Origin of the sequence: Synechococcus sp. WH 8101 (assembly GCF_004209775.1) — a bacterium.
Taxonomy (GTDB): domain Bacteria; phylum Cyanobacteriota; class Cyanobacteriia; order PCC-6307; family Cyanobiaceae; genus Synechococcus_C.
Genome location: NZ_CP035914.1, coordinates 167139 through 222971 on the forward strand (window position 1 = coordinate 167139; position 55833 = coordinate 222971).

Genomic DNA, 55833 nt, shown 5'->3' on the forward strand with positions numbered 1-55833 from the left:
CGCATCCTTCTGGTCACCAGTGCGTTCCACATGCGCCGGGCCCAGCGGCTGTTCGAGCGGCAGGGGCTGCAGGTAAAGCCGTTTCCGGTGGATTTTCAATCCCGTGGGGCCTGGGCCGGCCCCCTGTGGCGGGATCCCAGCCAGTGGCTGCCCACAGCCCAGGCTCTCGATCACAGTTCCCGCGCTCTGCGCGAGTTGTTGGGGCGACTGGTGTATCGAGCTTGGTGAAGAGCTACTGAGCTAATAGGGTGAAAGCAGGACATAAGCCGGGTTCTGTTCTCCCTTCCGGGGAAGGGGGGTGGTCATCTATCTGGGATCGCCGTTACCGACGACCTCGAGCGGCACGTTGTTGGCGGAACGGGGCTGATGGCCAACCGTCGTTCCTGGGCCTTGCTCCCGGCCGGGGTTTACCGAGCCAGCACCTCTCGATGCTGCTGGTGCGCTCTTACCGCACCTTTGCACCCTTGCCTGTGCCGGCGAGCCGGCCATCGGCGGTGTGTTTCTGTGGCACTCTCCTCACGGTCACCCGCACTGGGCGTTACCCAGCAAGCCTGGCCATCGGGGAGCCCGGACTTTCCTCAACCGAGCCCATCGCCCCGTGGGACGACGCCTCGATCGCGACCACCTCGCCTGCTTTCAAACCCCATAATGGCCACTGAGGGGCTGTAGCTCAGCCGGATAGAGCGACGGTTTCCTAAACCGTAGGTCGTGGGTTCGAGTCCCGCCAGCCCCGTAGTCGACACTACATTTGGTGGGGTGGCCAGAACGCACACCCCCGCTAGCGTTGCGCCAGTGAACCCGGTGCCATGACCCAGCTTCACGATCTGCGGCTGAGGCTCCTTGTTCAGCAGGAAAGCGAGCGCATCGCCGACTCCCAGCCCACCGATCTCGATCTCTCTGTGGTGCAGGCCCGGTGCCTTTGCTGGTTGGCCCTGCTGGCCGAAGCGCACGAAGACCAGGCCAGCGATGCCGAGCGCCGTGGCGACACCGAGCAGGCGATGGGCTGGTTTGCCGATTCCATGCGCCTCCGCGATGTGATTCAGGTGGTGAGTTCGATCGAAATCCCCCTCCCGGGTGCTGCCGATGACAGTGCCGATGGTTCTGATCCAGAGGGCGGAGATCAGGGTTTTTCGGGGGATTTTTCGGGAGAACCGCCCCTGGCAGCATGATCAGGTGCCATAGTGGGAATTGATCTAGAGGGTCTGCGGTGCCTGAAGAGCCCTGTCAATGCCCTGACTGCCAACGCTTCTACCGGGAGCACGACCGTCTGATCCGTGAATGCCCCACCCTGCGTCAGCAGCAGGAGCTCAGCTGGGCCGCGCTGCAGGCGTTCCGTACCCTTTCGGGTCGTGTGCTGGAAGATCTGCAGAAGCAGCACGGCGCCCGCAGCTCCGAGGCCCAAGCCCACGCCACCCCCGTGGGCGGCACTGAGGAGCCGGCCGATGCGATTCAGCAGGCAATGGCCGATCTGGAAAACATCAATGCCCATCTCTTTTCGATCGAGGCCTTGATGGAGCGCATCTTTGATGTGCGCGTGCCCGACGATATTGAGCAGAAGTTCCGTGAGCTGGCCGGTGAGCTCGCCCCTGATCCACTCAATGCCGATCGGTTGCGCCTCAACCGCTTGCTCCATCAGACCCCCGACCTGCCCGATCGCGGCTGATCCTCAGAAATTAGCCCTCTCACTGAGGCGGGCGATCATCCCTTCTTCATCGGCGGGCACCACCTGAATCTCCAGACCGGGGATCCAGCTGAGAGCATCGCCCAGTTCCTGCTTGAGGGCTCCATCGTGTTCGCCGATGCCCCCCGTGAGCGCGAGCACGTCGACGCCGCCCAGACTTGCGGCCATGGCGCCAACTTCCTGTAGCAACCGGTGGCGGAACACCGCCAGCGCCAGTGTGGCACCGGCATGGCCAGCGGCAGCCTGCTCACGGATCTCCCGCATGTCGCCGCTCAGCCCCGAGAGGCCCTTGAGGCCGGCCTGCTTCTGCAGCAGCTCCGCCAGTTGCGCTTCGCTGAAGCCTTCCCGCATCAACTCCAGCAGCACACCGGGGTCGACGCTGCCGCTGCGGGTGGCCATCACCAGCCCCTCCAGCGGCGTGTAGCCCATGGTGGTGTCGATGCAGCGGCCGCCATGCACCGCCGCCAACGACGCCCCCGCCCCGAGATGGGCGCTGATCAGGCGCAGCTGACTGGGATCGCGGCCCTGGGCCTGCCACTGCGCGGCCACGGTTTCCGCCACGTGCTGGTGGTTGAGGCCATGAAAGCCGAAGCGGCGCAGCCCCCGAGCCCGCAGCTCTGCCGGCAGCGCGTAGGTGCGGGCCGCTTCCGGCAGGGTGCTGTGGAAGGCGGTGTCGAAACAGGCCCACTGCGGCAGCTCCGGCGCCCAGGCCCGGGCCCAGGCGATGCCCGTTAGGGCCGGTGGATTGTGCAGCGGTGCCAGCGGGATCAGCGATTGAAGCTCTTGCTCCACCGCCGCATCGATCCGGGTGGGAGCGATGAAACGCTCACCGCCGTGCACCACCCGGTGGCCGATGCGCACCAGCGCCTGGCGATGCTCAGCCAGGGCCGGCGCCAGCCAGTCGTGCAGCACGGTGTGGAGCTCTTCCCCGGGAGCCAGGCTGCGCCCCTGGTGCCAGCAGGCCACCCCACCCGGTTCGAGCAGGGCGGCCTTGAGGCTGGAGCTGCCCAGGTTGATCACCAGGGTGAGCGGAGCCATCAGCGCACGTCGCAGGTGATCTCCACGTTCAGGGGCTGCACGTTCCAGATCGACTCGCAATACTCCCGGATCGAGCGATCGGAGGAGAAGAAGCCGGTGCGGGCCGTGTTCAGCAGCGACATCCGGTTCCAGTGCTGGCGATCATGCCAGGCACGGCTCACCGCGTCCTGGGCGCGCAGGTAATCGGCGAAATCCGCCATCACGAAGAAGGGATCGCTGCCGGTGAGGTTGTCGAGCAACGGCCGGAACAGGTCGCTGTCGCCATTGCTGAAGTGGCCGATCTCCACCAGCCGGATCGCTTCGGCGAGCTCGGGCAGCGACTGGATCACCTCCCAGGGGCGGTAGCCGCTGCGCTTGAGGGCGCCGATCTCCTCCACCGTTTTGCCGAACAGGAAGAAGTTCTCACCGCCCACCCGCTCGCGGATCTCCACATTGGCGCCATCGAGGGTGCCGATGGTGAGCGCCCCGTTCATGGCGAACTTCATGTTGCCCGTGCCGGAGGCCTCCTTGCCGGCGGTGGAGATCTGCTCAGACAGGTCGGAGGCGGGATACACCTGCTCACCCAGCTTCACGTTGTAGTCGGGCAGGAACACCACCCGCAGGCGGCCATCCATGTCGGGGTCGGCATTCACCGTTTCGGCGATGCCGTTGATGAAACGGATGATCAGCTTCGCCATGTAATAGCCCGGGGCAGCCTTGCCGCCGAAGATCACCGTGCGCGGTGCCATGCCATCGGCCTGGCCGTTCTTGATCCGCAGGTACTGGGTGATCACCTGCAGGGCATTGAGATGCTGGCGCTTGTATTCGTGGATGCGCTTCACCTGCACATCGAACAGGCTGGCGGGATCCACCAGCACGCCGGTGTGGCGGTGGATATAACCCGACAGTTTGCGCTTCACCGACAACTTGGTGGCGCCCCAGTGCTCGAGGAAGCCGGAATCGTGTTGGCGCTCCTCCAGCCGGCGCAGCTGCTCCATGTCGGTGATCCAACCCTCGCCGATGTGCTCATCGAGCAGGCTGGCCAGCTCGGGGTTCGATAAGGCCACCCAGCGGCGGGGCGTGACGCCGTTGGTGACGTTGGTGAACTTCTCCGGCCAGAGCTCGGCGAATTCCGGCAGCAGCTGGCTCTTCACCAGGTCGGAGTGGAGGGCGGCCACGCCGTTGACGTGATGGGCGCCGATCGTGGCCAGGTGGGCCATGCGCACCGCCTTGCCCCCCTCTTCATCAATGATGGACAGCTTGCGCTGGATCGCATCGTTGCCCGGGTAGCGCAGACGCACCTGCTGCAGGAAGCGGCGGTTGATCTCGTAGATCAGCTCCAGGTGGCGGGGCAGCAGATCGGCGAACAAGCCCAGATCCCACTTCTCCAGGGCTTCTGGCAGCAGGGTGTGGTTGGTGTAGGCCACCGAGCGGCTGGTGATGTCCCAGGCCTTGTCCCACTCCAGGTGGCGATCGTCGATCAGCAGCCGCATCAGCTCGGCCACGGCGATCGCCGGGTGGGTGTCGTTGAGCTGAACAGTCCAGTAGTTGGGGAAGTCCTCCACGGCCAGGCCGCGGTGGTCGAGGCTGCGCAGCATGTCCTGCAGCGAGCAGCTCACGAAGAAGTGCTGCTGCTTCAGGCGCAGGCGGCGGCCCTCATCGGTGCCGTCGTTTGGATAGAGCACCTTGGAGAGGGTTTCGCTGCCCACCTTCTCCTCAACAGCGCCGTAGTAATCGCCGATGTTGAAGGCATAGAAGTCGAAGCTCTCGGTGGCATCGGCGCGCCAGAGCCGCAGCCGATCGCAGGTGTTCACCCGGTAGCCCAACACAGGCACGTCGTGGGGCACACCGATGGCATGCTCGGCTGGGATCCAGCGGGAGCGGTAATTGCCCTTGTCGTCGATGTAGCTCTCGGTGCGGCCGCCGAAACCCACGAAGCAGGCCTCATCCGGCTGGGGCAGTTCCCAGGGCCAGCCCCCTTTGAGCCACTTGTCAGTGACCTCCACCTGCCAGCCATCGCGGATCAGCTGATCGAAGATGCCGAACTCGTAGCGGATGCCGTAACCGGTGGCGGGCACCTGCAGGCTGGCCAGCGATTCCATGTAGCAAGCGGCGAGGCGACCGAGGCCGCCGTTGCCGAGGCCGGGCTCCTCCTCAACTTCGAGGATCTGCTGCAGCGACTCGATGCCGAAGCGCTTCAGTGCTTCCTCCGCCGCCTGCTGCATGCCCAGGTTGAGCAGGTTGTTGTTGAGCTGCGGACCGATTAGGAACTCCGCCGACAGGTAGGCGACGCTGCGCTGCGGCTGGGCCCGGATCGCCTCCAGGCTCGCGAGGTACCGGGTCATCAGGCGATCCCGCACCGCGTAGCTCAGGGCCATGTAGAGGTCATGGCGGCTGGCGGTGGGGGCCAGCTTGCCGAGCGTGAAGAAGAGGTGCTCGGTCATGCCGTCAAAGACGGCGTCGGCCTCCAGGCCAGCCCGTTCAGGGTCGGCATAACAGCCGGGGGTGGGCAGGCGCAGGTCGAGGCGTTGGGAGGGAGTGCTGCTCATGGAGTGGGGAAGGGTGAGTCAGGAACGCTTGTGAGAAAGCCGATGGGCCGGTGTGTTGCTCGGGCTCAGGCCTTGCAGGAGCCGTGGCCGAGGCTCCAGCGCCAGTTGTTGATTTCCGGTGCATCGGTGCCGTGCTCGTAGGCGTAGGCGCGGTGCTTCTGGATCTCGTCCTTCATCTGCTCCTTCACATGGGCGGCGCGGGAGCCGAGCTTCTCCACCCGATCGATCACATCGATCACCAGGTCGTAGCGGTCGATCTGATTGCTGATCGCCAGCTCGAGCGGTGTGTTGATGTTCCCCTTCTCCTTGTAACCACGCACATGGAAGTTGTTGTGGTTGGGGCGGTTGTAGGTGAGGCGGTGGATCAGCCAGGGATAGCCGTGGAAGTTGAAGATCACCGGCTTATCGGGGGTGAACAGGCTGGCGAAATCCACATCGCTGAGGCCGTGGGGGTGATCCTTGGGGTTGGAGAGGGCGAACAGCTTCACCACATTCACGTAGCGGATCTTGATGTAGGGAATCCGCTCCCGCATGATCTCGATCGCCGCCAGGCACTCCTTGGTGGGGATGTCGCCCGCGGAGGCCAGCACCACATCCGGGTCATCGGGTTCGGCGCCGCAATTGTCGTTGCAGGCCCATTCCCAGATGCCCGCACCCTTGGCCACATGGCGGCGCGCTTCATCGAGGGTCAGATATTGCAGGTGCTTCTGCTTGTCCGACACGATGATGTTCGCCACATTGGTTTCGGTGAGCGCTCGTTCGGCCACCGCCAGCAGGCTGTTGGCATCGGCCGGCAGATACACCCGGGTGATGCTGCCCTTCTTGTTGCCGGCCAGATCGATGAAACCGGGATCCTGATGCGTGAAGCCGTTGTGGTCCTGACGCCACACGGTGGAGGAGATCAGGCAGTTCCAGGGGCCGATCGGGGCGCGCCAGGCGATCTCTTCGCAGTGCTCCAGCCACTTGCAGTGCTGGTTGTACATCGAGGCCACCACATGGGCGAAGGCCTCGTAGGTGTGGAAGAAGCCGTTCCGCCCGGTGAGCAGATAGCCATCCATCATCCCCACCAGGGTGTGCTCGGAGAGCATCTCCACCACGGCTCCATCGCGGGAGAGCTCGCTGCCGTTGAGGTCTTCCGGCAGGAAGTCGGCCATCCAGGCTTTCTTGGTGGCGCCATACACGGCCTGCAGACGGTTGGAGGCGGTTTCGTCGGGGCCGAAGAGGCGATACCCACCGGGGTTGAGGCTGATCAGGTCGCGGATCAGTTCGCCCAGGGGATAGGTGTTCTCCTTTTCGGTGGTGCCAGGACTCGTGACCGGCACCTCGTAGTTGCGGAGATCTGGGAAGAAGAGATCTTTGCGCAGGACACCGCCGTTGGTGTGGGGGTTGGAGCCCATGCGGCGATCACCTTTCGGGGAAAGGGCGCGGATCTCCTCGCGCACGGCGCCGTTGTCATCGAAGAGTTCCCAGGGGCGGTAGCTCTTCATCCAGTCTTCGAGCAGGCGCAGGTGGCTCTCGTTGCTCTTCACATCCGCCACCGGCACCTGGTGGGAGCGCCAGAAGTTCTCGATTTTCTTGCCGTCGATCTCCTGGGGGCCGGTCCAGCCCTTGGGGGAGCGCAGCACGATCATCGGCCAGCGGGGGCGGAAGGCTTCACCACTGCTGCGGGCCTGGTCGCGGATCGCCCGGATCTCCAGCACCGCCTGCTCCATCGCCACCGCCATCTGGCGGTGCATGGTCATCGGGTCGGAACCCTCCACCACGATCGGGCTCCAGCCGTAGCCCTTCAGCAGGCTGTCGAGTTCCTCGTGGGGGATGCGGCTGAGGATGGTCGGGTTGGCGATCTTGTAGCCGTTGAGGTGCAGCACCGGCAGCACGGCACCGTCTTTCACCGGGTTGATGAACTTGTTGATGTGCCAGCTGGTGGCGAGGGGGCCGGTTTCGGCTTCACCGTCGCCGACGCAGGCGATCGTGATCAGCTCCGGGTTATCAAACACCGAGCCACAGGCGTGGGAGAGCACATAACCAAGCTCGCCGCCTTCATGGATCGAACCGGGCATTTCGGCGGTGCAGTGGCTGCCGATGTGCCCTGGGAAGGAGAACATCTTGAAAAACTTCTTCAGCCCCGCCTCATCGAGTGATTTGTCGGGGTAGCGCTCGGTGTAGCTGCCATCGATGTACACCGGGCCGCGGGCGCCGGGGGCGCCGTGGCCGGGGCCCGACATGTAAATCATGTCGAGGTCGTATTTGTTGATCAGCCGGTTGGCGTGGGTCCAGATGAACGCTTGGCCGGGGCTGGATCCCCAGTGGCCGAGCAGACGATTCTTGATGTGCTCCGGTTGCAGCGGTTCGCGCAGCAGCGGGTTGTCCTGCAGGTAGATCATGCCCACGGCCAGATAGTTGGCCGTGCGCCAGTAGGCATCCAGGCGCTGGAGTTCCTCATCCATCGGCGCCTGCACGTTCTGGGCGGCGGCCTGATAAGGCGTGGTGGTCATGATCCTGTCCATCCAGGGGTCAGTACGCGGAAGGTAGCCATGGCCTCCGGGCCTGGTCGTCATCAACGGCACATCGACACCGTGCGGTGGCCCACGTCAGCGGCTCAGCGGGAGCATCAATGGGCAGCGTTTGCCTTTAAGGTCCCCCAAACTTCGGACCGACCCGGCATGGTTCTCCCCCTGGAGCTGGCCCAGCTGCCCGAGATCCTCACCCAGCTCAGCAGTCACGATCTGGAGGTGGCCGAGACCCTGATCGGGGTGATCCGCTTCCTGCTGATCTTCGTGGCGGCGCGCACGATGGCGGAAGTGCTGGTGCGGCTGCAGTTGCCCACCATCCTCGGTGAGCTCCTGGCTGGCGTGATCATCGGCGCCTCCGGCCTGCATCTGCTGGTGCCTCCCGACACCCAGGCCCAGCTCAGCCAGAGCTTTGTGTCGCTGATCAGCGGCTTGGCGGCGATCCCGCCCGACACGATCCCGGAGATCTACAACGAAACCTTCCCGTCGTTGCAGGCGGTGGCGACGCTCGGTCTGTACGCGCTGCTGTTCCTCACCGGGCTGGAAAGCGAACTGGATGAACTGGTGGCGGTGGGCGGTCAGGCCTTCACCGTGGCCGTGGCCGGTGTGGTGCTTCCCTTCGCCCTCGGCACCTTCGGCCTGATGAGCCTCTTCCACGTGGAGCTGATCCCGGCGATCTTCGCCGGAGCGTCCATGACGGCCACCAGCATCGGCATTACCGCCAGCGTGTTCGGGGAGCTCGGTTACCTGAAAACGCGCGAGGGGCAGATTGTGATCGGCGCTGCCGTTCTCGACGACATTCTTGGCATTGTGATCCTGGCTGTGGTGGTGTCGCTGGCCACCGGCGGTTCCCTGGCGATTGCCCCGATCGTGAAATTGGTGGCTGCGGCGATCGTGTTTGTGGTGGCGGCGATCGGCCTCAGCCGCACCGCGGCACCTGCCTTCGACTGGCTGATCGACAAGCTCAAGGCGCCGGGGGAAGTGCTGGTGGCCTCCTTCGTGATCCTGTCGTTCAGCTGCTTTGCGGCCACGGCGATCGGCCTGGAGGCGGCCCTCGGCGCCTTTGCCGCTGGCCTGATCCTCAGCGGCTCCAAGCACAACCACGCCATTCAGCAGGCGGTGCTGCCGATCGTGACCCTGTTCGCCACGATCTTCTTCGTGCTTGTGGGTGCGGGCATGGATCTTTCGGTGATCAACCCGCTCGATCCGGCCAGCCGCTCCGCCCTCGTGGTGGCCGGTTTCCTGCTGGTGATCGCGATCGTCGGCAAGATCGCATCGGGTTGGGCTTTCCTCAGCGACAAGCCCACGCGCCGCCTGGTGGTGGGTCTGGGCATGATGCCCCGGGGTGAAGTGGGTCTGATCTTCCTCGGCCTGGGCACCAGTGCCGGCCTGCTCTCGCCCTCGCTGGAGGCGGCGATTCTGCTGATGGTGATCGGCACCACCTTCCTGGCTCCGATCCTGCTGCGCCTGGTGATCGGTGGCGACAAACCCGACGATGGCGACAGCGTTGATGAGGCGGTGGCGGCCGATCCGGTTGGCTTAATCTGATTGATTACGCCTTCTGGGATCAGCCCTGCTCTCGCCGTGCCAACAGCAGAAACAGGCTCCAGCCCACCGTGATCAGGGCCAGGCTGGAGCCCCAGCCCGGCCCGAGCGTCCAGCTGAGCAGAAGCTGCAGCACCAGTCCCACGGCGAGGGCCAGCAGCAGGCTGCTGATCACCAGGGCGACCTGCTGGCCACCGCGGCTGAGGGGACCCTGGGCCAGGCTTTCCTCAAGGCGCTGGAGCGGGCCGCTGAGGGGGATGTAAAGCGCCAGCGCCCAGAAGAGGCCGCCGCGCAGCATGGCGGGATCCACCAGGGGGCCGAGGCCGCCGCTCCATTCGTTCACGATCCGCGCATCACCAGGGCTGCCTAGCATCGCCAGCCCTGTGGGCGATTGCGGTGACCCTTGCTCCAGATGCTGCTCCGACCCGCCAGGTCGAGCCCTGGCGCTTCCGCGGCCATGCCGTGCATAGCCTCAGTTGCGGTCCCAGTGCCTCCAGTGCTGATCAAGGCCAGCCGGCCTTGCTGCTGGTGCATGGCTTCGGAGCCTCCACCGAGCACTGGCGCCACAACATCCCCGTGCTCAGCCGCAGCCATGAGGTGCATGCCATCGATCTGCTCGGCTTCGGCTGCAGTGCCAAGCCGGCGGAGCTCGCCTATGGCGGTGTCCTCTGGCGCGATCAGCTGGTGGCCTACGTGCAGGAGCGGATCGGCCGCCCCACGGTGATCGCCGGCAACTCCCTCGGTGGCTTCGCGGCCCTGGCTGCCGGTGCTGCCCTCGGCCCCGAGGCCGCCGGCGTGGTGCTGCTCAATGCGGCCGGACCGTTCAGCGACGAGCAGCAACCCGCCAAGGGCTGGGGCGCGATCGCCCGCCAGACGATCGGTGCGGCCCTGCTCAAGAGTCCACTGCTGCAGCGACTGCTGTTTGAGAACCTGCGCCGTCCGGCCACGATCCGCCGCACCCTCAACCAGGTGTACATCGATCGCACCAACGTCGATGACGCCCTGGTGGAAGCGATCCGACGCCCTTCGCTGGATCCGGGCGCTTTCGGGGTCTTCCGCACCGTGTTCGACATCCCCCGCGGTCAGCCCCTCGATGAGCTGTTCGCGGTGTTGCAGGCTCCGCTGCTGTTGCTCTGGGGCATCCGCGATCCCTGGATCAATGCCGCCGGTCGGCGTGCCAGTTTCCAGCGCCATGCCCCGGCAGCCACCACGGAGGTGGTGCTGGAGGCGGGCCATTGCCCCCACGATGAGGTGCCGGATCAGGTGAATGCGGCCCTGCTCGACTGGTTGGCGAGCCTGCCGCCGCGGCAGGCATGTCGGCCAGAACACCGGTGATTCATGGTCGCGGCGGTACCTTCCCGCCAACCTGGATCCAACGGATCAATGGCCATGACGCTCACGCAGCAGTCCGCGCCCTACGCCCATTGGGAGTATGTGCACCCCGAATCGGGTGATCGCCTCAGGATCGTGCCCGAGCGGGGCGGCCTGGTGAGTGAGTGGCGCTGCGATGGTCGCGAGGTGCTCTATTTCGACCAGGAGCGTTATGCCGACCCCAGCAAAAGCATCCGGGGCGGCATCCCAGTGCTGTTCCCGATCTGCGGCAATCTCCCCGGCGATGTGCTGCCCCTGGCCAGTGGGGAGTTCACCCTCAAGCAGCACGGGTTTGCCCGCGACCTGCCCTGGCAGCTGCAGCTGCTCGAGGATCAGAGCGGTGTGCGCCTCAGCCTTCACGACAACGAGGCGACCCGGACGGCCTATCCCTTCCCGTTTCTGGTGGTGATGGAGGTGCGACCCGTGCCCCAGGCCCTCGAGATCAGCGTCACGATCCGCCATCAGAGTGATGATCACCAGGGCAAGGAGCCCAAAAGCGACGCGGCTGCCGAAGCGATGCCCTTCAGCTTCGGCCTCCATCCCTATTTCAACGTCACCGACCTGAGTCGCACCCACCTGGAAGGGCTGGCGCCGGTGTGCCTCAATCATCTGGAGATGGCTGAAGCCGACACCGCCTCCCAGCTGGCCCGTCTGCCCGAGGGTGTGGACTTTCTTACCCGCCCCGCCGGCCCGGTGACCCTGGAGGATGATGTCGCCGGCACCCGGTTGCAGCTGCAACATCTCGATCCGATGGATCTCACCGTGGTGTGGACCGAGCCACCGCGGCCGATGGTCTGCCTCGAGCCCTGGACCGGGCCGCGGCAGGCGCTGATCAGCGGCGATCGCAAGCTTGAGCTCGCTCCCGGTGAGAGCCGCACGCTCGGCTGCCGTTACGTGATCAGCTGAGGGGATACGGCGTCGCCACCCCCGGCAGGCGACCGCGGCTCAGTTGCTGGAGCGGATCAAATTCCCGTTTCAGCGCCTCGATCAGGGGGCGGGCGGGGGCATCGAGCCAAGCCGGTAGGGCCGCGCCGGGATCGGCCGGCTCCGGCTGCACCAGCACCGTGAGCTGGCCGCCCAGCAGGTTTACCCGTTGCCGCAAGGCCTGCACCGCATACCCAGGCGTCCTTGGGGCATCGGCTGCGTTGGTGCTTTCTTGCCAGAGGTCGCCGCTGCCGGCCCCCGCCGCCAGCTCGCCCCGCCAGCCCTGGAGGCTGGACAGCTCCCGGCTGGCGAGCAGGTCGGCGACCCGGGCCGGCGGCAGGGCCAGACGCAGGAGCCAGGCGCAGGAGTCTGTGGGGGCAGCTGGGGTTGGCAGGGGACTGCCCCAGGAGTGTCGTTCCGCGCTCAGTTTGTGGTGCGCGGCGAGTGACTCGAGGCGGCTCAGCTGCGCCTCCAACGCCGCATCACTGACGCTGGCGATTCCCACCTGGATGCTCCAGGCGTGCGCTGTCGGGCCGGTGCAGGGGGCGGAGCATGGGTCGCCCTGCCAGTTGATCCATTCCGGGGTAAGCGTGCTGGCCCCCACCTCGGCGCGCCAGGCCTCCAGAGCCTGGAGCTCGCCTGCTACCCGCAGTTGGGCTCGGGCTGGCCGGATCGGCTGGGTGCGCAGGGTGAGGCTGTGGATCAGGGCGAGGCTGCCCCAGCTGCCGCAGAGCAGGCGCATCAGGTCGTAGCCAGCCACATTCTTGACGACGCGGCCGCCTGCCTGGGCGCTGATGCCATCGCTGCGGATGAGACCGATGCCGATGATCTGGTCGCGCACCCCCAGGTGCCGCTGGCGGAGGCCACCGCTGAGGCCCCGCGCCACCAACCCACCGATGCTGCCGGCGGAGCGACCGGGTTCCGGCAGGAGTGGCTCAGGCGTGCTGCCCCAGGGCCAGTCGATCGGCAGCCACTGGTTGTGCACCGCCAGGGCCGCCTGGAGCTCGGCCAGGGGTAGACCCGCCTCCACGGTCACGGTGAGATCGTCGACGGCGTGGTGGAGGATCCGCTTGAGTTGCCTGGTGCTCAGGCGCGGGTGGGCGCTGCCATCGGCGGCTGGTTGCAGGGGTGCGCCCCAGTGCAGTCGGGTGCCGAGTCCACAGGGCACCCAGGGGTGGCCGTCCTGGTGCAAACCGCGCACGGTGTCCTGCAGTTCACCCAGGCCGTCGGGTGCGATCAGCTCGTGATGGCGCGGTGACGCGGTGATGGCAGCAGAGGCTCGGAGGCCATGATCGTGCCATGACCATCGTGGTGATCGACGACGACCCCACCGGCTCCCAGACGGTGCACACCTGTCCGTTGTTGCTGCGCTGGGATCTGGACACGTTGCGCCGGGGCCTGCGCCATCCCTCCCCGTTGCTGTTTGTGCTCGCCAACACGCGGGCCCTTGCGCCGGCAGCCGCTGCAGCCCGCAATCGTGAGATTGCCAGCGCCCTGGTGGCGGCCCTGGCGGCGGAGGCGATTCCGCCTGAAGCGGTGCAGCTGGTGAGTCGGGGTGACTCCACCCTGCGCGGCCATGGTGTGCTCGAACCCCAGGTGCTGGCGGAGGTCTGGCAGGCCGAGGTCGGCCCGGTGGATGCCACCTTGCACGTGCCCGCCTTCCTGCCGGGGGGGCGCACCACGGTGGGCGGAGTCCATTTGTTGCACGGCGAGCCGGTGCACCGGTCGGCCTTTGCCCAGGACCGCGTCTTTGGCTACAGCACCAGCGATCTGGCTGCCTGGTTGGAGGAGAAGAGCGCTGGTGCGATTGCCGCCGCGTCTGTGGCCAGATTGAATCTGGAGCTGCTGGATCGGGCAGACCGGGCTGGCTCTGAGGCGCTGGTCGGCTGGTTGGCAGCTCTCGACGGCAACCGACCGGTGGTGGTGGATGCAGAGCGGCCCGAGCAGCTTGCGGCCCTTGGCGCGGCGGTGGAAGCACTCAGGGGGCGCAAGCGCTTTCTGTTCCGTTCCGCCGCCAGTCTGCTGAATGGCTTGGTGGAGGGGGCAGGGCGGCCCCTCGGGCCTCAACCTCTCGATGCCGCCAGCCTGGCATCCCTGCGTCGTCGTGGGGCCACAGGCCAGGCGCTGCCAGGGCTCGTGTTGGTGGGGTCTCATGTGCCTCTGGCGGATCAGCAGCTGGCGGTGCTGCTGGCGGAGGAGCGTTGCGTGGGCCTGGAGCTGCCGGTGGCCCGGATCGCCCGGGTGCTGGAGGGGGGCAGCGCCGATCTGTTGCTGGCGGATCTGGAACGGGAGTGGTTGGCGCGGTTGCGACAGCTGCTGGCGGCCGGGCGCACGCCGGTGTTGTTCACCAGTCGGGGTGAGTTGAGTTTCGGGATCGATGCTGCTGCCATGGAACGACGCCTGGCCTTCGGGATGGAGCTGGCCCGGTTGATGGCTCGCCTGGTACGCGGCCTGCTGCGCGGTGGCGTGCGCGGCGTGGCTGGCTCGGATGCGCAGGCGGCGCCAGCGTTGGGCTACCTGATCAGCAAAGGCGGAATCACCACCGGCACTGTGCTGGCGGAGGGGCTGGGGCTGGAGGCGGTGCAGCTGGAGGGCCAGCTCTTGCCTGGCTTGTCGCTGGTGAGGTCCCTGGGTGATGGTTCTGATGCTGTGGTTGGGCTGCCGATCCTCACCTTCCCAGGCAACCTCGGCGACCCGAGCACCCTGGCGGAGGCTTGGCATTGGATGGAGTGGGGTGGGGCGGGGAATGCTTGAGGCAAAGGCTGCGGCTCGGTTGTCTTCGAGCCCCCTCGACTCAACGCCATGTCGTCTCCCAGCAAGCATCAAGCTCGCAATTTTCAAGCCCTGAACCTTCAAGCTCGAACGGGGCCTGAATCCGCTCGATCAAAGGCTTCTCCCGACTGTCTCGAGTTCGACAGTGTCGAGTCCGACAATCTCCAGCCCGACAGTGTCCATGGGTATGACGCATTGTCATACCTACGGACAGCCGAGGCATCGACAAGACCCTCCTCAACATCAGCCGCACCAGGCCCTGCGCCGCTGGATCCTGTGGTGAGTGTGCGCGTCAGAACCACCACGTTGGCAGAGCTGGAGTGGCTCAAGCGCCGTCTTGGCATGAATCGGAGCAACTGCATTCGGATGGCTGTTGAGCACTACCTCGCCGCCCATCGCCTGGAGTCTGTGGCCGGCGAGCAGTCGCGACTGATTCAGGAGTTGGAGGGGTGGCCAGCTGTGGAGACAGACCTCTGCAGTGGCGACATCGTGCGTTTGGCCACGCCGCTTCGGATCAACCGCTCCCAGACGAGCGACCTGGCCGTGGTGTTGCAGGCCAGCCCCTGGGTGGGCACCCATCCCACCCTCAGTGTTTGCCCCATGGACACCACCAGAACGATATGAGCAGCCGACCCCCATGACCGATCTCCCCTTCCCTTTTTTCCTGATGTTGGATCGTGTGAGTTGGGTGGATCGTCAGGCGGTGCTGAGGCGGCACGGCCGTCTCAGCGATCAGGCGATGCTGCGTCTGCGCTCTGCACTGATGCGCTGGTTCGCTTGTTCCCCTGGGGGGCAGTCGCTCTGAGGCGCTGACAACCCGGTAGATCGGGCCAGCAGTTGCATCGGATGCAGGACCTCCGGACCATCGACCTCCAGGTGGCGGCGCAGTTGCAGGCTGCAGCCGATGTTGGCGCTCGCGATCACGCTGGCACCGGTGCCGCTCAGGTCTTGTGCCTTGATCTGGCCGAGTTCGGCCGCCTCGGCTGGCTGCACCAGGTTGTAGATGCCGGCGCTACCGCAACACACGCCCACTTCGGTGGCCTCGCGCAGCTCCAGCTCCGGAATCGCCCGCAGCAGCTGGCGAGGCTGGGCGGTGATGCCCTGGCCGTGGATCATGTGGCAAGCATCGTGATAAGCCACTGCGATCGGCAGCGGTTGGAGGGAGCGGCGGAATGCGTCTGAGAGGCCCCGGGCCGCCAGGAATTCATGCACATCCAACACGGGGTAGGGAAAGCCGCTTTGCCCCTCGTTCAGCAGCTCGCCGTAGGCCTTCATGGTGTGACCACAGCCGGAGGCCGCCACCAACACCGCATCGAGGCCCTCGACTCCCGCGGCCGTAGAGAAGCTGCGAACTAGCTCGCTGGCCAGTTCCCGCGTCTGTTCGAGCTGCCCCTGGTGGTGGCTCACGGCACCGCAGCAGCCCTGATCCGCAGGGATCACCACCTCGAATCCGTTCGCCTGGAGCACCGCCACGGTGGCCTGATTCACATCCGGATCGAAGCAGCGCTGCACGCAGCCGAGCACCAGTCCCACCCGGCCGCGGCGTTCGCCCCGGGCCGGATTCAGCAGGGGAAAGCGATCCCTGAACCCCTCCGCTGCCAGGGGGGGCAACAGCGCCTCCATGGCCTCCAGCTGGGGTCCGAGCCAGCGGGGCAGGCCGGCGCGGCGGGCCAGGGTTTGGAGGGGTCCTCCTGCGTAGGCGCGCAGGGGGGTGAGCAGGGCGCGCAGCCGTTTGGGGTAGGGGAGCACCGCCAGCAGCAGCTGGCGGAAGCTCTGCTGCCAGGGAGAGCGCAGCTCGTCTGTGTTCAGCTTTGGCCGGGTCGCCTCGATCAGCTGGTCGTAGCGCACCCCGGAGGGGCAGGCGCTGACGCAGGCGAAGCAGCCCAGACAACTGTCGAAATGGGACGCCACGGTGGCATCGAGGCTCAGCTCGCCCGCTTCGATCGCCTTGAGGGTGTGGATGCGCCCCCTTGGTGAATCCATCTCCGTGCCCAACACCCGATAGCTGGCGCAGGTGGGGAGGCAGAAGCCGCAATGGATGCAGGGGTCGGTGGGGTCAGCGATCGCCATGGCGCCATTGTGAAGGGCTGATCCGGATTCCGGCTTGCTGCAGTCGGCGTTTGAGTGTGGCGTCGTTGCGTTCCCGAAGGCTGTTGACAACAGGAGAATGCCCATAGCCGTGCAGCGTGGTCTGGGGATTGCGCGTGAGGGGAGCTCGCAGCCAGTTCACGATCAGGGCATGGCGCACGATGGGGCTGCGATTGCTGCTGGAGGCGTGCAAGGTCCAGGGCGTGTGAACCGTGGCGTCGCCGAAGGCCATCGGTGCCGCCATGGTGGGGGACCTTCCCGGCAGGCCGATGGGCGTACTGACAGCGGCCTGGGGTTGATGCAGAAGGCAATGGCGATGGCTGCCAGCCATGAACTTGAGAGGGCTGTTCATGGCATCCATTGCCTGCAGCGGGATCCACACCGACAGGGCCTCCAAGCTGTCGCTGGCGATGAAACGAGCGTCCTGATGCCAGGCGGTGCCGGGCTCCCCGGGGTTTCGGCTGTACAGGGTGACCGCCAGCAGCTCCAGCGGCTCTCCCTTGAGGTCGCAGGCGCGATCCAAGCGCTCCAGGAGGCTGGGGGTTCGCAGCAGCCGGTCCAGGGCAGGCAGATCATCCTGTAGAAACCAGAGGTGTTCACCGCTCTGTCGCCAGATGGCAGCGGAGTCGATGATCCGAGGGATGAGCTCGCGCAGTTGGAGGCGTGTCGACGGATCGAGAAATCCCGGAATGAAAACGAAACCGTCTCGGTTGAAGCGGGCTTCAGCCAGTTGCATGGCTCAGCAGATACAGCTTGAGCATCCAGTCGTTGGGGGAGTTTGCCGTCGGCATCAGTTTGAAGTGACTGAAGCCGATTCGGTGGCTCGGTTGGTGATGGTGTTGCCAGTGGACCTGGCGCTCCAGACTGCGCTCCAGGGCTCCTGTGGGCAACCAGGGGCTCACTTGAGCAATCAGGCGATCGACGGCTGGATCGGGCCAGGCACTGCCCTGTTGCAGCCGTCCGGCAGGGAACAGTTCAAAGCCGAGATGGCTCAGGCCATCGTTTCCCCAGTCGAAGGTGGCCGACCAGGACAGGTCGTCGCAGGCCAGCAGATGGTTCAGTTCGGGATCCTCGAGCGCGGGATGACGTCCCCGGAGCCAGGCGGTCTGGCCGGCACCGGTGAGGTTCAGGCGCCAGCGGCCCTCGCGGTGGGCGGGGCGATCCGGGAACAGGCCTAGATGGCTGATTACAACATTTTCCCCAGGCAGGGTCCTGGGCCAGGGTCGTGACTCGATCGTCCCGTGGGCATTCGGCTCTTGTGGCACCAGTTCGTTGCGCAGGCTCTGCAGGGCCTGCACGGTGTGGGTCTGGTGGTTCATCAGCCGTAGGAACAGTCCTGGTGGCCCTTGGAAGGGCTGGTCGAACTCCAGCCATGGATCCCGCAAACTGCCGCGGCCTCTGCTGAGGGCCCGATCCAGGGCCTGCAGAAGGGGTGACCAGGCGTCCCACCCCCGGCGCGCGCTGGGGTGAGGAACCGGTAGGGAGAGATCCGCTGGCGCGTCGGGATTGTTCAGTGGAATCTCGAGCAGCGCCACCGCTCCGATCGGCGGGGTGGGGCTTCGCATCACCCAGGTCCTCGCATCACACGTAGCAGTGCAGAGTGGTGCGGGATTGGTTCAAGCGTAGAAATCCCCCCAGCACCACCCTGGGGCGCGGACCCACCGTCGGTCGGATCCGATGGGGGTGAACTCCAGCGTTAAACAGCAGCAGATCACCGGCTGCGAGGTCGTGTTGTTCCCGGTTGGCAAGGATCTCCAGCTCACCCCCGCCGCTGGCGGCCTGCAGTGCGTAGATGAAACTCATCTGCAGATCCGGGTCGAACAGGGTGTCGGTTAATCCACCGGTCTCGACCAGGTTGCAGTGATTCCAGTCGCGCTCGCAGTGATCCGGGATGGTGCCCCCCGGTGCCATCTCCCGCAGGGCCCAACCCGGCAGGGGGGTGCCGTCTGCAAGCCGCAGAGGATGAACGGGCAGAGCGAATCGCTGTTCGAGCCAATGGCAGAGGGGCTGGAAGAAGAGTTGATCGAGCCGTTGGCAGGGTTGACTCGGTCGTTTCCGAAGGCTGTGCCGATAGCGATCCGGTGCTGTGCCAACGCAGCTGCGGGGCAGGGTGCGACCCCATGGCGTATTGGCCCAGGCCCCTTGATGCCGCGTGCTGCGCAGCTCATCGCACACAGTGCTGATCGCTTCGTGATCCCAGCCTGGTCGGTCGCGACGGAGAGCCAGCTCGCCCTCCAGGACGCTCTGAAGCAGCGTGGGCGTCAACTGGCCTAAAAACGCTCGATGATCGCCTTGGCGAAACCGCTGCAGCTCACCGGCTCCACGGCCGGTTCCATCAACCGGGCCAGGTCGTAGGTGACCTGTTGATCCGCGATGGCGGCGCTGAGGCCCTGCGTGATCAGGTCGGCGGCCTCCTGCCAACCCAGGAACTCCAGCATCATCACGCCGCTGAGGATCACCGACCCCGGATTGATCCGATCCAGACCAGCGTGCTTCGGCGCGGTGCCATGGGTGGCTTCAAAAATCGCCGCGTGATCACCGATGTTGGCGCCGGGGGCCATGCCCAGACCGCCCACCACGGCGGCGGCGGCGTCGGAGATGTAGTCGCCGTTGAGGTTGAGGGTGGCCAGGATCGAATACTCCTGGGGCCGGGTCTGGATCTGTTGGAAAATGCTGTCGGCGATCCGGTCATCGACCAGCACCATCTGCTTCCACTGGCCATTGCCGTGGCTGCTGCCGATCGCCTCGATCACGCCCTGTACCTCGGCATCGATCGCGGCCTTTTTCTCCGGCGTCAGGCTGTCGTAGCCCGGTTCGATCATGCGTGCATTCGCCTGCACACTCAGGTTGGGATCACTGTCGAGATTGCCGAGGATCCAGCTTTCCCGCTCGGTGATGCACACGTCACGGAATTCGGTGGTGGCCAGCTCGTAGCCCCAGTCGCGGAAGGCGCCCTCGGTGAATTTCATGATGTTCCCCTTGTGCACCAGGGTTACGTGACGCTTGTCGCCCTCCATGCGCAGGGCGTGCTGGATCGCCTTGCGGATGTGGCGCTGGCTGCCGTGCTTGCTCACCGGTTTGATGCCGATGCCGGCACCCTCCGGGATCTGGCGCTGGCCCAGTTTGCCGTTAGCGGGGATCACCACCTCATTGAGGTGCTTGCGCAGCTCCTGCCCCACCGGGTCATTCGCTTCCCACTCCACCCCCATGTAGATGTCTTCGGTGTTTTCCCGATACACGATCACGTCGAGATCTTCCGGGCGTTTGTGGGGGCTCGGCGTGCCGGCGTAGTAGCGACAGGGGCGCACACAGGAATACAGATCAAAGAGTTGGCGCAGCGCCACGTTCAGGGAACGGATGCCGCCGCCCACCGGCGTGGTGAGGGGGCCTTTGATCGCCACGCCATAACGGCGGATCGCTTCCAGGGTGTCTTCGGGCAGGTATTGATAGGTGCCGTAGAGGTCGCAGGCCTCATCGCCGGCGTACACCTTGAACCACTCGATGCGACGCTCGCCGCCATAGGCCTTGGCCACGGCGGCATCCAGCACCTTCTGGGTGGCAGGCCAGATGTCCACGCCGGTGCCGTCACCGCGGATAAAAGGGATGATCGGGTCGTTGGCCACCACCGGCTGACCGTTCTCGAAGCGGATCGGTGTGCCCTGGCTGGGGGCCGTGAGCTTCTCGAACTGAGCCATGGCTGGGTCGCCGCCGGGCGGCATCACATCGGGGCCGAGCCTATGACTCAGGGGGGATCCCTAAAGTTCGCCCTGATCCGCTGCGCCATCAATGCCGAACCCCAGTGGTGTGTGGGTGGTGGCGGCTTGCTTCAACGAGCAGGACGTGATCACGACCTTCATCGACCGGGTGTTGGCGGTGCCCGGAGTGCACCAGCTCGTGCTCATCGATGACGGCTCCCGCGATGCCACGGTGGAGCGGATCCTGACCTGGCAGGCCCAGCACCAGGAGGCGCCGATCACCCTGCTGGAGCTGACCCGCAACTTCGGTAAGGAGGCGGCGATGCTGGCCGGCCTGGATTACGTGGCGGGTCGCTGCGAGGCGGCGGTGCTGATTGATTCCGACTTGCAGCACCCGCCGGAGCTGATCAAGCTGATGGTGGCCGAGTGGCGGGCTGGCGCGGAAGTGGTGACCGCCGTGCGCGATGACCGCGACCAGGAATCGCGCCTGAAGGTGGCGAGCGCCTCCTGGTTTTATCGGGTGTTCAACCGGCTGGTGGATTCGATTCAGCTGCAGGAGGGTGCCGGCGACTACCGCCTGCTCGATGCTCCGGTGGTGGAGGCGCTCATCCGACTGCGCGAATCCAGTCGTTTCTCCAAAGGGCTGCTGCCCTGGACCGGTTATCGCAGTGTTGAGCTGCCCTACCAGCGGGTCAGCCGGGTGGGCGGCACCACCTCCTGGAGTCCGCTCAAGCTGTTTGGCTATGCCTTCGACGGCATCTTTTCCTTCTCGGTGTTGCCCCTGAAGGTGTGGAGCGTGATCGGCGCCTGTGTGTCGCTGCTGAGCCTGATCTATGCCCTGGTGATCGTGCTCGACACCCTGCTCACGGGTGTGGATGTGCCCGGTTACGCCACCTTGAGCGTGGCGATTCTGTTTCTCGGTGGCATTCAGCTGATCGGCATCGGCGTGCTCGGGGAGTACATCGGTCGGATTTATGTGGAGGCCAAGGCCCGCCCCCACTACTTCATCCGCTGCATCCACCACAGCTGAACGCGTTCAGGCGGTCACAGCGCCTGCAGAGCACGCCACTCGCGTTGGCGCCAACTGGAGGCGGCAAACGGTTGCGACACGGCGAACCCCAACGCCTTCAGATCCGTGTCGAGGGGGGCGCCGGGGTGGGCCAGCAGCAGGGGGGCTGTTTCACCAGCCTGCTCCTGCCCAGCCAGGCGTTGCAGCTCTCGCCAGGCGGCATTCAGCGGAGCGCCGGCCATCTGGCCGGTGAAGAGCACGCCGGCAAAGCTGCGGTTGCTGCTGAGGCCGTGGCGTCGCATCGGTCGGCGCGCCCGCTGGCTGAGCAGCTGCAGCACCAGCCACTTGAGCAGTCCGGCCTGGCGCCAGGCCTCCCACCAGCAGCGCAGGGGCAGACCGGTGGGTAGGGGTTCCTCGGTGCTGCGCAGCCACGCGATCTGTTCCCGATCGGCCATCGCCAGAAGTGTGTTCAGCACCAAAGGCACGAGATGGATGTGCTGATGGCCGTCGAGGTGGATCGGGCCGGGGCCGCATAGTTGGCGGAAGCGGGCGATCTGGGCCTCGATCTCCCGGCCGAGTTGCTCCGCGATGCGGCGTTGCTGGCGTGGTGGCCCCAGGGAGGCGAGCAGCCAGCGCCCGAAGGAGAGGCGCAGGTGGCCCCGTGCATCCACCAGCTCGGGAATCGTTGCTGCTGGTGCCGCCGCCGGGCCCTCGGTGAGGCAGAGATGCAGACAGAGCTGCAGATTGGGCCGCTCCGCTTCCACGGCCTTCCAGCCGGCGACACCCGCTGCCGCCGCCGGGCCGTTCACCAGCAGGCTGGTGCCATCGAGTCGGCCGGCTTGCGCCAGCTGCAGGATCGCCCGGTTGGTGGCGTCGCTGAGGCCGAGATCGTCGGCATGGAGGCGGGGCCGGGGGGCGTTCGGGTTGAGTTGGTCGCTGCGCCTCTGCAGGCTGAAACGGGCCGCCCGCGACCAGATCAGGGCGTTGAGCACGGTGGGCGTGAACACCAGCACCACCAGCTCCAGCGGTGGCGGCAGCAGGCCGCGGATCACCAGCGGCAACAGGCTGCACACTGCCAGGTTCACGCCGTATTGGAGCAGCAACCAGCGGCGGGCGAAGCGTTCGCCGCCGGTCTCCGGCCGGAAGGTGACACGGGCATGGCCCAGATAGCCCGCCACGGAGGCGGCCAGGAAGGCGAGGGGGTTGGCCAGCCACACCGGCAGCAACACACCAAGGCCGAGCAGCACGCCAGCGTGCACCGCGGCGGCCACGACGCCCACCAGGCCATAAAGCCCCACGCGGCTGCTGAGTGACCTTGAATTCATGGTCGCAACCGTAACGGCAGCTGGCGCGGCCGGCCTGCATCCTTCAACCTGGAGGTGAGGGGGTGTTGGGCGAGTGAATGCAGCGGAAGCGGTCGACAGCGTGGCACTGGCCCAGGCGCTCGCCTCGGCGGTGACCCTGGTGCGCCAGCAGTTTCCGGCGGCCACGGCCAACCTCAGCCCCTGGCGGGATGATCCGCTCACCCGTCGCTGGAGCGAGGAGGAAACCCTGGATCTCGCTTTCCACTTTCCCGGTTGGAGCCCGCGTCTGCAGTGCCGCAGCCTGTTGCTGCAGCTGCGCCTGAATCACAACCGGGCCCTGCTCGGGGTCTTGATGCGCGGCATGACCTACGAGGGCGAACGCTGGCGGCTGGCCACCGTGGGCGACTGGCAACCCTCCGGTCGCCACCTGCCCCAGCCCGATCGGGTGCATCAGCTGCAGCAGATCTGCCGCGACCTGCACAACCTGTTCCCGCTGGCCTCGTAACCCTTCGCAACCCTTGTGACCGTCCAGATGGACGTGGCTTTTAAGGTTTGTCGCATTGCCGAATCGTCCCCTCCATGTCCGTCGCTCTGGCTGCCCAGCTGCGTGAAGGCACCAAGAAGTCGCACACCATGGCCGAGAACACTGGCTTTGTGAGCTGCTTCCTCAAGGGCGTCGTCGATAAGGGCAGCTACCGCACCCTGGTGGCCGACCTGTATGTGGTCTACAGCGCCATGGAAGAGGAGATGGCCCGCCTGTCCGGCCACCCTGTGCTCGCGCCGATTGCCTTTCCGGAGCTGAACCGGCGTGAAGCCCTCGAGCAGGACCTGGCCTATTACTACGGTTCCGACTGGGCCCAGGCGGTGAAGGCCACTCCCGCCGCCGAGGCTTATGTGGCGCGCATCCGGCAGGTGGCTCAGGAGTCTCCTGAGCTGCTGGTGGGGCATCACTACACCCGCTACCTGGGCGATCTCTCCGGCGGCCAGATCCTGAAGACGATCGCCCAGAAGGCCATGAACCTGAGCGGTGATGAGGGTCTGAATTTCTACTCCTTCCCGGCCATCGCCGATGAGAAGGCGTTCAAGACCACCTATCGCGCTGCGATGGATCAGTTGCCGATCGATCAGGCCACCGCTGATCGGATCGTGGAGGAGGCCAACCATGCCTTCCACCTCAATATGACGATGTTCCAGGAGCTGGAGGGCAACCTGGTGGCCGCGATCGGCAAGGTGCTCTTCGGCTTCCTCACGCGCCGCCAGCGCGCCGGCAGCACGGAGGCCGTGGCGGCTTGATCGCCCACCCCACGATCAACTCCATCCGGGTTCTGGTGCCTGGCACCGGAACCCGCTTCCGTTGTGGGGGCCTGAATGTGGCCCTCCAGACCGCCCGTCTGCTCGGCCGGCTCCGGCCCACCCAGGTGGTGACCTATCGGGCCCGGGAGAGGGAGCACCCTTGGTTGGAGGATTTACTGGCCCAGGAGACGACGCCTGGCGCTGCCCTCTGGGTGGTGAGCTGGGGCTTTGATGTGCCCGGGTTGCTGGCAAAGCTCCGGGGTCGGCCGGTGGTCTATCAGGCCCACAGCAGCGGCTATGGCTTTGACCTGCCGCCGGGTGTGCCGGTGGTCGCCGTCAGTCGCAACACCCTGGGGTATTGGGGTGATCGGGCGCCGCGCAATCCCCTGTTTCTGGTGCCCAATGCCCTGGAGCCCCAGTGGTTGGCGCGGGGTGCCCGCCCTGGCGCGGTCGATCACGGCTCGGCTCGGCGTCCGATCGATGTGCTGGTGCAGCAGCGCAAGAGCAGCCCTTATGTGCTGGAGCGCCTGGTGCCGGCCCTGCGGGGGCAAGGGCTCACGGTGGAGGTGCAGAGCGGTTGGGTGGAGGATCTGGTGGAGCTGTTCAACAGCGCCAGCGTGTACCTCTACGACTCGGCCGAGTATTGGCGCGGCCGGGGCGTCAGCGAAGGGTTTGGATTGCCGCCGCTGGAGGCGCTCGCCTGTGGTTGTGTGCTGTTCAGCAGCTTCAACCATGCTCTCGCCGACACCCTGACCCCCGGAGTCACCGCCCATCAGATTGGCCAGGGGTCCCTGCAAAACGACCTGAGCCGGATTGCGGCGGCGGTGGCGACTCCGGAGCCCTGGCGTCCGCAACCCTCCGTGCTGGAGTCCCTGCTGATCGAGGTGTCGGAAGAACGCTGGCTGGACCATTGGGAGCGCACCCTGGAGCAGCTCGAACAGCTGCAGGCGCAGAACGCCCTGGGGCTCGATCCGGCCGCGGCGCTTCGCTCGCCCTCGACGCGCCGTCTGCGTTGGGAGCAGCGCCTGGATCGCCTGCGCGGCAAGGTGGCCGATCGGTTGCCTGGCTGGCCGAACCGGAGAAAACCCTGAGGGATTAGGCGGTCTAAGGTCAGCGGAGATGGAGCAGGTAGGCGTTGTGCTGCGCAAACGTTGTCTGAACGCTTGGTTGCAGCACAAGGTTGATCGCTGACGGTCTTCATGCCCCTGCAAAGCCAGACCTGGAGCAATCTCAGTCAGCTGCTGCGTGCTCTGCCGCAGCGCCGGGTTCGCCTTCTGGTGCTGGTGTTGATCGCGTCCCTGTTTCAAGGGTTGCTTGATGTGTTTCTAGTGGCCTTGTTGGCCCGCCTCGTGGGGCTGCTGGCTGGAGCGCGACTCGAGGACTATCTGCCCGGCATCCGGGTGTTCGGTGGTGGTTTTCTCGATCAATCGGGCTGGCTGGTGGCCCTGCTGATTGCATCCTTCTGGTTCGCTTCCGGGATTCGTTTCAGCGTGTCTCTGATGCAGAGTCTGCTGAGCGCTGAGGTATGGAACGACCTGGTGAATATGGTGTATGCCAATTTGATGCGCCAGAATTATGAGTTTTTTATCCGCAACCGAACCGCAAACCTGTCAGAAAAGTTTAATCGTATTCTCAACAGTGTGTCGACTGGGGTGATTAGCCCATTGATTCTGATTGCCGGCAATGTGGTGTCGGTGTCGGCGCTGCTGATCGGTGTGATTGTGGTTCTCGGGTTCAAGGCCCTGTTGGTGTTTCTGTTGATGTTGGCGGCCTATGTGCTCGCCTCGCGCATCATCACTCCCTATCTGCGTTTGTCGACGAAGCAGCGGATTCGGTATGGCCGAAGAATTAATCTCTTGTTGATGGAATCGTTGCGCTCCATGCGTGAAGTTCAGCTTTACTCTGCTGAAAACTATTTTGTTTCCCGGTTTGCCCATGATGGCGTCATCGCCAAGCGTTACGACCGCATCGGTCGTCTGCTTCCCGATGTGCCCCGTCTGGTGATAGAGCCGGCCGGAATCACGATTCTGTTTTTGGTGGGGATCGGCCCGGCCTTGTTCAGCGGTGATGCCGGAGCGATTCGTGATGCGGTGCCGGCCCTCTCCGCTCTGCTTGTGGCGCTGCTGCGCATTTCCGGCCCGCTCCAGTCGATGTTCCGCAGTGTTAATCGTCTCCGCGGCGGTTTGCCGGAGATCGTGGATGCGCTGGAACTCCTCCGCCTGCAACCGGAGCGCTACCTGCTCTCTTCGCCGGGTGTGCCGACTCCGGAAGGGGTCATGCCCCGTCGCTTCATTCAGCTCAAGGATGTGAGCTTCCGTTACACCGCTGACGGGAAAGAGGTGATCCGGGATGTGAATCTCACCGTGCCGATCGGTGCGCGGATTGCCCTGGTGGGTCGCACCGGTAGCGGGAAAACCACCCTCGCCCATCTCCTTCTTGGTTTATTCCAGCCCACCAAAGGTGCTTTGTGCCTGGATGGGGTGGAGGTGGCGGCTCAGGAGCTCCCCGCCTGGCAGGCCAACTGTGCCTTTGTGCCTCAAAATATACGCCTTGTGGATGGCAGCATTCGCGACAATGTGGCCTTTGGTTGTGATCCCGACACCATTGATGATGATCGGGTCTGGAGTGCTCTGGAAGCCGCCCAGTTTGATGAATATGTGGCTGGCATGACCTACGGTCTCTACACGATGATCGGTGAGAACGGGATCAAATTGTCGGGTGGTCAGCGGCAGCGTCTGTCTTTGGCTCGGGCCTTTTTCCGCGGTGCCAAGGTTTTGGTGTTGGACGAAGCCACCAGCGCTCTTGATAACAAAACGGAGCACGACGTGATGCAGGCCCTCGACATCGTCGGTCGACGTTGCACCACGATTGTGATTGCCCATCGCCTCTCCACCGTCAAGAAGTGCGATCTGATTCATGAAATGGCGCAAGGGCGCGTCATCGCCAGTGGTGATTTCGAACAACTGCAGGAGCGCTCATCGTCCTTCCGCGCCATGGCTCTGATCGAGAACGGCTGAGCGCTCGATGGCCGATTTTGTTGTTCTCGCCACTGCCGACTGGGATCATCCTCTTTGGACGAACAAGCAACACACCGCACTTGAGCTGGCCGCCCAGGGCCATCGTGTGCTGTATGTCGAGTCGCTCGGCATTCGCCCGCCGCGGGTCGGTGCAGCCGATCGCACTCGGATCCTGCGGCGCTTGCGGCGGATGTTGCAGCTGCCGCGGCAGCGGCGTGATCGCCTGTGGGTTTGGTCGCCGCCCGTGCTCCCGGGCGGGCATGACGGACTTGGCCTGGGCCTGAACCGGCGTCTGCTACGCAACGGCTTGGAGTTGGCCTGCCGCTGGATCGGCTTCCGCCATCCAATTCTCTGGACCTACAACCCGCTCACCGGCCTTTATCTCGACATTGAGAGCTTCGATGGCAGCGTGTATCACTGCGTTGATCGGATTCAGGAGCAGCCGGGGATGCCGGTGCAGCGCCTCGAGGTGAACGAGGAGCGACTGTGCCGGGCCGTGGATGTGGTGTTCACCACCTCCCCGGAACTGCAGACCAGTCATCTCCGCTGGAATGCCAACACCCTGATGTTCGGCAACGTGGCCGACCAGGCCCATTTCCGCCGGGCGATGAGCGGCGATCGGCCCTGCCCTCAGGCGCTGGCCACCCTTCCACAGCCGCGGCTGCTGTTCATGGGGGCGATCGATGCCTACAAGCTCGATTTAGAGCTGCTGCTGCAGCTGGCCCGTCGCCATTCCGAGTGGTCGTTGGTGCTGATCGGTCCGGTGGGTGAAACCGATCCGAGCACGGATGTGATCGAGCTCCAGGCCTGCCCCAATGTGCACCTGATGGGCCCCCGCCCCTATGGAGATCTGCCCGATTGGCTCGCCCATGCCGATCTGGCCTTGTTGCCGCTCCAGATGAACGGTTACACACGCCATATGTTCCCGATGAAGTTCTTCGAATATCTGGCGTCTGGATTGCCGGTGGTGGCCACGGCCATTCCGGCGCTCCAGCCCCACGGCGATGTGGCCTGGCTCTGCCCACCGGATCCGACTGCGTTTGAGCAAGCGATCACCGCCGCCCTTGAGGGGCAGGGACCGACGCAGGAACAGCGCCTGGAGCGAGCCGCCGATCACACCTACGCCAGCCGCACCCGCGCCATGCTCGATCAACTCGACCGCGTGGGTCTGCTGGCGGAGGCGGAACGCCAGCAGGCAGGCCCGCTGGCGGGTTATCCAAGTCGCAGGGAGCGCTTTGGGCAATGGTGCACCGGTCTGGGATCGCAGCTGCTGGTGGCCCTGAGCCATCAACTGATGCGTCGCGGCCATCCCGAGTTGGCGCTGCGGTGTTTGCAGGGCCGCCTGCGCTGGGGCGAGGGGGATCGGATTCTGCTGGGGGGACTGGTGCTGCCGTTGGTGCGTTGTGGTGCCTATGGGCAGGCGCGGGAGGTGATGGACACGCTCTGGCTGCGTTACGGCCATCTGGGGGAGCTCAAGCAGTTGCTGTTTCGTCGCGGCAACCGCCCCTCCGAGCGTGAGGAGCAGGTGCTGCTCTTTGAGGAGCTGGTGGGCAGCACGGTGTTGCCACTCCACGCCCGGAACTATTGCCTGGTGGTGATGGCCCATCGCTGCGTCGATCTCGATGACCAGCCTCGGATGCGTCGCTGCGTGATGGCGATTGATGCGATGGCCACAGGGCTTGAGCAGGATCCGGGCACGCGTCTGTGCCGGCGGGCGAACCGCCGCAACCGCACCAAACTGCTGGTCTCCTGTTACGCCACCCTGCAGCGTCTGCACCTGGGCCTGCAGGATTTCGAGGCCTTGGTGGCCTTGGGACGTCGCGCCCTGATCTTTTTCGACAGCCTCGATCTCAACCGGATCGATCCAGACACGTCCTACCGACTCACCCGCAACAGCCTGAGGGTGCTGTCGCTCAATGTGATCGAGGCCTGGCGCACGAAGGACCATGCCCTGCTCCAGCAAGCGTTGCAGCCAATGGAGCGTCTGCGGGTCCACTGCGAGCAGGAATGCTTCGATGACCAGTCGGCCCAGGAAAATCACCGTGGCTTTGCCGATGCGATGGTGCAGCTCAGCCACGAGCTGGAGGCTGCGTTGCCAGGCGATGGGTTGGAGGCGGTGCGGAGCTTACTGGTGCTGATGATCCGCAGTGAGCGGGAGTTGAGCACGGAGGAGCGTCGCCAGCGGTTTGCCGATCAGATCGAGCCGCTGTTTCGCGCCTACCTGCCCCAGCTGGAACGCTGCCGTGAGCAACCCTTGCCATGACCAGCAACGGCCGCCGGGTGGTGCTTTACATCGACAGCCTCAAGCTCGGTGGTGCCGAGCGGGTGACGCTCACCTGGGCCCAGTGGTTGCAGAGTGCTGGCTGGCAGCCGCTGCTGCTGACGCGCAAGCCCCGCAGTTGGGATTTCTATCCGATCCCGGTCGGTGTGATCAGGGTGGTGGAGCCCGCTGATGCTGACTGGATGCAAACGCTCGGTGCGCTGGCGTTTCCGTTCCGAATCCGGCGGCTGCGCCATTGGCTCCAACAGGAGCGCGTGGATCTGGCCATTGGCATCACCTCCCTGCCGGCGATCAAACTTCTGTTCGCCTGTCGCGGGCTGGGCGTGCCCTGTGTCGTGTCGGAGCGCAATTTTCCGCCCCTGAAGCGGATTGGCCCGATCTGGAGCGCCCTGCGCCGGCTCAGTTATCCATGGGCGGCCCTGCATCTGGTGCAGACCAGGGCGGTGGGGCAGTGGCTGACCCAGCACCTCCACGCCCGGCGCCAGCTGCTGCTGCCCAACCCCGTGCAGTGGCCCCTGCCCGCCTTCCATCCCCAGCTCGACCCGGAGCAATGGTTGGCGGCCGCCGGCGTCAGGTCGGATGACCCGGTCTTGTTGGCGGTGGGCACCAAGGCGGAGCAGAAGGGGTTTGACCGGCTGGTGCGTTGGTTTGGCGAGCTGGCGCCGCGCCATCCCCGGTTGCAGCTCGTGATTGTGGGCCTGGATGAGCAGCCTTATCACGGTCGTGATCAGCAGGCCGATCTCTTGGCTGGGTTGCGGGATCAGCCGGAGCTGCGATTCCGGCTTCACTTTCCCGGCCGGGTGGGCAACCTGGCGGCTTGGTATGCACGCAGCCAGATTTTCGTGTTGTCGTCTCGCTACGAGGGTTTCCCGAATGTGCTGCTGGAGGCGATGGCCGCCGGATGCTGCTGCGTGGCTGCCGACTGCCCCCAGGGACCTGCCGATCTAGTGGACAACGGCGTGAACGGTGTGCTGATGCCCCTGGAGACAGAGGATCAGACCTGGGTGGAGCAGCTGGATCGCCTCTTGCGCGAGCGGGCGAGCCGGGTCCGCTTCGGGGCCGCGGCAACGGGCGTGCGTGAGCGTTATGCACCCACTCGCCTGCGCCGAAGCCTGATGGAGGCGTTGGAGCCACTTCTGTCGAACCCGATGGATGGACGTGGTGGCTGAGATGGACGATCACGATCGGGACGATCTCTGGTTGGTGCTGCCCCATCTCGGTCCCGGCGGGGCGCAGAAGGTGGCTGTGCTGGCGGCGGAGCACTTTCTCGCCAAGGGCTGGCGGGTGCGGATCATCACGCTTCTGGCGGAGCCGCCTCTGGCCCACACCCTGCCGGAGACTTTGCCCTGGAGCGATCTCAGCCCTGCGGTGGAGGCGGGCTGGCGCCGGAACCGCTTGATTCGCCGCGGTCATCGTTGGCTCGCCAAGCTGGTGATGGGGCCGCTGCTCGGGTTGTTGGAGCCGGTGCAGCCCCACAGCTCCGGCTGGCGTTCCCGGCTGCTGCGCTGGTGTTTGGCGGGGATCAGTGGCCCGCCCGCCCTGGTGCTCGCTGAGCACTTGCAGCAGCACCGTCCACGGCGGGTTCTCGCCCTGCTCAGCCGCACCAGCATGCTCTGTTGCAGTGCTCTCTGGATGCAGCCCTGCCGTCTGGTGGTGTCGGAGCGTAACGACCTCCGCCGCCAACGCCTGCCATTCCCCTGGCCCCGTTTCCGGCGCTTGCTCTATCGCCGTGCCGATGTGCTCACCGCCAACACGGCCGGTGTGCTGGAAAGCCTGGCTCCCCTGTTCGCCGAGCGACAGCTGGCCCTGCTCCCTAATCCGCTCCCCATGCCTCGCCTCGCCTCTCAGCCGGTTGGGGCGGGTGAGCGACAGGGTCTGGTGTGCGTGGCCCGCCTGGTGCATCAGAAAGGACTGGATGTGTTGATCGAGGCCCTGGCCTCAGGGGAAGGGGCTTTGATGACCTGGCCGCTGACGCTGGTGGGGGATGGCCCGGAGCGACCGGCGCTGGAGCGGCAGGTGCGCGATCGAAGGCTGGCGGAGCGGGTGCGTTTCATGGGATTTCGATCCGATCCGCAGACGTTCCTGCAGGAGGCTGCCGTTTTCGTGCTGCCCTCGCGCTTCGAGGGCATGCCCAACGCTCTGTTGGAAGCGATGGCGGCTGGATTGGCGGTGGTGGTGACCGATGCCTCCCCAGGTCCGTTGGAAGTGGTGGACGATGGCGTCACCGGGCTGGTGGTGCCGAGCGAAGCGCCCCAGGCTCTTGCTGCAGCGCTCGGGCGGCTGGCGGCGGATGCTCCCCTTCGCGCCAGGCTTGGGGCGGCGGCACAGACCCGGCTGCGTGAGATGGACTGGTCGGTGGTGGGGCCGATCTGGGATCAGCTGGTGGGGGGACCATGAGTCTGCAGCGGTTGCTGGTGTTCGCGCCGACGCGGCGCGCGGCCTCGGAAACCTTTGTGCGGGCGACGCTGGCCGGCCTCCCCTGCGAGGTGGTGGCCTACTTCGGCGATGAGTGTCCCCTGGGGCAGCCTGATCGCCTCGCCTATGGCCTGGCGGTGCTGCTCAGCAAGGTGTGCACGCGGCTGGGTTGGCTGAAGCTGGCGGGTTGGCCGGCGGCTCAGGTGGCCAGGGGGTTGATTGATCGTCATCGGCCCGATCTGGTGCTGGCGGAATTCGGCTTCCATGCCGTGCGGGTGATGGAGGCCTGCCCACGCGCCCGCGTGCCGCTGGTGGTGCATTTCCGGGGCTCCGATCTTTCGGCCGCCGGCAAATTGGGAGTGTTGCGTGAGCGTTACCGGCGGCTGATGCAGCTGGCGGCTGGCCTGATCTGCAAATCCCAGCCAATGGCCCGTACCCTGCGCGAGCTGGGGGGGGATCCGCAGCGGATTCTGATCAGTGCTTCCGGGGCGAATGCCGCCCTGTTCACCGCTGGCGATGCGGCAGCAGCTCCAGCCATTGCACTGGCGGTGGGGCGGTTTGTCGAGAAGAAAGGGCCCTTGCTCACGATTCGCGCCTTTGCCCGTATGCCCCTCGGGGAGCTGTGGATGGTGGGAGAGGGGCCCTTGCTGCCTGCGGCTCGGCGTTTGGTGGCGGAGCTCGGCCTGGAGGATCGGGTGCGGTTTCTCGGCACGCAGACCCAGGAGCAGGTGGCGGCGCTGATGCGCCGGGTGCGCGTCTTCGTGCAGCATTCCCTGGTGGCGGCTGATGGCGACAGTGAGGGCAATCCGGTGGCAGTGATGGAGGCCCAGTTGAGCGCCCTGCCGGTGGTGGCCACCCGGCATGCGGGCATCCCCGAGGTGGTGCTCGAGGGCGTCACCGGTTGGCTGGTGGAGGAGGGCGATGTGGACGCCATGGCGCTGGCGCTGGAGCGACTGCTGGTCGAGCCGGCCCTGGCGGCTCGCCTGGGTGCGGCCGGCCGGGAGCGGGTGCTGGCCCGCTTCACCCTCGACCATCATCTGCAGGATCTGATGGCGTTCCTGGAGCGCGTCGCGGCGGACGAGGTGTGATGGCGGCACCACGCAGATTGCTGTTAATCCGCGGCCTGGGGCACAGCGGCACCACGATCCTTGATCTCGCCCTCGGTGCCCATCCCGCCATCACCGGATTGGGGGAGGCGGTGCGGCTGCTGGAAACGCCGGCGGCGGGCGACGCCCATCGCGGCCCGGCTCAGTTGCGTGGACCGTTGCGCTTTGAACGGGCCTGCACCTGTGGTGCCGTCGCCGCCGCTTGCCCCGTGTGGGGGCCGGTGCTGGATTGGCTCCCGGCCAATGATCACCGGCCGCTGCTGGAGAAGTTGCATCACTTGCTCGATGCGCTGGCACCCGCCGAGGATGCCTGGGTGGTGGAGTCGTATCAGGACGATCGCCATCTACCCCTGCTCAGCGATCCCTCCCTGGAGATCCGGGTGATCCATCTCACCCGTGATGTGCGCAGCTGGGTGCATTCGCGGGCCCGGGATGGCCGCCGCCAGGGGCATTGGCTGCCGGGTCTGGTGCCGCTGCTGCGCTGGTGGCGCCTCAGCGCCCGTCATGCCGCTCTGTTTGAGGAGTGCGGCAAGCCGGTGTTCCGGCTGGGTTATGAGGAGCTGGCGCTGGCACCCGAAGCGAGCCTGCGTCGCCTGTGCCATTGGCTGGAGCTCGACTTCGACCCCGCGATGCTGCAGCCGGTGTTGCACTCCGGTAGCCACATCCTCGCCGGCAATCGGGTGCGCTTCGATGTGGAGAAAGGACGGGCGATTCACTACGACGCCGACTGGATGGGGATGGGCGCCGGGGTGGCACAGCTCGCCCTGCTCTGGCCACCCTTGGCTCGCCTGAATCGCCGTTTGGTTTATTCCGGCTTCACCGCTGGCCAGCGATAGATCCGGCCGTTGCTCACGGCGGGATCAAAGCGATAGATCGGCTCAAACGAGGAAATATCGATGCCATATTTCTCCAGCTTGTTGCCGGAGCCGATATCGAGAAAGAAGTCACCGGGGCCCGGTTGATAGAGCTGGCCGCGTTGGCGACCTTCGAGAATTCGATACTGCTTTTTGTCTGGGTCGAGATACACCAGGCGATCGAACGGCAGCCGTTTGATCGTGTCGGAATGTTTGAACCACGACTTGCTGAAAATCAGGTTCACCGGCTCACCCTTGCGTCGGGCCTTCCGCGCGACGGCATCGGCCTGATCGAGGGTGGCTTGCCAGGAGCGCTGGGTCTGGTGGATGTCGGTCAAGCGGCTCACAAAAGTCTGGGCGAAGCGATGTTCCACAATCAGCACCAGGCTGCTGAGGCCGATCGCCAGCAGGTTGATGGCCGGCCAGGACCATCGGGCCTGCAGCCTGGGTTCCAGCCATGCACTCCAGAGAAACAGCAGATCGAGCAAGGCGATCCAGTGCACCGGCAACGCCATGTAATTCGTGCTCTTGAAGCCCACCAGGGCATACAGCGCGAGGCTGTAGGTCAGGGCGGCGATGTTGAGACCATCGAGCAGCTGGAAGCGGGCCTGGTGGCGGGCGATCAAGACAGCGCGGCCGATGATGAAGGCGGTGAGCGATGCCGTGCGCAGATCCAGTTCCAGGGCGGAGAAGCGCAGGCCGGCGTCGTAGCGCGCATCTCCGAAGAACACACTCGGCAGCACGCTCAGACCGAGCACCGCGGCACACCAGAGCGGAATCAGGCCGATCAGCATGGCTTCGAGCTGATAAGCCTCCAGCCAACTTCGCCAGCCATGGCGCGACCAGCGCGGGGAATCCTGCAGCCCTCCCAGCGACCCGGCCAGCACGGTGGCAATCGCGGGAATCACGAACAGCAGGATGGCCGTGTCTTTGGTGAAACTTCCCAGTAGCGCTGCCGCCAAGGCGATGGTGCCATCGCGGCCGTTGCGGCTGTGGAGATAGCGGCCATAGAAGGTGGCGAATAGCGCCAAGAACAGGGTGAGCAGCCGCTCGCTGTAGATGAACTGGAAATAGTTGTAGGCCGCTGCGGGCGTGAACAGAAACAGCAGGCAGGCGATCCACACCAGGCTGGTGCTGCGAGTGCGTTTTGCCAGCAACAGGGTCAGCTGCACGGCGAGCACAATCGTGAGAATGAGCTCGATGGCGCTGACTGCAGACCACACCTTCACGTAGGGGGTCAGCCAGCTGAGGAGATGAAGATCCTGATGGGCGAGAGGAAAGAAACGGAAATCGTTGCGTCCCATCGATTCGCTGATGAAGGAATCACGCAACGAGAAATTGGACAGCAGAAAGCCGGTGTTGGCGTCGTCAAACCAGGTGAGAATTTCCTTGTAAAACCAACTGCTCTCGCTGATCATCACCAGGGCGTAGGCGATCAGCAGCACCGACGGCAGGGGGTGGCGGCGAATCGCGCGCAGGATGGCTGGGACGGGTGAACGCCAGGTCCAGGATTCCGAACCGATCAGCAGGGCGATGCTGAGGAGGACCACGCCGATGAACAGACCGTGGGCCCAGTCGTTGTAGGTCTGCAGCAGCTGGCCGCCTGCCGGGGAGAGTGCAGACGGAAGCAGCGCCCTGTTGCTGGTCAGCCAACCCCAGGCGATCAGGCCCAGCAGGCTGAGCAGCGCTGAGAGGGCAGCCAGGCCCAGCCAGTAGCGCTTGAACTGCTGCAGCCTCATCGCACCCTCACTCTTTGCGGTAGATCCTGCCGCTGTGCAGCGCCGGTGCGTAGCGGTAGATCAGGCTGTAGTCGCCCGGCTTCGGTGCCGTGAAGTCGCGTGCTTCACGGTCGATGTTGATCAGAAGATCGCCTGATTGGGGGGTGTAGGTGTCTCCTTCGCCAATGCCATCTTCCACGGTGTAGGTGCCCGCTTCAGGATCATGAATGATCAGGCGGTCGTAGGGCAGGCGGCCGAGATGGCGTTTACGTGAAAACCAGGTGGTGCGATTGCGGATGATGTTGACGTCAGCACCGTTGGCTTTTTGCTCGCGCGCCAGGCTCTCCAGTGTGGTGTAGGTCTGTTGCCAGGAGTCCTGGCGGATTTTCATGTTGGCGACGGTGTCGAAGAACGAGACGCCGGCCAGATGCTCCAGGCTGATCCAGCCCAGGCAACCGATGACGCCGATCGCTCCTGTGAGGCGCGGGCTGGACCGCTGTTGCAGTGTTGGGGCGATCGCTTCTGACCAGATCCAGAGCGCATCGAGAACGGTGATCAATTGGATTGGCAGGGCGAGATAGCTGCTGCTCTGCCAACCGATCAGCCAAAACAGGGCAGCGCCATAGAGCAGGGCGGCGATGTTGAGACCATCGAGCAGATTGGCCTTGATCCGACCAAGGGCGATCCCTAGAGCGCGCCAGGCGGTGAAGCTGCTGATCAGCCAAAAACGCCAGTCGGGTCGAAACACGAATTCGCCTCCTTTGCTGTAGGCCCCTTTGGCGGCATAGGTGCTGGGCAGCAGCGACAGCACGATGTAGAAGCACACAAACACCAGCGTCAGCGAACAGAGCCAGAGCTCCAGCCGGTAGTGCTTGGCCAGGGTGGCGGTGTTGGTGAGATTGAAGCGCGGGTATCCCTCCATCCTGCCGATGCTGCCGAGAGCCAGGGTGATCAAGGGCGGCGCAATGAACAGCACAATGGCGATGTCTTTGATGAAGATGCCGATCAGGCCGAATAGAATTGTGCTGTAAAACGAAGCTTGAGATTTGCTGCGTTGATAGTGGAGATAGCTGGCGAAATAGAGGCAGAAGAGAAAGGTGAGCAGGCGTTCGCTGTAGGTCAATTGAAAGAAGGCGGTGCCTGTGCTGGGCTGGAACAGCAGCAGCAGGCTGGTGATCATCAGGAGGGCTGGAATGGCAGCCCGACCGGTGATCCGTCGGATGAAGCGCGCACTGAGCACCACGATTGCGAACAGCTCGGCCGCACTCACCAGCATCCAGACCTTCACATAGGCGGTGAACCAGCTGAGAACGTGGAGATCCTGATGGGCGAGAGGAAAGAAGCGGAAATCGTCCCGTTTCATTGTCTCCCGCAGGAAGTCGTGGCGGAAGCTGAAGTTGTTGAGCAGATGGTCGGCGATCACATCCTTGTACCAACCCACGAGCTCTGGGTAAAACCAGCTGGTGCCTTGCACCATGGCCACGGCATAGCCGGCCCAGAGTGCGAGCACGAGCGGATGGGAGCGGGCCCAGCGCCAGAGTGTCAGCGGTTCGGAGGTGTTGGGGGCGCGGCGGATCAGCGCCACAAGCGTGATCACGGCGACGGCGAGCAGAACGAGAAACACGTCGTGGCTGGAGCCGCTGTAGTCCTTCAGCAGCTGTTTGCCCGCATTGGAACTGGGATCCGGGAGCAGTGACCGGTTCTGCAGCAGCCAGATCCAGGCGCCCAGCCCAAGGCCGCTGACGACCGCCAGCACGCTGTTGATCCAGACCAAGGGTGAGCTCATCGGATCGTGAGAGCTGGAAGGCCCTTGACCAGCTGATCCACGGCCTTGAGCTGGCTGAGGAAGGGCTCGAGCTGTTCCAGGGGCAGGGCGCTGGGGCCATCACAGCGGGCCTGATCGGGATCGGGATGGGATTCGAGGAACAGACCAGCCAGGCCCACGGCCATGCCGGCGCGGGCCAGTTCCAGCACCTGGTTGCGGCGCCCACCGGAGGCGGCACCGCCCGGTTCGCGGCACTGCAGGGCGTGGGTCACATCGAAGATCAGAGGCAGGTCGTTGCAGCAGCGCTTCATCACCCCGAAGCCGAGCATGTCGACCACGAGATTGTCGTAACCGAAGCTGCTGCCCCGCTCGCAGATCAGCAGCCGTTCGTTGCCGCATTCGCGGAACTTCTCCACCACATTCGCCATCTGCGAAGGGCTGAGGAACTGGGGCTTTTTGATGTTGATCACCGCGCCGGTGCGGGCCATCGCCTCCACCAGATCGGTCTGGCGGGCCAGGAAGGCGGGCAGCTGAATGATGTCGCACACCTCGGCGGCCGGTGCGGCTTGCTCCGGGCTGTGCACATCGGTGATCACGGGGATGCCGTGGCGGTCTTTCACCGCCTGCAGCATGGCCAGGCCCTCGCTGAGGCCGGGGCCGCGATAGGAGTGGATCGAGGAGCGGTTGGCCTTGTCAAAGGAGGCCTTGAACACCAGCGGAATGTGGAGGCGCTCGCACACCGCTCTGTAGTGGCCGGCCACCTCTAGGGCGAAGTCGCGCGATTCGAGCACGTTGACGCCGCCGATCAGCACGAAGGGGGCATCGTTGGCGAAGGAGAGGGTGCCGAGGGCGACCTGCTGCGCGGCCATGCACGGGGAACGGACGGCCGGAAGCCTAGGCCGGGTGCGGTGAGCGGCCGTAATCTGCGCCCCAACCTGTGCGGCTGGCTGTGGCGGTGACTCCGATCCCGATTTTCATCGGCTACGACCCGCGCGAGCGGGCCGCCACCAATGTGCTGATCGACAGCCTGGTTCAACACAGCTCTGCGCCTCTGGCGATCACGCCCCTGGTGACGCCCCAGCTGGAGGCCCAGGGGTTGTATCGGCGCGAGCGCGACCCGAAGCAGAGCACGGCGTTTTCCTTCACTCGCTTTCTGGTGCCCCACCTGATGGGCTACGAGGGCTGGGCGATTTTCATGGATTGCGACATGCTTTGCCGCGGCGACATCGCGGCGCTGTGGCATCAGCGCGATGAGCAGTACGCCGCCATGTGCGTGCAGCACGAGCATGTGCCCGGTGAAACGGTGAAGTTCCTCGGTGAGGTGCAGAGCGCTTACCCGAAGAAGAATTGGAGCTCCCTGATGCTGCTCAACTGCAGCCGCTGCACCAAGCTCACGGTGGAGTATGTGAACACCGCCACCGGCCTGGAACTGCATCGCTTCCATTGGCTCGAGGGCGACCATGCCATCGGGGCGATCGATTCGAGCTGGAACCATCTGGTGGATGTGCAGGATGCCGATGGCGCCGCCGCTGCCTCGCTGCTGCACTGGACCCTGGGCGGCCCCTGGTTCCGGGAGCAGCGGAGCATGGGCGGTGGGCTGGCGGCGGAATGGTTCGGTGCCCGCGATGACGCCATGAGGCTCTGGGACTGATGCCAATTCAACGCACCATCCAACGCACCGTCGTGGCCGTGCCGGCCCGCCTGCAGTCCTCGCGCCTGCCCAACAAGGTGCTGGCGGAGATCGGCGGCAAGCCCATGCTCCAGCGGGTGCTGGAGCAGTGCGCCAAGGCGTCAGGGCCGGCTGCGGTGGTGCTCTGCACCGACAGCGACCGCCTGCAGGCTGCTGCTGCGGCCTGGGGGGTTCCGGTGTTGATGACTTCGCCGCACTGCAGTTCCGGCAGTGAGCGGATTGCTTCGGTTGCTGATCAACTGGTGGCCCTGGCCTGGGATGCGCCAGTTGCCGACTGGGACGACGCCAGCCGTCAGCAGCGGCTGGCGAGCACTGCGGTGATCAACGTGCAGGGGGACCAGCCGTTTCTGGATCCGGCGGTGGTGACGGCGATGGACGCGGAATTCCGTCGTCGTGACCCGGTGCCGGCGGTGGTGACGCCGGTGTATCGGCTCCAGCCGGACACGATTCACAATCCGGCGGTGGTCAAGACCCTGCTGGCCCACGACGGCCGCGCCCTGTATTTCTCCCGCTCGGCGATCCCCCATGTGCGCGATGTGGATCCGGCCGATTGGCATCACCACAGCCCCTACTGGGGCCATGTGGGCCTCTACGGCTTCCGCGGTGATGTGCTGGCGGCCTGGGATCAGCTACCGGCGTCACCGCTGGAGGATCTGGAGCGGTTGGAGCAGTTGCGCCTGATCGAAGCAGGCCACACGATCAGCACCTTCGCCGTGGAGGGCACTTCCCTGTCGGTCGACACGCCCGAGCAGCTGGAGCAGGCGCGCCAGATGGCAGTGGGTCAAGCCTGAGTCCAGCGGCTGGTGGTGGGCCACAGCCGTTGGAGATCCAGATTCGGTAGCGCCTGTTGTGCCCGCTTGAGATCGTCGGCGTGTTGGCGACCCATCTCTGCCAGCAGGTCATCGGGAATCACCGTCTTGGTGGCGCTCACGTTTACCTTCTCTCCCCAGGCGGGTTCTTGGTAGGGGATGCCAAGGAAGTGGCAGAGCCCTGAGTAGGTGGGTGTTGTGAACAGGGTTTCGAACAGGCCAACAAAGCAGTGCTCCAAGCCAAAGGCCTGATCGAGAGCGTCGAGGGTCTGGCCGTAGTGGCTGCGCAGTCCGCGTCCTTTGGTCACCCGTTGGCGCAGGGTGGCCACTTCTGTGGCGGCATCCCGCAGCCCCTGCTTGCGCAGCTTCATCCGTTGGCTGGAGATCAGGCGCTCGATCGGATCGCGCATCAGAAACACGGGCCGCACCGGAATGCCCCGCTGCGCGAAAGCGTCGCGGATTTCGCCCAGGGTGGCGGCGCTGAGCAGGGCATAGGAGGGGGTGATGTCGCCGGTGAGCCGCACCGGACCGCTGCGCAGGCGGGGGCGTTGCAACAGCCAGGTGAAGTAGTCGACGTAGCGCTGCGGTTTGCGGATGAACCACTGGCGCAGCCAGCTGCGGGGTTGAATCCAACTGCCGGGGCGGCGGATGTCGACGTCGAGGCGGCGGAAGCGGGCGAGTTCGGGCACCGTCCGGGCGTCGTGCACGTGGTATTCCTTCAGCACCCCGAAATCGGCATCGGGGCGGCTGTGCAGCTGCTGATGCAGCCAGGAGGTGCCCGCCTTCTGGGCGCCGACGCCGAGCAGGAACACGCCCGGCGTTGCTTGGCCCTCAGTCATTGCGATCTCTCCAGCCGTGGCGGTGCAGGCTCTGCCATTCGCCGCGGGCCTGCAGGATCCGCTCCGCCAGCTCCCGCACGGCACCGTGGCCGCCGCGCTGGTGAAGCACGGCATCGGCCTGGCGGCGCAGGGGCCGAGCCGCATCCACCGGTGCCAGCAGCAGGCGCACCTGCTGGCGCACGGCCAGGTCGTTGAGGTCATCGCCGAGGAAGGCGGTGGTGGCGCTGGTCACGCCGAGCTGCTGTTGCAGCTGCGCCAGGGCCACGGGCTTGTCCTTGATGCCCACCAGGCAATGCGCGATGCCCAATTGGCGGGCCCGCACCTCGGTGGCGCCGCCCTTGCCGCCGCTGAGGAAGGCCAGGTTGAGTCCCGCCTGCTGCAGTAGGCGGATGCCGAGGCCATCGCGCACGTCAAAGCGCTTCTGCAGCTGCCCTGCCGGATCGAACCAGAGGCCGCCGTCGGTGAGCACGCCGTCCACATCGAGCACTAGCAGCTCTAGAGCCGCCAGGGCCGGCCGTTGCTGGCGCCATTGCCATTCGCGCAGGAGGCGTCGCATCAGGCCAGCCCCGCCTGCACCAGATCGTGCAGCCGTAGCAGCCCCTGAAGCCGGTCGCTGGCATCCACCACCGGCAGCACCCCGATCGGTTTGCGCCGGTTGTGTTCCATGCGCTGGAGCGCTTCCACCGCCAGCAGATCGGCGGCCACGGTGATCGGGTCGGCGGTCATCAGGTCGGTGGCGGTGAGGCTGGCCCAGCGATCGCTGCCGTGGTTGCGCAGGGCACGGCGCAGGTCGCCGTCGGTGATCAGGCCGATCAATCGGCCCGCCTGCTGGGGATCCTCCACCCAGCCGCTGCCGATCGCCCCCTGGGTGAGGCGGCCGATCACCTCGGGCAGAGGGGTGGTGGGCTGCAGCGGGGGCAGTTGGGCTGCGGGCACCATCAGGTCGGCCACGGTCATGGTGAGCTGTTTGCCCAGGGAGCCGGCCGGGTGATTGAGGGCGAAATCGGCGGGGGAGATTCCGCGCCGCTCCATCCACACCGCCGCCAGGGCGTCGCCGATCGCCATCGCCACCGCTGTGCTGGCGGTAGGGGCGAGGTTGAGGGGGCACACCTCCCGATCCACCGATGCCTCCAGCACCACATCGCTGCCGCGGGCCAGGGAGGAGTCCGAGCGGCCCACCAGGGCGATCCGGGCGGTGCCGCGACGCTTCAGGTGGGGCAGCACCTCCAGCAGTTCACTGGTTTCACCGCTGTTGGAGAGCAGCAGGCAGACGTCGTCGGGGGCCACCACCCCCAGATCGCCGTGCAGGGCATCGAGGGGATTGAGATAGAGGGCCATCAGGCCGATCGAAGAGAAGGTGGCGGCGATCTTGCGCGCCACGATGCCGCTCTTGCCCACGCCGGTGATCACCAGCTTGGCCTTCCGGTCGGCGCAGCGCTCCAGCAGTTCCAGGGCCCCTTCCACCTGCCCACCGCTCAGGCGTTCGGCAGCGGCGGCGATGGCGGCCGCCTCTTCCTGCAGGCAGCGGGTGAGGGCAGACAAGGCGGTGCCGGTAAGGTCGAACCGATTCTGCGGCTTGATCCGGCCCGGACACCATGGCACTGCGGGGCACGGGATGGATGCGAGAGCGTTGGCGCCGCGTTCTCGGTCGTTTGCAGCCTGGCTCTGAGTGCAGGACGACGCTTGCGTTGGATCCGTTGGGTCCGCGGCGCCTGGTGGGCTATCTCGGCGATAAAGACTGGAGTCTGCGCTTCATCTGGAAGGATCTGATTGCAACCCAGGCGATGGAGGGGGTGCATGGCCTGCAAGCGCTGGATCCAGAGCAACTCAAGGACGCGTGCCGGGGTGCTGATGCCCACGTGCTGGTGCTGTCGCACGGCCACCTGAAGACGGTGCTGCAGGCGGGCGTGCCGGCGGAGCGGGTGCTGCTGTATTTCGACCACGTGCGCCTGGGCAAGCGGCTGCGCGGTTTGCAGGGGCTCGGTGCCGTGCTCGCCCAGAACTGGTTTGAGCTGGAGCTGCTGGCGATCGCCGGCGCCCAACCGGAGACGCTGCATCACTTCCCGGTGGGTGTGGATCGACGACTCTTCTATCCCCCTGAAGCCAAGGGCGACACCGCTGCGCCCTCCCGCTCGCTCGATGTGGTGTTTCTCGGTCAATACGTGCCAGAACGCATCGCCAGTTACCACCGGCGCAAGCGAATCGCGTTCGAAGCCGACCTGGCCTCAGCCCTGGTAGAGGCCGGGCTGCGGGTGGCGATTCTCGGTCCGGGCTGGGAGGGCGCTGAGCATCCCCTGCATGCCGATGTGCAGTGTCTGGATCTCCCCCATGCCGGCTTCGGGGCGCTGTTGCGCTCCGCCCGCCTGGTCTGTTCAGTCTCGGCGCAGGAGGGCGGGCCGCTTTCTTTTCTGGAGGGGCTGGCCTGCGGTTGCCTGATGGTGTCCACGATGACGGGGTTTGCGCTCGACTTTGCTTCGGGATCGGATGGTGTCTGGCATGTGCCGCTACGGGCTCCAAGGGAGGCCTGGGTGGAGCGCATCCAGGCGGTTCTGGCTGAGGAGCAACCGCAGGTTGGTTCGCTTAGTGCGGGTCGGGAGCAGTTGCTGCAGGAGGCCGATTTTGAGGTGCTGGCCGCCAAGCTCGTGGACCTGTGCTGGGGGGAGGTTCGCTGATGGGTCAGGCTATGGCGGTGCTGAGGCGTGCCACGACGCTGGTGGAGCGGTTGGCGGGGCCGCGCACTACGCAGCGGCTGCTGTTGGCGATGGCGCGTGGCACGCCGTTCTGGCCTGAAGGTGCGTTGATCGGGGCCCGTCTCTGCGCCAAGAAGAACTGGTTCAGCACCTCGATCGCCATCGGCTCCCTAGGCCTGAAGCGGCGCCCGATGGCGCCCGAATTGCGTTTGGTGGTGGCCGATTCCTGCCTCGCCGACGGCCAGCCGGCGTTGGCGCTGGAGCACGCCCAGGCTCTGATCGGGGCGGACCCCGATGGCTTTGACGGGTATCACATCGCCAGTGAGAGCCTGCTGCTGCTGGGTCGGGCGCCGGAATCGATCGCCCTCCTGGAGCAGGGGCTGCAGCGCTGCGCCGATTCAAAGCAAGGCGGACGCTCCCGCCACGTGCAGCGCCACCTGCAGGCCTATGCCCGGCGCTCGTGGTGTCCGTTGTATGACCTTTGGACACAGTCGGTGTTGGCGGAGGCGTGCCCGGAGCTCGAGCCGGCCAAGCCTCTGGTCACGCCGTTGCGCTGGCGACCCCAGGCCATCCAGTACTGGAGTCAGGGGCGGCCACCGGCGGATGTGGCGGCCTACACCGAGCGCTGGAATCGGGTGCTCGACAGCCTTGGCTTGGATCCAGTCGACGTGTTTGACCGCTCGGCGGCACGGTCGTGGATGGCCAGCCATTGCCCCGCCTTTCTGGTCTCGTTTGACTCGGCACCCCATTACGCCGCCGAATCGGATGTGTTCCGCCTGGCCTATGCCTCGGTGGCCGACTGCCTCTGGCTCGACAGCGATCTGCTCCCTGCCGAGAGTGCAGCTGCCGTCTTGAAGAAGGCCCTGGGCGAGGACGCCAGCCTGTTGTTTCTCAAGCGCAAGGTGCCCTATCTGCAGAGCAGCGTGTTCATGGCCAGAAGGGGCTGTCCGTTCTTCGCGGCGATGGCCCGAAGCCTGCAGGGTTTCGACTACGCCAGCCCCGAGTTCGCTGGTGTCAGCCGTCTGCATCTGATCCACGACCTGTCCTTCGGCCCGGCCCGCTATGCCGACACGCTGGTGCAGCTTTGTGAGCAGCATCAACCAGTGCAGGCTTGTCATCACCAGCTGCCTTGGCTGCAACAGATGCAGTTTCCGCAGTTTTCCCTGTCTTTCTTCAGCGGACCGCTGCTGGTGGCGGGTGGTGGTCATCGCTTGGCCTACAAAACCACCGCAAGCCACTGGAAGGTGTGGGCGCGGCAGCAGGAGGGCGCGTAGGCATGCCCATCCCGGCTGCCATCAGCCTCCCGGGCATTCCTGCGTCATTGCTTGAGGCCCTGCAGGCGGAGGTGCGGCGGCAGGGGCTGGGCGTGCTGGCGTTGGTGGGGGGCGCGGTGCGGGATGCCCTGCTTCATCACGAGCATCGCGATCCCTGGCGTGGCCTGCCTGACCTTGATCTGGTGGTGGAGGGATCCAGTGAGCGCCTGGCCCAAGGGTTGCGGCAGCAGCTGGGGCCGGAGCGGGTGAGCGAGCTGCGGGTGCATGGGCGCTTCGGCACGGTGGAGATGGTGGTGGATGGGGTGCTGCTCGACCTGGCGCAGGCGCGGCAGGAGCGTTACCCCGCACCGGGCGAGAACCCTATGGTGGAGCCCGGGCCGCTGCTGGAGGATTTGGCGCGCCGGGATTTCAGCGTCAATGCGATGGCGCTGCTGCTCACTCCGGATTCAGGCCCTGCCACTGGTGCGCTGCCGCTGTCGACGCTGCTCGATCCCCATGGTGGCCGCCAGCACCTGGCGCAGCGGCAATTGATGTTTCTGCATCCCAGCAGCGTGGCCGACGACCCCACCCGAGTGATCCGGGCGGCCCGTTACGCCGCCCGCCTCGGCTTCAGCCTCGCCCCGCAGGCGCTTGATCAGCTGCAACGCACGCTTCAGGCCTGGCCCTGGCGTTGGCGCCCTGGCGAGGATCCGGCCAGCGCCCCACCGGCGCTCGCCACCCGCTTGCGCATGGAGCTTGAGCTGCTGTTGGAGCGGGAGGCCTGGGCTGTGGCCCTCGCCCAGCTCCAGGCCTGGGGTGCCCTGGTGCTGCTGGATCCGCTCCTGCAACAGCACCCCCGGGCGCTGCAGCGGCGCCTGCGTTGGGCTGCAAGGTTGCAGCTTCCCCTGCTCAGCGCCCTCGTGGCCGGGGCCGACGCACCGCTGGAATTGGCCGCGCGTCTGCAGTTGCCGCACCAGCAGCAACGCTGGCTCGAGGAGCTGGTCGACTTTCAGGCTTGGCTCACGGAGCAGGTGCTGCCTGAGGCCTGGCAGGCCTGGAGCCCGGCCCGTTGGTGTGCGGCCTTGGAGACACGGCCCTGGCCTCCAGACGTGGTGGCACTGGCGGTGAGCCTGCAAGGACCGTGTTGGCGGCCCCTGCTGCGCTGGTGGGGCCGCTGGCGTCACGTGACGCCACCTTGCTCGGCCAGGGAGCTGATGGCCACCGGGCTGCAGCCGGGGCCCCAGCTGGGGGAGGCGTTGCGCCGTTTGCGCCTGCAGCGGCTGGAAGCGATGCGATGACGCGACAACCGATGCGCCTGAACCGGTTCGCTTGGCTGCTGATTCTGCTGGTGTGTGCCGCCTTTGCCCTGCGCGCTCTCAGCCTGATTGAAGCCACCGGGCTCTGGAGCGATGAGCTCTACACGGTGGGAAAGAGCTTCCAGCCGAGCCTGGCGGCGATGTTGGCGATGCTCCGGCAGGACACCCACCCGCCGCTGTATTACGGCCTGCTCTGGGGCTGGGGGCAACTGCTGCCTCCATCGGGCCTCTCGCTGCGACTGTTCTCCTGGCTGGCTTACCTGGCCGGCGGGGTGTTGATCACGGCCCAGGCGCGGGCGCTGGCCAGTGATCAGGGCGCTGCTGGGGCCCAGCCGAGGGTTGCGATGGCCCTGGCGGCCCTGTTGGCCTTTTGTTCGCCCTATCCGGTGCGCTTCGCGATCGAGGGCAAGGGCTATGCCCTGCTGGTGCTGCTGGTGGCCTTGGCCTGGTGGTGGCGTCGGGCCGGTCGTCCTGGGCTGTATGGCCTGGCGGTGGCGCTGGCCGCCTGCACCCACTACTACGGCCTCTTTCTCTTCGCGGCCGCGGCCTTCTGGGATGGCTGGCAGCGGCGCTGGCGGGTGGCCGGGGCTGCTGCGCTCGGCTTGCTGCCGGCGTTGGCCTGGATGGCCCTGGCGTCTGCCTATCTGATGCGCAGTGGCACGGGGGCCTGGATCGGCCGCCCGGATTTCGCCCTCCTGGAAGACACCCTGGCGCGGGCGCTGGGCCTCTGGCCCCTGCCGAAACTGGCCCTGCTTGTGCTGGCGTTCTGGGCGATCCGGCGTTGGGGTGGGGCGTGCCCAGACCCTGGGTTGGCCTTGGCGGATCGCAGCGGCCTGACGCCGTCGCTGTGGATGGTGCTGGCGGTGGTGTTGGTGTCGTTCTGGAAGCCGCTGGCCTTCAGCCGTTATTTCGTGGTGTTGCTGCCGGCCCTGATCCCCTGGTTGGCGGTGCAGGTGGCGGCCTGGCGCCTGAACCGGCGGGGCGCCGTGATCGGCGCGGCGGCGTTGGCGGTGCTGCTGCTGAGCTGGTGGTGGCACAGCTTTCAGGAGCTCGACCCTGCGGTGAATGGCCATGGCACCCGGGAGAGCGATGACTTTCAGCTGCTCAGCCAGCGCCTGGGGGGTGAGCCGGATCGCTTCTCCCGCCGCGAGCGTTTGCTCAACCTCAGCGACCGGATCGAGGTGGCGGCGGGGCGGATGCCAGCACCAAGCCAGCCCTGGCGAGATGCAGCCAGCCTCGATGCCCTTCTGGCGCGAGACAACAGACCCTCGGAGCTCTGGCTGGCCGACAGCGGCGACCGTGCCGGTGTGGCCCCGCGTCTCAAACCCTTGAGGCGCCGCGCTGAAGCGGCGGGATACCGCTGTGAGCGGCTGGAACTGGCCAGCCCCTATGCCCAGGCCATGCGCTGCAGGATGGGGTCCTGACCGACGCACGCCATAGGCTCTCCGCAGCCACGAACCAGCCGCCGATGCCCCGGGTGGTGTACATCACAAGCCGCGGCCACAGCGGCTCCACCCTGTTGTCGCTGCTGCTCAGCGGTCACAGCCGGGTGGTGAGCGCCGGTGAACTGAAGATGTTGGTGCAGCCCGACCCCCAGCGGCGCCTCTGCAGCTGCCATCGCTTGGTGGCCGATGCCTGCCCGTTCTGGCGTCAGGTGCAGGAGCGGGTGATCGGCGCGGTGGGAGTGCCCTTGGCCCAATTGGCGCTCACCGATCAGGGCGATGCTTCCACGTTCGCGCGCCACAACGGGGCTCTCTTTGCCGCGATTGCGGCGGTGAGCGGCTGCGATGTGATCGTGGATTCCTCCAAGTCGTTGCCGCGTTTGCTGCGACTGCAGGAGGCGTGCCAGAGCGGCACTGGATCCGGTTTCGAACTGCTACCAATTCACCTGCATCGGGGGCCGTTCGGTTCGATGAACAGCGCCCGCAAGCGGGGGGAGGAGCTGCGTCGCGCTGCGTTCAACTACAGCCGAATGTTTTTTCTCACCCGGGAGGGGTTGCGGCGCCAGCGCTCCCTGCGGGTGTATTACGAACGCCTGGCAGCGGAACCGCGCGCCGAGATGGCCCGGGTGATGGCCTGGCTTGGCCTGCCTCTGGAGGAGGCGCAGTTTCAGTGGCGGGAGGGCGTGCGGCGCGACATTCACGGCAACGCCATGCGCTTTGGCAGCTCGGCGGAGATCCGCGTGGATCAGAGCTGGCGCCACCAGCTCAGCTGGCGCCAGAAACTGGGCGTGTTCGCCTGGACCCTGCCGGTGCGGCTGCGCTCGCAGTGGTTGTTTCAGCGCACGCGCCGCCTGATCGAACCGGGCTTACGGCCTTTTGCCTGAAGTCGAATGCTCACGGTTGGTATTCGTAAATCAAGACTTTCTTGCTGCGTGGCTGGTCGATGAGGATTGGCTTGAAATGACCCTGGCTTTCTGCGAATTTGGAGATTCTTCCGCTGTAGATGTTGGCCAGGAGGTCGCCTGGCTGGGGGTGGTAAGCCTGGCCGTGATTGGCGCCGTTCACAATGCGATAGCTCTTTGTCTTGAGATCGGCCTCGATGAGTCGATCGTGCCTGATGCGAGAGTATTCGGGCTGGGCAAGTCCAGTCCAGCTATGTACGAAGATCAGATTGACATCTTGACCGGCTTTCTTTTTTTCTTCCGCCAAGGTGTTCAGTTGGTTGACGGCACTCAGCAATGTTCTTGTGTAGACCAGATTTCCGTTACTTGTTTGGCAAATGTTGTGTCTTGTTTGGAGTCCATCCAGAGGATGGTGCCTGTGAGCCCCAGGCCTGCCAAGGTAATCGCACTTGGTTTTCGTGTTCTGGCTTCTAATGGGGGAGCGATCACGCTGAGCCACACAACGGTGAGGTCCATCACTGTCACCAGTTGCACGGGCAAGGTCCAGAAGCTGTGGAAGGGGTAGCCGACACTGAGAAATAGGGCGAACGCATAGGCTAGGGCTGATGCGTTGAGACCATCGATTAATCCCAGCTGACAGCGCCCTCGCTGAATCAAAATTGCTCGAATCAAGCTGAAGGCGATCAGGGCGATCAAGCGTGGATCGGCTTCGAAGAGAAATTGTTTGTCTTGGTAAAATGCTCCTCCATCCAGATAGAGGCTAGGGATCAGGCTCAAGACGAGGTAGGCAATCGCTGTGATGCCAATCAAAGAGCACAGCCACCGCTCGAGGGGATGGTTGGTCCAGGCCTTTCGCCAGCCTCCACTGAGGGCAGCTGCGCCCAGTGTGAGGAGAGGTGGTGCTGTGAAGAGGATGAAGCCGATGTCTTTGATGAAGACGCCGAGGAGGGCGCAGATAAGAACCAAGTTTTGATTTGTTCGGCCTCCTTCCTGATTGTATCTCGAATAGAAGAAAATGTATCCAGCGAAGCACAGAGTGAGCATGCGCTCGCAGTAGATAAACTGAAAAAAGCTTGTTCCTGTGGCGGGATGGAAGAACAGGAGCAGGCTGACGATCAAGAGTGTGCCTGCGGTTCGATGATTGCGAGATAGTCGCTGCACGCTTTTGGTTGTGAGGATGGCGATCGCAATCAGTTCTAGGGCGTTGACCAGCATCCAGACCTTCGCGTAAGGCGTGAGCCAGCTGAGGATGTGAAGATCTTGATGGGCAAGTGGGAAAAAGCGATAGTTGTTTGATCGCATTGTTTCGCTGATCAAGCCATCGCGCAGGCTGAAGTTGTTGAGTAGGCTATCGCTGAAAATGTCGCGATACCAGCCGATCAATTCGGGGTGGTACCAGGAAGCTCCTTGCACCATCGCGATGGTGTATGCAACAAACAGAGCCGCGGCAATGGGATGGTTGGTGACTGCCTGAATCCAGCGTTGCCCTAGGCGTGCCTGTGTGGCGGTTGGAGTGCTGGGTTGCTGGTGCCGCAGTGCGTCGTAGGCGAGCCACGCGACGATCAGCAGCACCAAGCCGATGACGATGGCGTGGGAGATGTTGTTGTAAGTGTGGAGAAGTGCTCGCCCGGCTTCCGAATCGGCAGGTGGTAGGGCCTGTCTCCAGGCCGTGGGATCGATCGCCACTCCCTGAAATCCCATCAACGAGCGATAGTCTCCCAGTATGAGCTTTCTGGCCGGCCTGAACGACGCCCAACGGCGGGCGGTGGATCACCACGAGGGGCCGCTGCTGGTGGTGGCTGGGGCCGGCAGTGGCAAGACCCGGGCACTCACCCACCGGATTGCCCATCTGATCGGCGAGCACGGCGCTGATCCGGCCCAGATTCTGGCGGTGACCTTCACCAACAAGGCGGCGCGGGAGATGAAGGAGCGGCTGGAGCTGCTGCTGGCGCAGCGGTTGGCCCAGAGCCAGTTCGGCCAGCCCTGGAGCACATTGCCGCCGGTGGAGCAGCGACAGCTGCGCTCACGCATTTATCGGGAGGTGACCAAGGAGCTGTGGATTGGCACCTTCCACGCCCTTTTCGCGCGCATGCTCCGCTTCGACATCGACAAGTTCAAGGATGCGGAAGGCCTGAGCTGGACGAAGCAGTTCTCGATCTACGACGAGACCGACGCCCAGAGCCTGGTGAAGGAGATCGTCACCCAGGAGCTGCAGCTCGACCCGAAGCGTTTCGATCCCAAGAAGACACGCTGGGCGATCAGCAACGCCAAGAACCAGGGCTGGCTGCCGGATGACCTGGAGGCGAATGCAGAAGGGCAGCGGGGCAAGCTCACCGCCGATGTGTATCGGCGCTATCGCAAGGCCCTGGCGGCCAACAATGCCCTCGATTTCGATGATCTGCTGCTGCTGCCCGTGCAGTTGCTGCAGCAGAACGAGCAGGTGCGCGCCTACTGGCACCGCCGCTTCCGGCATGTGCTGGTGGATGAGTATCAAGACACCAACCGCACCCAATACGAGCTGATCAAGCTGCTCGTGACTGATGGTGTGGATCCCCAGGCCTACGACAACTGGAGCGGCCGCTCGGTGTTTGTGGTGGGTGATGCCGACCAGAGCATCTACAGCTTCCGGGCTGCTGATTTCACGATCCTGATGGGCTTTCAGGACGATTTCGGCGATAAGGCTCCCGACGACAGCACCCGCACGATGGTGAAGCTGGAGGAGAACTACCGCTCCACCGCCACGATCCTGGAGGCGGCCAATGCCCTGATCGCCCATAACAGCGAGCGGATCGACAAGGTGCTGCGGCCCACCCGCGGCGAAGGGGAGCTGATCGCGCTCACTCGCTGCGACGACGAGATCGCCGAAGCCGAAGCGGTGGTGCACCGGCTGCGGATGATGGAGGCGGCCAACCCGGAGCTGGGCTGGGGGGATATGGCGGTGCTATATCGCACCAATGCCCAGTCGCGGGCGATCGAGGAATCGCTGGTGCGCTGGCGCATCCCCTATGTGGTGGTGGGGGGCCTGCGCTTTTACGACCGGCGAGAGATCAAGGATCTGCTCGCCTATCTGCGCCTGTTGGTGAACCCGGCCGACACCGTCAGCCTGCTGCGGGTGATCAACGTGCCGCGGCGCGGTATTGGCAAAACCACGATTCAGCGGCTCACCGATGCGGCCAATCAGCTGGGCATTCCGCTCTGGGATGTGGTGAGCGATCCGGAGGCGGTGCGCTCCCTCGGTGGCCGTTCCGCCAAGGGGCTGCTGCAGTTCTGCGAACTGATCAACAGCCTCCAGGCCCGGGTTCAGGAGGCGGCCCCCTCGGAGCTGATCCAGACGGTGATGGAGCAGAGCGGCTACGTGAGTGAGCTGATCGCTGAGGCCACCGATGAGGCGGAGGAGCGGCGCCGCAACCTGCAGGAGCTGGTGAATGCGGCGCTGCAATACCAGGAGGAGAACGACGAGGGCGATCTGGAAGGCTTCCTGGCCTCCGCCGCCCTGGCCAGTGATGCCGACAGCAAGGACACCGCCGCCGATCGCGTCACCCTGATGACCCTGCACAGCAGTAAAGGGCTGGAATTTCCGGTGGTGTGTCTGGTGGGGCTGGAGCAGGGGTTGTTCCCCAGTTACCGCTCGCTGGATGATCCAGCGTCGCTGGAGGAGGAGCGGCGGCTCTGCTATGTGGGCATCACCCGCGCCAAGGAGCGACTGTTCCTCTCCCATGCGAGTGAGCGGCGGCTCTGGGGTGGCATGCGCGAGGCGGCGGTGCCGAGTGTGTTTCTCTCCGAGCTGCCGGAGGCCCTGGTGCAGGGCGACATCCCCCGCAGCGGAGGCGCGGCGCTGCGGCGCGAGCAGCGGCTGGAGCGACTCACCCGGGTGGATCGGCCCGACGCTCGCCAGGTCGCTGCAGGGGGGGCGGCCAGTGCGCCAGCGAATGCGGTGCGGCGACGCCAGGCGGGGCCGGCACCGGGCAAGAGCTGGAGCGTGGGCGATCGGGTGCTGCACGCCAGCTTCGGGGAAGGGGAGATCACCCACACCTTCGGCAGCGGTGAGAAGGTGTCGATCGCGGTGAAATTCGCTGGCATGGGCCCGAAGATCCTCGATCCGCGCCTGGCGCCGATTCAGCCGCTGGGGGGCTGAGCTGATGTGGAAGCGCAGGATCCGCGCCCTGTTAGGTCTTGGTCGGCTTGATGCCTGCCGGGAGCAAGCGCGGGTGCAGAACCGCGACCTCAAGCTGCTGTCGACCATCAACGGCTTTGGTGCCAAGGGGTTGTTGCGATCCACCACGCATCGCGCCACGCCGTCGATGGACGATCCGCTTCAAGTGGAAGAGGACGCAGCCATGGCCGGGGTGCAGGTGTTGACCCGCTACTGCGGCATCGAAGCGCCCTACTGGGGCCTGTTTGTGACCCATTACCACCGGCTCGGCGTTCGTCAGCTCCAGGTGTGCGTGCAGAACGACCGGGATGCGGCGGAGGTGGAGTCGTGGAACTATCCCGAGCCGATGACGGTCCAGGTGCAGCGCCTGCGCTCCGATGTGCCCCCCGATGAGGGCCTGCGCCTGCTGGATCCGAGTTGTTATCGCCACGATGCACCCTTCACCCTGCTGGCGGATTGTGATGAATATCTCCAGCCACTCCGCTCCGACCTGAGCCTTCGCCGTTGGTTCGAGCTTTTCCCGGAGCGGGCCCAGTGTTCCGTTCCCTGGGTGATGTGTCCGGTGCTGGACCCGCTGCATGAGCAGCCGCGGGGGTTCTGGGGCAACCATGGCAAGCCGATCGCCCGTTCCGAGTGGATCGAGGCTGTGGCGTCAGACCATCACTTTCAGGTGCCGCCGGTGAAGCCCGGCGGGCGCATCCTCTCCACACCGATGGCCTCGATGGGATGGGTGCTGGTGCACTGCCTGTCGCGCAGCTTTGAAGACACCCTGCTGCGTCAGTTGCACACCCGTTTCACCTGCGTGAAGAACACCGATCGAGGCGAGATCGTGTCGCGGGTGCGATCCGGTGATCTGCCGATCCGGTTGCGAGTGCTGGCGTATTTCAGCCTTCAGGAGCGGTATCTCGATGTGCCGGTGCCTTCGCTGCGGGGGATTGATCTTGCGGCACAGACCCGGCTTCTGCAGGGCTGTCTGGGCGAATCGGATCAGCAGTTGGCGCGGGAGGTGTTTGAGGAGTACCGGCGTTTGTTACGCCGTTGCCTGCAGCGCTTGCCGACCTATCCGGCCACCACGTTCCCCGACATCGTTGCGGCGCTCCCCTCTCCCCATGAGCTCAGAGAGCTGTATGGCGCCTGAATCCCGGCTGTATGTCTCGGGCTATTGGCCCTTGCCGGGGAACGGCAAACGGGGACTTTCCTACTACCGGGCTCTGCTGCCCCAGACGCTGGCGCTGCTCCGCGGCCAGAAGCTGCTCTTTTTTGCCGGTGATGCCCAGATCCTGGCGTTGGTGCAGCGGCACTGCTCAACCTGGCAGATCACCCTGGAGGGCCAGGTGATGCCGATCACGCAGCTGCCGCAATGGGATCGGGCCGAGGCTCTGGTGGCCAGTTGTGAACGCATGGGCCTGGATGCCTGGCCGCAACCCAGGCGCTCCGCAGGAGAGAAAGGCGTGAATCACTATTGGCGTGATCTGCAGGGCTCAGGGGCCGACACCTATCGCCAGTTGCTGGCGGTGTGGTTGAGCAAGATCGCCCTGGTGGCGCAACGGGCCGCCACAGAACCCGGGCAGCGGAGCCTGGCCTGGGTGGATAGCAGCGTCGCTCGTTTTCAGCGGCAGCGCTCCAACTGGCGGTTCTGGCGTCTAGCGGATCGCCCTGGCCAGCTCTGTCATTACGCCAGTCCGATGCGTTACCTGGGGCAGGGGTTGCCGGTGAATGCCAGTTATCTCTCGGCCCCGGCACCGGTTTGGGGAACGCTGGCGCCCCTGTTTGATGGGTTGGCGCAGCAGGCCAGCCTGATGGCCTATGGCCACGATGAGGAAACGATTCTGGGCGAGTGCCAGCGCCAGCATCCCGATCTGTTCCATTGCCTTGGCGTTCCTTACACGCGCTTGCGGGGCCATGCCGCCTGGCGCTGGCGGCTGCAGGATGGCTTCACGGGCCTGCTGGAGCGGCGATGAGCCGGAGGCTGGTGGGCTGGCTGAAGCGGCGGTTTCGCCTGATCGACCCGCCGCAGGAACCACGGCGCTCATCGGATGGTGATCTGAGCAATGGCTTCGGTGCCCGGCGGTTGCTGTGTTCCCCGCTTGTGCCTGGTGGCGATCCCGGGCCGCTGCCCCGCGCCTCGGTGCTGGAGGGGGTGCAATTGCTCACCCGCTACTGCGCCATGGAGCGGCCCTATTGGCAGGGCTTTCTGCAGCACTATCACGACCTGGGGGTACGCCGCATTCAGGTGGGGGTGCAGCGGCAGGAGGAGGCCAGGGAGCTGGAGGCGATCCCGGTGCCGGAGGGGATGACGTTGCGGCTGCATCGGCTGCCCGTGGATCAGGATCCCAGCGCTGCCCTGCAGGCATTGCCCGTGGCGCTGTTCGCCGAGGAAGCACCCTTCACCCTGATGCTGGATGCCGATGAATGGTTGCTGCCCCTGCGCCCTGATCTTTCGATCCAACAGCTCGCCCAGGTGTTCCCCGCGGTGTGCCAGTGGTATGTGCCCTGGTTGCTGCGCCCTTGCCTTGAGCCCAGTGATGCCGGCAGAGGTGGCTTCTGGGGCCATGTGGGCAAGCCGTTGATCCGATCGGAGTGCATGGCCGGTGTGGCCCACGACCACAGCTTCCGACTCCAGAAACAGCGGTGTCCTACGGGGACCTCTTCAGCTCCGGCCGGTCTGTTCGGGTTTGCTCTGGTGCATTTCTGGTCGCGCAGTTTTCGTGACTGCCTGGTGAAGACCTTCCACAGCCGCATCCAAGACGCCAAAAGCGTGGATCAAGCGGATGCTCTGGCCCTGATCCAGGCTGGTGGGCTGCCGGTGCGGCTGCGGCTGTTGGCTTATCTGATGGTGCAAAGCGGCTATGTGCCCTTGCCGAACAGCTTGCGCCCCCAGGTGGACCTGGAGCGGGAAGATCGCCTCTTGCGCCTGTGGGTGTCTGCGCGGGATGAGACCCTCTGCCGGCAGAGTTTTGATCGCTACTGCGAGCAGTTACGCCAATGCGGCCCCAGCCTGCCGCTCTATCCGGCTTTGTCTCTGCTGGCGGTGGCGGAGCGGTTGCCCAGGGTGACCACTCCAGCTGAGGCTCAGGCTCAGGCGAAGCGGGCGTAGGGCCAGAGCTCATCCACCAGAGTGCCGAATCGATCGCGGCAGGCGGCATAGGTGGCGCCGTAGTGCCGGGCTACCTCTTCCAAGAGGGCCTGGTTGTGGGGCATCGGGCCAGGTGCGGCGTTCACTTTTTCAGACCACTCGGGCATGGGGAGATCAAGCTGCAGAAAGCTGGCAAGACGGTTGTGGGAGTCGGATTGAAACAGCCGTTCGTGGAACTCCACCAGCACATCTTCAGGCGGGAACGCGGCTTCGATCGCGGCCAGGGTGTTCTCATAGCGGGTGTGGCGTTCGATGCCGCGGGAGCGGAAGTGCAGGGCAAGAGCGATGTCTGGATCCGTCTGCCTGCCAATGGATTCCTGAATCTGATCGCGCCAGATCAAACGCAGCTGCGACTGAATCCGATCCACTGGATCGCGCAACAGAAAAATCAGCTTCACCGTGAAGCCACGGCGGTGCAGCCGACGGCGGATGTAGCGCAACCTGTCGGCATGGAGTTGGGCGTAGTAGGGCGAAATGTCGCCGGTGGTGTGAATGGTGGGGTTATCAGCCACTAAGCGATCGAAATAGTCGACATAGTGGTGATGGCGCACCCGCATCAGGAGCTGTTTCTGCTCGGTGGGCAGAGCCAGAAACTCCTCATGGCTGAAGCGGCGCGTCGAGCCGAAGCTGGTCTTGAGTTGCTCTTGTTGACGCCGATGGCGGCGCCATTGGCCGCGCATGCTCTTTTT

49 protein-coding genes, 1 tRNA gene and 1 other RNA gene (2 of these 51 running past the window's edge) are annotated in these 55833 nt (G+C 65.3%); 30 read left to right on the plus strand and 21 right to left on the minus strand.

Translation table 11 applies throughout. The annotated features are described in order from the left end of the window. Window positions 1-228, plus strand: partial view of a YdcF family protein gene (locus tag SynWH8101_RS00810; protein WP_130128176.1) — the 3' end only. The gene continues 525 nt to the left of window position 1, outside the view; the window shows 228 of its 753 coding nt (coding positions 526-753); the start codon falls outside the window, past its left edge; it ends in the stop codon at window positions 226-228. 18 nt (window positions 229-246) lie between these two features. On the opposite strand, the gene rnpB is transcribed toward SynWH8101_RS00810, so the two are convergent. After that, window positions 247-638, minus strand: an RNA gene (gene rnpB, locus SynWH8101_RS00815) — RNase P RNA component class A. Window positions 639-659: 21 nt separating this feature from the next. Between rnpB and SynWH8101_RS00820 the strand changes: the two genes are divergently transcribed. The 3 genes from SynWH8101_RS00820 (at window position 660) to SynWH8101_RS00830 (ending at window position 1663) form a co-directional block, all read left to right on the plus strand. Beyond that, window positions 660-733 (plus strand) — tRNA-Arg (locus tag SynWH8101_RS00820). A 73-nt stretch (window positions 734-806) separates the two neighbouring features. Further along, on the plus strand, window positions 807-1169 hold the full coding sequence (locus SynWH8101_RS00825; RefSeq protein ID WP_130128177.1) for a hypothetical protein: 363 nt from the start codon (window positions 807-809) through the stop codon (window positions 1167-1169). Window positions 1170-1207: 38 nt separating this feature from the next. Further along, entirely contained in the window at window positions 1208-1663 is a 456-nt protein-coding gene (locus SynWH8101_RS00830; protein ID WP_130128178.1) for a hypothetical protein, read from the plus strand. A gap of 3 nt (window positions 1664-1666) precedes the next feature. Here the strand turns inward: SynWH8101_RS00830 and SynWH8101_RS00835 are convergent, their stop codons facing one another. From SynWH8101_RS00835 to SynWH8101_RS00845, 3 genes are all read right to left on the minus strand, one after another. Beyond that, window positions 1667-2719 (minus strand): acetate/propionate family kinase, encoded by a 1053-nt coding sequence (locus tag SynWH8101_RS00835; protein ID WP_130128179.1) that lies wholly within the window; start codon window positions 2717-2719, stop codon window positions 1667-1669. Continuing rightward, on the minus strand, window positions 2719-5247 hold the full coding sequence (locus tag SynWH8101_RS00840) for a glycogen/starch/alpha-glucan phosphorylase (protein WP_130128180.1): 2529 nt from the start codon (window positions 5245-5247) through the stop codon (window positions 2719-2721). Before SynWH8101_RS00840 ends, SynWH8101_RS00835 begins: the two co-directional genes overlap by 1 nt. Before the next feature lie 65 nt (window positions 5248-5312). Then, window positions 5313-7742, minus strand: a complete 2430-nt coding sequence (locus tag SynWH8101_RS00845) for a phosphoketolase (RefSeq protein WP_130128181.1) — start codon at window positions 7740-7742, stop codon at window positions 5313-5315. A 168-nt stretch (window positions 7743-7910) separates the two neighbouring features. Between SynWH8101_RS00845 and SynWH8101_RS00850 the strand changes: the two genes are divergently transcribed. Further along, window positions 7911-9305, plus strand: coding sequence for a cation:proton antiporter (locus SynWH8101_RS00850; protein WP_130128182.1), 1395 nt, complete (start codon window positions 7911-7913; stop codon window positions 9303-9305). Between the two features lie 19 nt (window positions 9306-9324). Here SynWH8101_RS00850 and SynWH8101_RS00855 read toward each other — a convergent pair whose 3' ends face one another. Further along, window positions 9325-9675: a hypothetical protein gene (locus tag SynWH8101_RS00855; RefSeq protein ID WP_130128183.1), complete on the minus strand. Its 351-nt coding sequence runs from the start codon at window positions 9673-9675 to the stop codon at window positions 9325-9327. Window positions 9676-9698: 23 nt separating this feature from the next. Between SynWH8101_RS00855 and SynWH8101_RS00860 the strand changes: the two genes are divergently transcribed. Beyond that, window positions 9699-10637, plus strand: a complete 939-nt coding sequence (locus tag SynWH8101_RS00860) for an alpha/beta fold hydrolase (RefSeq protein WP_130128184.1) — start codon at window positions 9699-9701, stop codon at window positions 10635-10637. 48 nt (window positions 10638-10685) lie between these two features. Then, window positions 10686-11579, plus strand: coding sequence for a galactose mutarotase (locus tag SynWH8101_RS00865; RefSeq protein WP_130128185.1), 894 nt, complete (start codon window positions 10686-10688; stop codon window positions 11577-11579). Here SynWH8101_RS00865 and SynWH8101_RS00870 read toward each other — a convergent pair. Further along, window positions 11572-12837: an FAD-binding oxidoreductase gene (locus SynWH8101_RS00870; RefSeq protein ID WP_130130275.1), complete on the minus strand. Its 1266-nt coding sequence runs from the start codon at window positions 12835-12837 to the stop codon at window positions 11572-11574. The two genes, SynWH8101_RS00865 and SynWH8101_RS00870, sit on opposite strands and share 8 nt — an antisense overlap. A gap of 59 nt (window positions 12838-12896) precedes the next feature. On the opposite strand from SynWH8101_RS00870, the gene SynWH8101_RS00875 reads away from it, so the two are divergent. Together SynWH8101_RS00875 and SynWH8101_RS00880 are read left to right on the plus strand one after the other, a co-directional pair. Then, window positions 12897-14351, plus strand: coding sequence for a four-carbon acid sugar kinase family protein (locus SynWH8101_RS00875; protein WP_130128186.1), 1455 nt, complete (start codon window positions 12897-12899; stop codon window positions 14349-14351). A gap of 297 nt (window positions 14352-14648) precedes the next feature. Next, window positions 14649-14993 (plus strand): hypothetical protein, encoded by a 345-nt coding sequence (locus SynWH8101_RS00880; protein WP_217350137.1) that lies wholly within the window; start codon window positions 14649-14651, stop codon window positions 14991-14993. Between the two features lie 108 nt (window positions 14994-15101). Here SynWH8101_RS00880 and SynWH8101_RS00885 read toward each other — a convergent pair whose 3' ends face one another. The 5 genes from SynWH8101_RS00885 to SynWH8101_RS00905 are packed head-to-tail and all read right to left on the minus strand — an operon-like array spanning window position 15102 to window position 20152. Continuing rightward, the gene (locus SynWH8101_RS00885; protein ID WP_130128188.1) at window positions 15102-16439 is read right to left on the minus strand and encodes a (Fe-S)-binding protein; all 1338 of its coding nucleotides are present in this window, start codon (window positions 16437-16439) and stop codon (window positions 15102-15104) included. Continuing rightward, complete coding sequence (locus SynWH8101_RS00890) at window positions 16426-17193, minus strand: phytanoyl-CoA dioxygenase family protein (RefSeq protein ID WP_130128189.1); 768 nt, start codon at window positions 17191-17193, stop codon at window positions 16426-16428. Before SynWH8101_RS00890 ends, SynWH8101_RS00885 begins: the two co-directional genes overlap by 14 nt. Beyond that, window positions 17180-18022, minus strand: coding sequence for a hypothetical protein (locus SynWH8101_RS00895; RefSeq protein ID WP_130128190.1), 843 nt, complete (start codon window positions 18020-18022; stop codon window positions 17180-17182). The genes SynWH8101_RS00890 and SynWH8101_RS00895 overlap by 14 nt, the downstream gene beginning before the upstream one ends. Before the next feature lie 16 nt (window positions 18023-18038). Then, complete coding sequence (locus tag SynWH8101_RS00900) at window positions 18039-18722, minus strand: 2OG-Fe(II) oxygenase (RefSeq protein ID WP_130128191.1); 684 nt, start codon at window positions 18720-18722, stop codon at window positions 18039-18041. A gap of 5 nt (window positions 18723-18727) precedes the next feature. Next, the gene (locus tag SynWH8101_RS00905; protein WP_130128192.1) at window positions 18728-20152 is read right to left on the minus strand and encodes an NADP-dependent isocitrate dehydrogenase; all 1425 of its coding nucleotides are present in this window, start codon (window positions 20150-20152) and stop codon (window positions 18728-18730) included. A gap of 91 nt (window positions 20153-20243) precedes the next feature. On the opposite strand from SynWH8101_RS00905, the gene SynWH8101_RS00910 reads away from it, so the two are divergent. Continuing rightward, entirely contained in the window at window positions 20244-21182 is a 939-nt protein-coding gene (locus SynWH8101_RS00910) for a glycosyltransferase family 2 protein (RefSeq protein WP_130128193.1), read from the plus strand. 14 nt (window positions 21183-21196) lie between these two features. Here the strand turns inward: SynWH8101_RS00910 and SynWH8101_RS00915 are convergent, their stop codons facing one another. Continuing rightward, window positions 21197-22486, minus strand: coding sequence for a ChbG/HpnK family deacetylase (locus tag SynWH8101_RS00915; protein WP_165380888.1), 1290 nt, complete (start codon window positions 22484-22486; stop codon window positions 21197-21199). A gap of 73 nt (window positions 22487-22559) precedes the next feature. On the opposite strand from SynWH8101_RS00915, the gene SynWH8101_RS00920 reads away from it, so the two are divergent. The 9 genes from SynWH8101_RS00920 to SynWH8101_RS00960 all read left to right on the plus strand — a co-directional run bounded on the left by SynWH8101_RS00920 (window position 22560) and on the right by SynWH8101_RS00960 (window position 33413). Next, window positions 22560-22970 carry a hypothetical protein gene (locus SynWH8101_RS00920; protein ID WP_007100961.1) on the plus strand — a complete coding sequence of 137 codons (411 nt, stop codon included), beginning with the start codon at window positions 22560-22562 and terminating at the stop codon, window positions 22968-22970. Between the two features lie 74 nt (window positions 22971-23044). Further along, window positions 23045-23758 (plus strand): heme oxygenase (biliverdin-producing), encoded by a 714-nt coding sequence (locus SynWH8101_RS00925; protein ID WP_130128194.1) that lies wholly within the window; start codon window positions 23045-23047, stop codon window positions 23756-23758. Beyond that, the gene (locus SynWH8101_RS00930) at window positions 23755-24849 is read left to right on the plus strand and encodes a glycosyltransferase (protein WP_130128195.1); all 1095 of its coding nucleotides are present in this window, start codon (window positions 23755-23757) and stop codon (window positions 24847-24849) included. The genes SynWH8101_RS00925 and SynWH8101_RS00930 overlap by 4 nt, the downstream gene beginning before the upstream one ends. Before the next feature lie 108 nt (window positions 24850-24957). Further along, the gene (locus SynWH8101_RS00935; protein WP_130128196.1) at window positions 24958-26775 is read left to right on the plus strand and encodes an ABC transporter ATP-binding protein; all 1818 of its coding nucleotides are present in this window, start codon (window positions 24958-24960) and stop codon (window positions 26773-26775) included. Between the two features lie 7 nt (window positions 26776-26782). After that, the gene (locus tag SynWH8101_RS00940; protein WP_130128197.1) at window positions 26783-29038 is read left to right on the plus strand and encodes a glycosyltransferase; all 2256 of its coding nucleotides are present in this window, start codon (window positions 26783-26785) and stop codon (window positions 29036-29038) included. Next, window positions 29035-30225, plus strand: a complete 1191-nt coding sequence (locus tag SynWH8101_RS00945; RefSeq protein WP_130128198.1) for a glycosyltransferase — start codon at window positions 29035-29037, stop codon at window positions 30223-30225. Before SynWH8101_RS00940 ends, SynWH8101_RS00945 begins: the two co-directional genes overlap by 4 nt. After that, a complete protein-coding gene (locus SynWH8101_RS00950; protein WP_165380889.1) occupies window positions 30209-31453 on the plus strand; it encodes a glycosyltransferase in 1245 nt (414 codons plus the stop codon). Before SynWH8101_RS00945 ends, SynWH8101_RS00950 begins: the two co-directional genes overlap by 17 nt. Next, complete coding sequence (locus tag SynWH8101_RS00955; protein WP_130128199.1) at window positions 31450-32559, plus strand: glycosyltransferase; 1110 nt, start codon at window positions 31450-31452, stop codon at window positions 32557-32559. Before SynWH8101_RS00950 ends, SynWH8101_RS00955 begins: the two co-directional genes overlap by 4 nt. After that, entirely contained in the window at window positions 32559-33413 is an 855-nt protein-coding gene (locus SynWH8101_RS00960) for a sulfotransferase (RefSeq protein WP_130128200.1), read from the plus strand. The genes SynWH8101_RS00955 and SynWH8101_RS00960 overlap by 1 nt, the downstream gene beginning before the upstream one ends. On the opposite strand, the gene SynWH8101_RS00965 is transcribed toward SynWH8101_RS00960, so the two are convergent. Genes SynWH8101_RS00965 through kdsA form a run of 3 tightly spaced genes read right to left on the minus strand, consistent with a single transcriptional unit; the run spans window position 33383 to window position 37783 of the window. Beyond that, window positions 33383-35170 (minus strand): hypothetical protein, encoded by a 1788-nt coding sequence (locus SynWH8101_RS00965; protein ID WP_130128201.1) that lies wholly within the window; start codon window positions 35168-35170, stop codon window positions 33383-33385. The two genes, SynWH8101_RS00960 and SynWH8101_RS00965, sit on opposite strands and share 31 nt — an antisense overlap. Window positions 35171-35177: 7 nt before the next feature. Continuing rightward, on the minus strand, window positions 35178-36935 hold the full coding sequence (locus SynWH8101_RS00970) for a hypothetical protein (RefSeq protein WP_130128202.1): 1758 nt from the start codon (window positions 36933-36935) through the stop codon (window positions 35178-35180). Beyond that, on the minus strand, window positions 36932-37783 hold the full coding sequence (kdsA, locus tag SynWH8101_RS00975) for a 3-deoxy-8-phosphooctulonate synthase (protein ID WP_130128203.1): 852 nt from the start codon (window positions 37781-37783) through the stop codon (window positions 36932-36934). The genes SynWH8101_RS00970 and kdsA overlap by 4 nt, the downstream gene beginning before the upstream one ends. A gap of 68 nt (window positions 37784-37851) precedes the next feature. On the opposite strand from kdsA, the gene SynWH8101_RS00980 reads away from it, so the two are divergent. Beyond that, window positions 37852-38565 carry a hypothetical protein gene (locus tag SynWH8101_RS00980; RefSeq protein WP_370587004.1) on the plus strand — a complete coding sequence of 238 codons (714 nt, stop codon included), beginning with the start codon at window positions 37852-37854 and terminating at the stop codon, window positions 38563-38565. Beyond that, entirely contained in the window at window positions 38565-39395 is an 831-nt protein-coding gene (kdsB, locus tag SynWH8101_RS00985) for a 3-deoxy-manno-octulosonate cytidylyltransferase (RefSeq protein ID WP_130128204.1), read from the plus strand. The genes SynWH8101_RS00980 and kdsB overlap by 1 nt, the downstream gene beginning before the upstream one ends. Here the strand turns inward: kdsB and SynWH8101_RS00990 are convergent. The 3 genes from SynWH8101_RS00990 to SynWH8101_RS01000 are packed head-to-tail and all read right to left on the minus strand — an operon-like array spanning window position 39386 to window position 41794. After that, the gene (locus SynWH8101_RS00990; protein WP_130128205.1) at window positions 39386-40252 is read right to left on the minus strand and encodes a sulfotransferase; all 867 of its coding nucleotides are present in this window, start codon (window positions 40250-40252) and stop codon (window positions 39386-39388) included. The genes kdsB and SynWH8101_RS00990 overlap by 10 nt on opposite strands. Next, a complete protein-coding gene (locus SynWH8101_RS00995) occupies window positions 40245-40808 on the minus strand; it encodes an HAD family hydrolase (protein WP_130128206.1) in 564 nt (187 codons plus the stop codon). Before SynWH8101_RS00995 ends, SynWH8101_RS00990 begins: the two co-directional genes overlap by 8 nt. Further along, window positions 40808-41794, minus strand: a complete 987-nt coding sequence (locus SynWH8101_RS01000; RefSeq protein WP_130128207.1) for an SIS domain-containing protein — start codon at window positions 41792-41794, stop codon at window positions 40808-40810. Before SynWH8101_RS01000 ends, SynWH8101_RS00995 begins: the two co-directional genes overlap by 1 nt. 53 nt (window positions 41795-41847) lie before the next feature. Between SynWH8101_RS01000 and SynWH8101_RS01005 the strand changes: the two genes are divergently transcribed. Genes SynWH8101_RS01005 through SynWH8101_RS01025 form a run of 5 tightly spaced genes read left to right on the plus strand, consistent with a single transcriptional unit; the run spans window position 41848 to window position 47837 of the window. After that, window positions 41848-42924, plus strand: a complete 1077-nt coding sequence (locus tag SynWH8101_RS01005; protein WP_130128208.1) for a glycosyltransferase — start codon at window positions 41848-41850, stop codon at window positions 42922-42924. An 11-nt stretch (window positions 42925-42935) separates the two neighbouring features. Beyond that, on the plus strand, window positions 42936-44216 hold the full coding sequence (locus tag SynWH8101_RS01010) for a M48 family metallopeptidase (protein ID WP_130128209.1): 1281 nt from the start codon (window positions 42936-42938) through the stop codon (window positions 44214-44216). Window positions 44217-44218: 2 nt separating this feature from the next. Next, window positions 44219-45493: a CCA tRNA nucleotidyltransferase gene (locus SynWH8101_RS01015; protein ID WP_165380892.1), complete on the plus strand. Its 1275-nt coding sequence runs from the start codon at window positions 44219-44221 to the stop codon at window positions 45491-45493. Next, window positions 45490-46935: a hypothetical protein gene (locus SynWH8101_RS01020; RefSeq protein WP_254427997.1), complete on the plus strand. Its 1446-nt coding sequence runs from the start codon at window positions 45490-45492 to the stop codon at window positions 46933-46935. The genes SynWH8101_RS01015 and SynWH8101_RS01020 overlap by 4 nt, the downstream gene beginning before the upstream one ends. 44 nt (window positions 46936-46979) lie before the next feature. Next, window positions 46980-47837, plus strand: coding sequence for a sulfotransferase (locus SynWH8101_RS01025; protein ID WP_130128210.1), 858 nt, complete (start codon window positions 46980-46982; stop codon window positions 47835-47837). 10 nt (window positions 47838-47847) lie between these two features. On the opposite strand, the gene SynWH8101_RS01030 is transcribed toward SynWH8101_RS01025, so the two are convergent. Then, entirely contained in the window at window positions 47848-48162 is a 315-nt protein-coding gene (locus tag SynWH8101_RS01030; RefSeq protein WP_130128211.1) for a hypothetical protein, read from the minus strand. Window positions 48163-48185: 23 nt separating this feature from the next. Then, window positions 48186-49541 carry a hypothetical protein gene (locus SynWH8101_RS01035; protein ID WP_130128212.1) on the minus strand — a complete coding sequence of 452 codons (1356 nt, stop codon included), beginning with the start codon at window positions 49539-49541 and terminating at the stop codon, window positions 48186-48188. Between the two features lie 37 nt (window positions 49542-49578). On the opposite strand from SynWH8101_RS01035, the gene SynWH8101_RS01040 reads away from it, so the two are divergent. From SynWH8101_RS01040 to SynWH8101_RS01055, 4 genes are read left to right on the plus strand one after another with little or no spacing between them, the layout of a single operon-like run. Beyond that, entirely contained in the window at window positions 49579-51990 is a 2412-nt protein-coding gene (locus tag SynWH8101_RS01040) for a UvrD-helicase domain-containing protein (protein ID WP_130128213.1), read from the plus strand. Window positions 51991-51994: 4 nt separating this feature from the next. After that, entirely contained in the window at window positions 51995-53146 is a 1152-nt protein-coding gene (locus SynWH8101_RS01045) for a hypothetical protein (RefSeq protein ID WP_130128214.1), read from the plus strand. Next, window positions 53136-53969 carry a hypothetical protein gene (locus tag SynWH8101_RS01050; RefSeq protein ID WP_130128215.1) on the plus strand — a complete coding sequence of 278 codons (834 nt, stop codon included), beginning with the start codon at window positions 53136-53138 and terminating at the stop codon, window positions 53967-53969. Before SynWH8101_RS01045 ends, SynWH8101_RS01050 begins: the two co-directional genes overlap by 11 nt. Then, entirely contained in the window at window positions 53966-55105 is a 1140-nt protein-coding gene (locus SynWH8101_RS01055) for a hypothetical protein (RefSeq protein ID WP_130128216.1), read from the plus strand. Before SynWH8101_RS01050 ends, SynWH8101_RS01055 begins: the two co-directional genes overlap by 4 nt. On the opposite strand, the gene SynWH8101_RS01060 is transcribed toward SynWH8101_RS01055, so the two are convergent. Next, window positions 55087-55833: the 3' portion of a sulfotransferase gene (locus SynWH8101_RS01060; RefSeq protein ID WP_130128217.1), read on the minus strand. Its footprint extends 156 nt past the window's final position; 747 of the gene's 903 nt are visible here — the last part of the coding sequence; the start codon falls outside the window, past its right edge — the gene reads right to left on this strand; it ends in the stop codon at window positions 55087-55089. The two genes, SynWH8101_RS01055 and SynWH8101_RS01060, sit on opposite strands and share 19 nt — an antisense overlap.

Excerpts from the sequence above, each read along its gene's own strand:
- SynWH8101_RS00825 (WP_130128177.1), top strand. The coding sequence starts at position 807 with ATGACCCAGCTTCACGATCTGCGGCTGAGGCTCCTTGTTCAGCAGGAA.
- SynWH8101_RS00835 (WP_130128179.1), bottom strand. The coding sequence starts at position 2,719 with ATGGCTCCGCTCACCCTGGTGATCAACCTGGGCAGCTCCAGCCTCAAG.
- SynWH8101_RS00840 (WP_130128180.1), bottom strand. The coding sequence starts at position 5,247 with ATGAGCAGCACTCCCTCCCAACGCCTCGACCTGCGCCTGCCCACCCCC.
- SynWH8101_RS00845 (WP_130128181.1), bottom strand. The coding sequence starts at position 7,742 with ATGACCACCACGCCTTATCAGGCCGCCGCCCAGAACGTGCAGGCGCCG.
- SynWH8101_RS00850 (WP_130128182.1), top strand. The coding sequence starts at position 7,911 with ATGGTTCTCCCCCTGGAGCTGGCCCAGCTGCCCGAGATCCTCACCCAG.
- SynWH8101_RS00855 (WP_130128183.1), bottom strand. The coding sequence starts at position 9,675 with ATGCTAGGCAGCCCTGGTGATGCGCGGATCGTGAACGAATGGAGCGGC.
- SynWH8101_RS00865 (WP_130128185.1), top strand. The coding sequence starts at position 10,686 with ATGGCCATGACGCTCACGCAGCAGTCCGCGCCCTACGCCCATTGGGAG.
- SynWH8101_RS00875 (WP_130128186.1), top strand. The coding sequence starts at position 12,897 with ATGACCATCGTGGTGATCGACGACGACCCCACCGGCTCCCAGACGGTG.
- SynWH8101_RS00885 (WP_130128188.1), bottom strand. The coding sequence starts at position 16,439 with ATGGCGATCGCTGACCCCACCGACCCCTGCATCCATTGCGGCTTCTGC.
- SynWH8101_RS00890 (WP_130128189.1), bottom strand. The coding sequence starts at position 17,193 with ATGCAACTGGCTGAAGCCCGCTTCAACCGAGACGGTTTCGTTTTCATT.
- SynWH8101_RS00895 (WP_130128190.1), bottom strand. The coding sequence starts at position 18,022 with ATGCGAAGCCCCACCCCGCCGATCGGAGCGGTGGCGCTGCTCGAGATT.
- SynWH8101_RS00905 (WP_130128192.1), bottom strand. The coding sequence starts at position 20,152 with ATGGCTCAGTTCGAGAAGCTCACGGCCCCCAGCCAGGGCACACCGATC.
- SynWH8101_RS00910 (WP_130128193.1), top strand. The coding sequence starts at position 20,244 with ATGCCGAACCCCAGTGGTGTGTGGGTGGTGGCGGCTTGCTTCAACGAG.
- SynWH8101_RS00915 (WP_165380888.1), bottom strand. The coding sequence starts at position 22,486 with ATGAATTCAAGGTCACTCAGCAGCCGCGTGGGGCTTTATGGCCTGGTG.
- SynWH8101_RS00925 (WP_130128194.1), top strand. The coding sequence starts at position 23,045 with ATGTCCGTCGCTCTGGCTGCCCAGCTGCGTGAAGGCACCAAGAAGTCG.
- SynWH8101_RS00935 (WP_130128196.1), top strand. The coding sequence starts at position 24,958 with ATGCCCCTGCAAAGCCAGACCTGGAGCAATCTCAGTCAGCTGCTGCGT.
- SynWH8101_RS00940 (WP_130128197.1), top strand. The coding sequence starts at position 26,783 with ATGGCCGATTTTGTTGTTCTCGCCACTGCCGACTGGGATCATCCTCTT.
- SynWH8101_RS00945 (WP_130128198.1), top strand. The coding sequence starts at position 29,035 with ATGACCAGCAACGGCCGCCGGGTGGTGCTTTACATCGACAGCCTCAAG.
- SynWH8101_RS00950 (WP_165380889.1), top strand. The coding sequence starts at position 30,209 with ATGGACGTGGTGGCTGAGATGGACGATCACGATCGGGACGATCTCTGG.
- SynWH8101_RS00955 (WP_130128199.1), top strand. The coding sequence starts at position 31,450 with ATGAGTCTGCAGCGGTTGCTGGTGTTCGCGCCGACGCGGCGCGCGGCC.
- SynWH8101_RS00960 (WP_130128200.1), top strand. The coding sequence starts at position 32,559 with ATGGCGGCACCACGCAGATTGCTGTTAATCCGCGGCCTGGGGCACAGC.
- SynWH8101_RS00965 (WP_130128201.1), bottom strand. The coding sequence starts at position 35,170 with ATGAGGCTGCAGCAGTTCAAGCGCTACTGGCTGGGCCTGGCTGCCCTC.
- SynWH8101_RS00970 (WP_130128202.1), bottom strand. The coding sequence starts at position 36,935 with ATGAGCTCACCCTTGGTCTGGATCAACAGCGTGCTGGCGGTCGTCAGC.
- kdsA (WP_130128203.1), bottom strand. The coding sequence starts at position 37,783 with ATGGCCGCGCAGCAGGTCGCCCTCGGCACCCTCTCCTTCGCCAACGAT.
- kdsB (WP_130128204.1), top strand. The coding sequence starts at position 38,565 with ATGCCAATTCAACGCACCATCCAACGCACCGTCGTGGCCGTGCCGGCC.
- SynWH8101_RS00990 (WP_130128205.1), bottom strand. The coding sequence starts at position 40,252 with ATGACTGAGGGCCAAGCAACGCCGGGCGTGTTCCTGCTCGGCGTCGGC.
- SynWH8101_RS00995 (WP_130128206.1), bottom strand. The coding sequence starts at position 40,808 with ATGCGACGCCTCCTGCGCGAATGGCAATGGCGCCAGCAACGGCCGGCC.
- SynWH8101_RS01005 (WP_130128208.1), top strand. The coding sequence starts at position 41,848 with ATGGCACTGCGGGGCACGGGATGGATGCGAGAGCGTTGGCGCCGCGTT.
- SynWH8101_RS01010 (WP_130128209.1), top strand. The coding sequence starts at position 42,936 with ATGGCGGTGCTGAGGCGTGCCACGACGCTGGTGGAGCGGTTGGCGGGG.
- SynWH8101_RS01015 (WP_165380892.1), top strand. The coding sequence starts at position 44,219 with ATGCCCATCCCGGCTGCCATCAGCCTCCCGGGCATTCCTGCGTCATTG.
- SynWH8101_RS01020 (WP_254427997.1), top strand. The coding sequence starts at position 45,490 with ATGACGCGACAACCGATGCGCCTGAACCGGTTCGCTTGGCTGCTGATT.
- SynWH8101_RS01025 (WP_130128210.1), top strand. The coding sequence starts at position 46,980 with ATGCCCCGGGTGGTGTACATCACAAGCCGCGGCCACAGCGGCTCCACC.
- SynWH8101_RS01040 (WP_130128213.1), top strand. The coding sequence starts at position 49,579 with ATGAGCTTTCTGGCCGGCCTGAACGACGCCCAACGGCGGGCGGTGGAT.
- SynWH8101_RS01045 (WP_130128214.1), top strand. The coding sequence starts at position 51,995 with ATGTGGAAGCGCAGGATCCGCGCCCTGTTAGGTCTTGGTCGGCTTGAT.
- SynWH8101_RS01050 (WP_130128215.1), top strand. The coding sequence starts at position 53,136 with ATGGCGCCTGAATCCCGGCTGTATGTCTCGGGCTATTGGCCCTTGCCG.
- SynWH8101_RS01055 (WP_130128216.1), top strand. The coding sequence starts at position 53,966 with ATGAGCCGGAGGCTGGTGGGCTGGCTGAAGCGGCGGTTTCGCCTGATC.